Raw genomic sequence first — 57,671 nt, 5'->3', positions numbered from 1 at the left:
GTGGGTCGCCGGCCGCGCGCAGGTCCGGCATGGCGTCGGCGATCGCGTTGAAGATCAGGTCGATCTCCAGGACCGCGAGCGACTTGCCGAGGCAGTAGTGCGGGCCGCCGCCGCCGAAGCCGAGGTGGGGGTTGGGGTCGCGGGTGATGTCGAAGACGTCCGGGTTCTCGAAGACCTCGGGGTCGTGGTTGGCGGCGGCGTAGAAGACGCCCACCCGGTCGCCCTTCTTGATCTGCTTGCCGCCGAGCTCGGTGTCCTGGGTGGCCGTGCGCTGGAAGGCGTTGACGGGGGTCGCCCAGCGGACGATCTCCTCGGCGGCCGTCGAGGGGCGCTCGGCCTTGTACTTCTCCCACTGGTCGGGGTGGGTGAGGAAGGCGTGCATGCCGTGGGTGATGGCGTTGCGGGTCGTCTCGTTGCCGGCGACCGCCAGCATCAGCACGAAGAAGCCGAACTCGTCGGAGTTCAGGTTGCCCTCGTCCTCCGCGGCCACCAGCGTGGTGACGATGTCCTTGGCGGGGCACTGCTTGCGGTCGGCCGCCATGTTCATCGCGTAGGCGATGACCTCCATCGCCGACTCCTGGCCGACCTCCTCGGTGATCGCGTACTCGGGATCGTCGTACGAGATCATCTTGTTGGACCAGTCGAAGATCTTCGCCCGGTCGTCCTGCGGGATCCCGATGAGCTCGGCGATGGCCTGGAGGGGCAGTTCGCAGGCGACCTGGGTGACGAAGTCGAAGGAGTCGCCGGGCAGGGCGCGCGCGCTCTCGACGATCGCGTGGGCCCGGTTGCGCAGGCGCTCCTCCAGGGCGCGGATGGCCCGGGGGGTGAACACCCGCTGGACGATCCCGCGGACCCGGGTGTGCTCCGGCGGGTCCATGTTGAGGAGGATCAGCCGCTGCGCGTCGATCGCGTCGCGCTCGATGCGCTCGTTGAAGCGGATGATCGCCGTGTTGAGGTACGACGAGAAGATCTCCGGGTGGGTGGAGACGTACTTGACGTCCGCGTGCCGGGTGACCGCCCAGTACCCCTCGTCCTGGAAGCCGGCGATGTTGCCCGACTGGGGGATCCAGCGCACCGGTTCGGCCCGGCGCAGTGCGGCGAACTCCGGCAGCGGTACGCGGCTTTGCAGCAGGTCGGGGTCGGTGAAGTCGAACCCGTCGGGAAGCGCTGGACACGACATCGGCAACTCACTCCAGCCGTTCGGCAGCTATCTGACGGCCCATCAGGAACAGAGCTGCCGTGAAGGTAGTAACGGGTTCTACAAGAGGCAAGGGGCGCGGAGACCTCAATTGCCTGCAAGACCCTTGCGGTGGTGGCCGGATCGTCAGCAGACTGCACCCAACGCGCTAACTAGAACACGTACTAGTTCCAGGGATCCGTTCGGAGGAGAGGACCCGCACCCATGGCCGCCGAACCCGTGATCGTCGAAGCCGTCCGCACCCCCATCGGCAGGCGCGGCGGCGCGCTCGCCAACCTGCACCCCGCCTACCTGCTGGGCGAGACCTACCGAGAACTCCTCGGCCGTGCCGGCATCCCCGCCGACGCGGTGGAACAGATCGTCGGCGGCACGGTCACCCACGCCGGCGAGCAGTCCATGAACCCCGCGCGCACGGCCTGGCTGACCGTCGGGCTGCCCTACGAGACCGCGGCGACGACGGTCGACTGCCAGTGCGGTTCCTCGCAGCAGGCCTCCCACATGGTCGCCAACATGATCGCGGCCGGGGTCATCGACGTCGGCATCAGCTGCGGTGTCGAGGCGATGTCCCGGGTGCCGCTGGGGTCGGGCTCCAAGCACGGGCCGGGCAAGCCGTTCCCCGACGAATGGAACGTGGACCTCCCCAACCAGTTCGAGGCGGCCGAACGGATCGCGCGGCGCCGGGGGCTGACCCGCGAGAACGTCGACTCGCTGGGGCTGCTCTCCCAGGAGCGGGCGGCGGCCGCCTGGTCCGAGGAGCGTTTCAAGCGCGAGACGTTCGCGGTCCAGGTGCCGACCGTCGAGGACGAACAACGGGCCGGACAGGGCATGTGGCGGCTCGTCGACCGGGACGAGGGGCTGCGGGACACGTCCATGGAGGCGCTGGCCGGGCTGAAGCCGGTCATGCCGACGGCCGTCCACACGGCGGGCAACTCGTCCCAGATCAGCGACGGGGCCGCGGCGATCATGTGGGCCTCCAAGCGGATGGCGCGGGCGCTGAAGCTGAGGCCGCGGGCGCGGATCGTGGCCCAGGCGCTGGTCGGGGCCGACCCGCACTTCCACCTCGACGGTCCCGTCGACGCGACCCGCGCGGTCCTCGGCAAGGCGGGCATGTCCCTGAAGGACATCGACCTCGTCGAGATCAACGAGGCCTTCGCGTCGGTGGTGCTCAGCTGGGCCCAGGTCTTCGAACAGGACCTGGACAAGGTCAACGTCAACGGCGGCGCGATCGCGCTCGGGCACCCGGTGGGGGCGACCGGGGCCCGCCTCATCACCACCGCGCTCCATGAACTGGAGCGCGCGGACAAGGAGTTCGCGCTGATCACGATGTGCGCGGGCGGGGCGCTGGCGACGGGGACGATCATTCAGCGGTTGTAGACGACGAGGTGACGAAGGTTGCGGGCGGGGATCTCAACGCGGGGAGGGACTCGGCGGCTCGGTGCATCTCGACGTGGCGCTCAGCGCGAGGGCGCCGGCGGCCGAGGAGTGCTGATCCGCCGTCTCGCCCGGAAGGGGGCCGACGCCTGTGACGGCATCCCAGCCGCCTGACTCCAGAAAGGTGGCGCCGTCGGCAGCCACTTCGCCGCGCAGGCGCCATCCGCGCTCGTCTTTGCTGCGGGGGTCGGTGAGGCCGGGAGTCCGGCCGTGGCGGAGGCCGCGGATCGCGACTGCGGTGCGGCACGCGGATCCGAGTGCTCCTGACCGGCCGTGGCGAGCAGTACGGCCGCCACGGCCACCGCGGTGCGGGCACGCCGGAACACGGTCAAGTTCCCCCCAAGGAATGACACGGCGCCAGAAGCCAGGCGAAGCACCACTCCTGCCATGGACATGCATCTTCACCCGAGGGGTCGGGCCTCACCGTTGAGAAGGATTCCGGGTTCGCTCGACCCCCGCGGTGGCCTCCGTCGCCGACGCCGTGTCGCCGAACTGGGTGAAGAGCGCGCGGGCCCGGGTGTAGTGCTCGTGGGCCTCGGTGAGGTCGCCGCGGTGTTCCAGGGCCGTGGCGAGGCCGAGGGAGGTGTGGGCGTGGAGGCGGTCGACGCCGGCGTGGTCGAGGGGTGTGCCGACGCTGCGGAAGACCTCCGCCGCCTCGGACCAGCGCTCCAGGGCCAGCAGGTCCCTGGCCGTCTCACAGCGCAGCAGGGCGGCCGCGAACTCGTTCAGACCGGGAACGTCGCCGGTCCTGGTGCCGAGCAGGGCCCGGTGCAGGGCCAGCGCCTCCTCGCCGCGGCCCGACTCGCGCAGGGCGGTGCCGAGGACGCGCTGGGAGACGGCCTTGCCGGTGGAGTCCCCGGTGGTGTCGAAGAGTTGGGTGGCCCGGGCCGCCGCCTGCGCCGCCTCCGCGGGCCGGCCCAGGCCCATGCAGGCCCCGCTGATGTACGACCACGCCCAGGCCTGCTGGTCCAGGTCACCGGTCTCCGAGGCCAACTCCAGTGCTTGGCGGGCGAGTTGCTCGGCCTCCTCGTACCGGCAGGCGCCGACCGAGTGGGCCCAGGCGAGGCAGTTGAGCTGATGGGCCTCGGCCGCGCGGTCCCCGAGGGCGGCCGCGGACCGGGCGCCGTGGGAGAAGAGGGTCCGCCACTCGGGCCACAGGCACCAGCGGTCGGAGAACCAGTAGAGGGTGCGCGAGGCGTGCAGGATCTCCTGGTGCCGGTCCGCCGCGAACATCGAGGGCAGGGCGCCCGCCCAGTTGGAGCGCTCGGCGGTGAGCCACTCCTCCGCCTCCTCGGCGGACCCGGGGGTGAACGGGACGGGTTCGCCCGCCCAGGGTTCCGGCGCGCCGGGCGCCTCGAACCGGCGGCCCGCCGCGGAGGCCGACCGCAACAGCCAGTCCGCCATCCGCAACCGCACCGCCCCGGTCACCGACTCGGGCTCCTCCGCGCCCAGTTGCTCGCGCGCGAAGAGCCGTACGAGATCGTGCAGGGCGTACCGGCCCGGCGCGGTCTCCTCCAGCAGGCCCCGGTCCACCAGCAGGTCGAGGGAGCCCGCGATGGTGAGCGGGTCCTCGCCGGTCAGTACCGCGGCGAGCTCGGGGCCGGTGTCGTGGCCGGGGACGAGAGACAGGCGGCGCAGCAACAGCCGGTGCGGCGGTGTGAGCTGGCCGTAGGAGAGGGCCAGGGCGCTGCGCACGGCGAGGTCGCCCGCGACCAGTCCGTTCAACCTGCGCCCCTCGTCGGCGAGTTGGCCCACCAGATGGGCCGGGGTCCAACTCGGGCGGCTGGAGAGGCGGTTGCCGACGATGCGCAGGGCCAGCGGGAGGTGGCCGCACAGCTCGGTCAGCCGGGTGACCGCCTCGGACTGGCCCTCGGTCCGCGAGGCGCCGAGGATCCGCTCCAGCAGCCGCGTCGACTCCCCGCCGCTGAGCCCGCCGAGCCTGATCCGCCGCACACCTTCGAGACCCGCCAGCGGACGCCTGCTGGTGATCAGCACGAAACTGCCCTCGGCATCGGGCAGCAGCGGCCTGGTCCGGGTCTCGTCGGCCGCGTCGTCGAGGACGACCAGCGTCCGCCGGCCGGCCAGCGCCGCCCGGTAGACCGCCTCGCGGGCCACGGGGTCGACGGGGATCCGGTCCGCGGGATGCCCCAGTGCCGTCAGCAGGAGGACCAGCGCCTCGGACGCCGACAGCGGGGAGTCGCTCATGCCGTGCAGCTGGACGCAGACGCTGCCGTCCGGGAAGGCGCCCGCGAGCCGCCGTACCGCCTCCGCCGCCAAGGTGGTCTTGCCCTGCCCGCCCGGCCCGAACAGCACCGCCGCACGCGTGCGGGTACCGGTGGCGAGCGCCTCCAGGTCCGCCAGTTCCTGTCCGCGGCCGGTGAAGTCCGGGACGGTCCGCAGGAGATACGGCGCGGCCGGCGGGCCCCCGCGGTCCCGGCCGGCCTCGGCCAGCCGACGCAGGCGCTCGGCCTGCTCGGCGTCGAGCCGCAGGGCGGCGGCGAGCGCGTCGACGGTACGGCGCTGCGGCCCCCGGCTGCGCCCGCGCTCCAGGTCACCGAGCGCGCGCACGCTCACCCCGGACGCCTCGGACAGCTCCTCCAGGGTCAGCCGGGCGGCCCGGCGCAGGGAGCGCAGCATCACACCGAAGGCGGTGCCGCCAGGAGGGACATCGGACTGCTGGACTGCGGAAACAGGACTGGTCATCACGACAATTAGAACAAGCGCTCCCTACTTCCGCCTGCACTTCTGCCTGGTGACCATGGGCCGCGACTGGTGTGCTGGAGACCCGTCCAAAGAGGAGAGACCACATGCCGTACATCACCGTTGGCGAAGAGAACAGCGCGCCGATCGAGCTCTACTACGAGGACCACGGCACCGGACAGCCCGTCGTCCTGATCCACGGCTACCCGCTCGACGGCCACTCCTGGGAGAAGCAGCTCCCCGCCCTGCTGGAGGCCGGCCACCGGGTCATCACCTACGACCGCCGCGGCTTCGGCCGCTCCTCGCAGCCCACCACCGGCTACGACTACGACACCTTCGCCGCCGACCTCGACAAGGTCCTCACCACCCTCGACCTGACCGACGCGGTCCTGGTCGGCTTCTCCATGGGCACCGGCGAGGTGGGCCGCTACCTGGGCACCTACGGCTCCGGCCGGGTCGCCAAGGCCGCCTTCCTGGCCTCCCTGGAGCCCTTCCTGCTCAAGACCGACGACAACCCCACCGGCGTCGACCAGTCCGTCTTCGACGGCATCCTGGAAGCCGTCACCAAGGATCGCTACGCCTACTTCGACGCCTTCTACCAGGACTTCTACAACCTGGACGAGACGCTCGGCAGTCGCATCAGCGAAGCCGCCGTCCGCGGCAGCTGGAACGTGGCCGCGGGCGCCTCGGCCCACGCCTCGGTGGCCTGCGTGCCCACCTGGATCACCGACTTCCGCGCCGACGTCGCCAAGATCGACGTACCCGCGCTGATCCTGCACGGCACCGGCGACCGCATCCTGCCCATCGACGCCACCGGCCGCCCCTTCCACGCACTGCTGCCCGCCGCCGAGTACGTCGAGATCGAGGGCGCCCCGCACGGCCTGCTGTGGACCCACGCCGAGGAGGTCACCTCCGCGCTGCTGTCCTTCCTCGCGAAGTAGCCGGACTACTCCCGCCCCGACGCGGTCACCGCCAGCACCGCCACCAGCCCCGCCGCGATCGCCAGCGGGATCGCGAGGCCGTGGTGGAGGACCAGCCAGGCGCCCAGGGCGGCCCCGGCCACCATCGCGACCACCGACGCCGTACGGCGCGGGGAGCGGGTGCCGGGGCCGCCGCCGGCCCGGGAGTCGGCGGCCAGACCGGTCAACGTCATGGTCAGCACGGTCGTCGTCAGGTCAGGGACGCCGAGCTTGCGGACCGTGGCGTTGCGCAGTCCCATGGCGAACGCCGTGACGGCGATGAGGGTGTAGACGGTGGCCGTGGCGCCGGGCGCGGCGAAGGCGACCACGGCCGACACCCCCAGCAGGACCGCCTCGGCGGCGAGCGTGAGCCGGGCCCAGATGCGGCGGGAGCCCGAGCCGAGCCGTACCGCGACCCGGCCGCCCGCCACCGCGCCCACCACGAACGACCCCAGCGAGGTCAGCGTGTGCGCCACCGAGAAGCCGGGCGCCCCGGCCGCGGCGAAGCCGAGCACGACCACGTTGCCCGTCATGTTCGCGGTGAAGACGTGTTCGAGGCCGAGATAGCTGACGGCGTCGATCAGTCCGCTGACCACCGTCAGCACCAGCAGGACGGCCACCAGGCGCAGCCCGCGCGCCTCGGGGTCGCGGGCCGGCCTCGTGTCGGTGCCGCTGTGTTCGCTCATCGGTTCTCCGGACGGCCGGACGGACGGGGTGCACCCAAGTCCACCACGGATGCGGGGGGTTCTCGGATGTCGGGGTGACCTGCGCGTCCCTAGCGTCGGGTGCATGAGTGACGAGACGCGCACCTCCCTTGCGACACGGGCGGGCCGGCGCACGCGCAGGGGGCTCGCCGCGGCGGCGGCCCTGCTGCTCGCCGGACTCGCCATGGCTCCGGCGGCGGCCGGCAGCGAGCACACGCGGCAGACGCGGCGCGGTGACCTGGTCGCCGTCGTCCCGGTCGCCGACCGGGACGCCGGGCGGACCAGGTCGTTCCTGGCCGTGCAGCACGTCGACACCGGCGTGGTGCGGTACGGCGTCCGGGCGTACCGGCTGACGTACCGGACCGTCGACCCGTACGGGGCACCCACCACCGCGACCGGGCTGCTGACGCTTCCCCGGGGCGGTTCCCACCGCCTCGACCTGGTCTCCGACACCCACGGCACGATGGTCGACCGCGCCTACGCGCCCTCGGTGAGCGAGGACCTCGGGCGGGTGCCGTCGTACGTGCACGCCTCCGCGGGCCGGGCGGTCGCCGCCCCCGACTACCTCGGTCTCGGTGAGGGGCCCGGCCCGCATCCGTACCTGGACACCGCCTCGTCCGTGACCGCCTCCGTCGACATGCTGCGGGCCGCGCGGACGGCCGCGCAGCGGCTCGGCCGCCCGCTGACCGGTGCCGTGTACGCGACGGGCTTCTCACAGGGCGGCCAGGTCGCGATGGCGCTCGGCAAGGCGCTCGAAGCAGGCGCCGACCGGCACTTCCGACTGACGGCCCTCGCGCCGGTCAGCGGCCCGTACGACCTGGAGGGCACGGAGATGCCCGCCCTGTTCGACGGCCGGGTCAACGACACCAGCGGAGTCCTCTACATCTCTTACTGGCTGGTCGCCCAGAACCGCCTGCACCCCCTCTACAAGGACCCCTCCGAGGTCTTCCGCAAGCCGTACGCGGGCCGGGTCGAGCGCCTGCTGGACGGGAGCCACGAGCAGGAGGACGTCGTCAGAGGACTCGCGCCCTCGGTGGAACAGCTGCTCACCCCCGCCTTCTTCGAGCGGCTGCGGCACCCCTCGGGTGCGGTGCTGGACGCGATGCGGGCCGCCGACCACACCTGCGACTGGAAGCCGGACGTGCCGGTGCGGCTGTACGCCGGGACCGGTGACACCGACGTGCCCGTCGGCAACACCCGGACATGCGCCCGCACCCTCGCAGGTCAGGGAGCGAGGGTGCGGGTGGTCGAACTGGGGGCCGTGGACCACTTCGGGTCGGTCCTGGCGGCGGCCCCCCAGGTGGTGCGGTTCTTCGACGGCGTACGGCGGTGACGCGCGGCCGCTCAGTACCAGCCGTTGGCCTGCCAGAAGGCCCAGGCGGCGGTCGGGCTGCCGTAGCGGGAGTTCATGTAGTCGAGGCCCCACTTGATCTGGGTCTTGGCGTTGGTCTTCCAGTCGGCGCCGGCCGAGGCCATCTTGGAGCCGGGCAGGGCCTGGACCAGGCCGTAGGCGCCGGAGGAGGCGTTGGTGGCGTCGACGTCCCAGCCGCTCTCGTGCTCGACGATCTTGCTGAACGCGTTGTACTGCGCGGCGTTCGGGATCATCTTGTGCGCGATGGCCTTGGCCTGGGCGGGCGAGTTGGTCGTGGCCGCCTGGGCCGGCGCCGCGGTCAGGACCAGGCCGGCGGTGGCGGCGGCCATCGCGGCGGTGGTGATGGCCTTCTTCGGGGAAGCGATGCGGCGGGCGAAGCGGGAGACGGACACGAGGAACCTTTTCTTCGGGGACGGTGGTGTCGCTCGCGGTCCCGGGGGACATGCGTCGGCGCCGAGGCCCGTGGGCTTGTCGGCGCCGTGCGACGTCGTCCAGAGAAACAGGCTCGGAAGGCGTCCGCAATGACCCCTTTTACTAGTTGTGGTCGAATCGCCGGGAAAGGTCACCCGTGTGATCCGGCTCTCAAAGCGCAGGTCAGAGGGGGTGGGGTGTGGGCGTTATGTCGGAAATGTTCCTACTGTTCCCCTTAGTAGGTGAGCTGGGTCATGTGGGGCGCTTCACCGCTCGGGCGCCTCGAATGTGACCGGGGCCTCGAAGGCCGCACGGCGGGTGGCCCGGCGCAGCCCCCGGAGGAGGGCCGGGCCGAGGGTGAGCGTCAGGACGACGGTGACCAGGGCCCGGCCGAGGTCCCAGCCGAGGGACGTGGCCACGCAGTACGCGAGGAAGCGGGCCAGGTTGGCCGGCACGTCCGCGTGCGGGTCGAAGGCGATGTCCGAGGCGAGGGCGCCCAGGAAGGGCCAGCCGGCCATGTTCATGGCGGTGCCGTAGGCGAAGGCGGCGAAGAAGCCGTAGGCGGCAAGGACCCCGACCTCGGCACGGCCCCGCGTCCGGGCCGGCACCGGCAGCAGGCCCGCGCCCATCGTGAACCAGCCCATCGCCAGCATCTGGAACGGCATCCACGGCCCCACCCCGCCCGTGAGCAGGGCGGACGCGAACATCGTGACGTTGCCGAGCGCGAAGCCGAAACCCGGCCCGAGGACCCGGCCGCTGAGCACCATCAGGAAGAACATCGGCTCGATACCGGCGGTGCCCGCACCGATCGGCCTGAGCGCGGCCCCGGTCGCCGCGAGCACGCCGAGCATCGCCACGGCCTTCGGCCCCAGCCCCGACTCCGCGAGCGCCGCGGCGACCACCGCGACGAGCAGGACGAGCAGCCCGGCGAAGAGCCAGGGGGCGTCCTGGGCGTGGCTGCCGACCTGGGAGGCGGGCGGGGCGAGGAAGGGCCAGCCGAACGCGGCGACACCCACGGCGCTGACCAGGGCGAGGGCGAGGACGGAGCGCGGGCCGAGACGGACGGCCCGGGTCATGACAGGGCCTGCCTCACCTGGGCGACCGTCAGCCACCTCTGCGGGGCGAGGACCTTGCTGACCTGCGGGGCGAAGGAGGGCGAGGAGGTGATGACCTCCCCCGCCGGGCCGTCGGCGATCACCTCTCCCTCGGCCAGCAGGACCACCCGGTGCGCGAGCTCGGCGGCGAGCTCCACGTCATGGGTGGCCAGCACGATCGCGTGGCCGGCGGCGGCGAGCTCCCCGAGCAGCCGGACCAGGCGGGCCTTCGCCGCGTAGTCCAGGCCGCGGGTCGGTTCGTCCAGGAGCAGGAGGGGCGGGCGGGCGGTCAGCACCACGGCGAGGGCGAGGGCGAGCCGCTGGCCTTCGGAGAGGTCGCGGGGGTGGGTGTCGTCGGTCACGCCCGGGAGCAGGTCCGAGACGAGGGCCCGGCAGGTACCGGGGGCGGCCGCGGCGTCCTGGTCGGCGGCCCGGCACTCGGCGGCGACGGTGTCGGCGTAGAGGAGGTCGCGGGGTTCCTGGGGGACCAGGCCCACCCGGCGGACGAGGTCGCGCGGGGCGGTGCGGTTCGGCTGGGCGCCGCCTACCCGGACCGTGCCGCTGTTCGGTGCCACGAGTCCTACGAGGGTGTTGAGGAGCGTGGACTTTCCGGCGCCGTTGCGGCCCATGAGGGCGATGGTCTCGCCGGGGTGGATGGTGAGGTCGATGCCGTGCAGGGCCTGGACGTGGGCCCGGCGCACGGAGAGGGCGCGGGTTTCGGCGAGGTGGGGGGTGGGAGTGGAGGCGGGGGTGGAGGCTGGGCGGCTGCGGAACACCCGCCTTCGGCGGGGCGTTCCGTGCTTCCCACCCGCACCACCCGTTTCGCTTTCGTGGTCGGGTGCGGGTGCGGGTGGCCCCAGTGGGGGCGTCTCGCCGTCGGCGGCCGCGGGTGCGTTCTGTCCGGTCGTCCCTCCGTCGGCGACCGCGGGCGCGTTCTCCTTCGGTGCCCGCACGGCCAGTCGCTCCCTGAGGTCCCCCGCCCTGCGCCGCGCGTCCCGCACCGTCAGGGGCAGGGGGTCCCAGCCCGCCAGGCGGCCCAGGTCCACCACCGGGGGGTACACCGGGGACACGGCCATGATGTCGGCCGGGGTGCCGAGGACCGGTGGCTCCCCGGGGGCCCGCAGGAGGGCGACCTGGTCGGCGTACTGGATGACGCGTTCCAGGCGGTGTTCGGCCATGAGGATCGTGGTGCCGAGGTCGTGGACCAGGCGTTGGAGCACGGCCAGGACCTCCTCCGCCGCCGCGGGGTCGAGGGCCGAGGTCGGTTCGTCCAGGACCAGGACGCCGGGGTGCGGGGTGAGGACCGAGCCGATCGCCACGCGCTGCTGCTGACCGCCGGAGAGGGTGGCCAGGGGACGGTCCCGCAGGGGAGCCAGGCCCAGCAGGTCCAGGGTCTCCTCCACCCGGCGGCGCATCACCGCCGGCGGCAGGCCCAACGACTCCATGCCGTAAGCGAGTTCGTCCTCCACGGTGTCCGTCACGAAGTGGGACAGCGGATCCTGGCCCACCGTGCCGACCACGTCGGCCAGTTCGCGCGGCTTGTGGGTGCGGGTGTCGCGGCCGGCCACCGTGACCCGGCCGCGCAGGGTGCCGCCGGTGAAGTGCGGCACGAGCCCGCCGACCGCGCCGAGGATCGTGGACTTGCCCACCCCCGACGGCCCCACGAGCAGCACGAGTTCACCCTCGGGCACGTCGAGGTCGACGCCCCGGACGGTGGGTCCGGGCGCCCCGTCGTAGGTCACGGAGACGTCCTCGAAGCGGATCACGGCGACGGCTCCTTGGGGGCGGGGGCGAGGAAGGCCGGCAGGAGACCCAGGAGGACCGCCGCGGCCGGCCGGAGCGGCAGGGAAGGGGCGACGAGCGGCACCACACCGGGGTGCAGGGCGGCCGGATCGGCCGCCCCCGCGAGGAACATCGCCGCCGCCACGGCCGCGCCGGAACCGGCGACCAACAGGGACCTGCCGGTCCAGCGGTCCGGGCGGTAACGGGTGCGCGGGGTGCGGCGACCGCCCAGACGCAGACCCGCGAGGGCCGCCGTGAGACCGGCGAGGAGCACGGGGAAGCCGTACGTGCCGCCCTCGGCCGTGAGCAGTCCGTACGTTCCCGCGCACACCCCGAGCAGCCCGCCGAGGGTGAGCGCGCTGGTCGTACGGCGGACCGCGGGCGGGACCTCGGCCGTACGGCCGTAGCCGCGGGCGTCCATCGCCGCTGCGAGGGCGACCGAGCGTTCCAGCGCGCCCTCCAGGACCGGCAGTCCGACCTGGAGGAGACCGCGGAGGCCGGTGTCCGGGCGGCCGCGGAGGCGGCGGGCGGCGCGCAGGCGCTGGACGTCGGCGATGAGATGGGGGGCGAAGGTCAGGGCCACCACGACCGCCACGCCGAGTTCGTAGAGGGCTCCGGGGAGGGACTTGAGGAGGCGGTGCGGGTCGGCGAGGGCGTTCGCAGCGCCGACGCAGACGAGGAGGGTGGCCAGTTTGAGGCCGTCGTAGAGGGCGAAGACCAGGGACTCCGCGGTGACCCGGCCGCCCAGGCGGATGCCCTGGGCCCAGTCGGGGAGGGGCAGTTCGGGCAGGGTGACGAGCACATGGGTGCCCGGTACGGGGGAACCGAGCACGATCGTGAAGAGGAGCCGGACGAGGAGCACGGCGAGGGCGAGCTTGAGGAACGCGGCATACGAGCGGGACCAGGGGGTGTTCCGGCGGCAGCTCACCACCACGTAGGCGGAGACGGCGACGAGGAGGGCGAGGAGGAGGGGGTTGGTGGTGCGGGTGGCCGCGATCCCGAGGGACAGGGACCACAGCCACCAGGCGCCGGGGTGCAGGGAGGCGGGCGGGACGCCCGGGCTACGGGGCATTCCTGCGCCGCCTCGCCTGCCACACCGCCGCCGCGCCCAGGACAGCGACCGCCCCCGCCCCGGCGAACAGGCCCACGGACGGGCCGGAGCCCGACGTGTTCTTCTCCGAACCGGTCCCCTTCTCCGAACCGGTCCCCTTCTCCGCGACCGGCTCCCCGCACCCCGTCCGCGGATACCCGGAGACCGCGCACAACAGGGCGTTCGCGTTGTACCGGAGGGGTTCGGCGACCGACGCCAGAGCCTCCGCCGTGGTCGCGTCCCGGGGCACCGACGCGCACGCGGTGCGGCCCGCCGGGGGTGTCTCGCCGGCCGGGGCGTCCGACGCCGTACCGAAGTCGAGGACCAGGGCCACCCGCTTACGGCCGTCCCGCGCGGGCGTGTCCGCGCAGATCGCCGAGAACGACGCGGTCCCGCGGGGCTTGTCGGCGTCCGCCGAGTCCTCGCTCACCGCGAAGCGGAAACCCTGGACGTCACCGTCGGAGGGGACGGTGGTCGAGGGGCCCTGGGTGGCGTAGGTCCAGGTCGCCCCGGTGCGGTCCCAGAAGGACCAGTAGCGGTAGCCCGTCGCGTGGGCCGGGCTCGCCACGGTCAGGAGGAGGCCGGCCAGGAGGGAGAGGAGGACCGCCCGACGGGTCGTCACGGCTGCTTCCTCCTGTTGCGGCTGCTGAGCAGGAAACCGATGCCCGCGCCGGCGGCGAGACCCGTGCCGACCATCCACCAGACGGAGGTGCCGGAGTCGTCCTGGGACGCGGTTTCCGTCGCCGGTCCCGTCGCGGTCAGCTGCTTCACCAGGTCCGTGCCGCCGAAGTCGCCCGGGTCGGCGCCGGCCGCCTCGGCGGCGAGGATCAGCTGGGCGTAGGCCGCCGGGCCGTTCTGCCGGGCCCACTTCGCGGAGTTCCGCTCCAGCCACGCCAGGGGCTTGCGGGCGGCCTGGGGACCGCCCTGTACGGCGAGTGCGACGACGGCGTCCGCCGTGTTGCCGTGGTCGGGCTGGTTCCCGGCACCGGGGAGGGCGGACTTCAGGTAGCCGTCCTTCGCGACCTCCTCGGCGAGGAAGGAGGCTCCGTTGGCCGCGGCCCTCGCGGGGGTGAGGTCCGGTGCGTCGGCGCAGGTGCTCTCGCTCGGGGCGCCGGCCTTCGCCGTCAGCGGTCCCGCTCCGCGCGCGGCGACGACGGCCGCCGCCGTCGCGTCCGCGTTGGCGGTGAGCTTGCCCTTCTTGTCCGGCTGATAGGCGAACGCGCCTCCGTCGGCACACGGCAGGGACAGCCTCAGCAGGGCGTCGTAGGGCGACTGCGCGCCGGCGCGGACCTTCGGGACGGGGACGTCCTGGGTGGCGAGCGCGCCGATGACCACGGACGTCGAGTTGGCGTCGCTGGCGCCGCCCGGGGTGAAGCCCCAGCCGCCGTCCTTGTTCTGGACGGACTTCAGCCAGTTCACCGCCTTCGTGACCGCGGTGCCGTGTCCGCCGACCGCGGACAGGGCCTGGGCGGCCGCGGCCGTGCTGTTGGTGTCGACCATCAGCTTGGCGTCGCAGGCCTTGGCCGGGTTCGCCCGGAACGCCGGGAACGCCCCGCTCTCGCACTGCTGCCCGGCCAGCCAGTCGACGGCCGCGGCCGCGGGCTCCGTGTGCGCCCGGTGCAGGGCGATGAGCGCGAACGACTGCCGCCAGACCCCGTCGTAGGTGGGGTCGCCGCTGCCGTACAGCCCCGCGGGCAGGGACGGCGAGGGGGACGGTGAGGCGGCGACGGCGGGTGCGGCCGTGCCGATCACGACGGTGGCGGCCAGGACGGCGGCGCTGCGGCGGACGTTCATGATCGGCGGATGCCCTTCTCCCTGCGGAGAGCCGGGCAGCGCGGGAGGACCCCCGGGCGGCTCGGCTCCGTATACCTCGACGGTGCCCGCACCGGCCGGTCGCCGATGCGCGTGAGCCGGTCACGAACCGTGCGGGGCAGTCCGGCTCACCGCCCTGGGAGGCGGTTCACGGTTGCGGGTCAGCGCCGGAATTGCACCGGCTTTCCCCCGTACGGGTGTGATGACGACCTGGCCACTGTACTCGCCCGTAGGGAAGTGCCTGGGAGTCGCCTGTGCGGAGCCGCCCGTGCCCTCAGGCCGCCACGTACGTCACCGGATCGCTCCCCGGCACCGCCTCCGCCCGCCCCAGCTTCACCAGCCGCCGCAGATGCGCCTCGGCCTCCGAGACCGCGATGTTCCGTGATCCGTAGGGGATCTGGTCCCACGGCCGGTTCCACTCCATGCGCTCGGCGAGCTGCCAGGGGGTGAGGGGCTCGGCGAGGAGGGAGCGCAGGTCGGTGAGGCGTTCCTCGTGGTGGTCGAGCAGTTCCCGGACCCGGGCGCTCGCGTCGGTGAAGACGTGCTGGTGGGCCGGGAGCACCTCGGCGGGGGCGAGGCGGCCGATGCGCTCCAGGGAGTCGAGGTAGTCGCCGAGGGGGTCGGTGACGGTGGCGTCGTCGGGGTCCTCGTACAGGCCGATGTGCGGGGTGATCTCGGGGAGCAGGTGGTCGCCGGAGAACAGGCGTCCGCGGCCAGGGAGTTGCTCCGGGTGCTCCTCCTCCAGGTGCAGGCACACGTGACCCGGCGTGTGTCCGGGCGTCCAGATCGCCCGGAGCCTGCGGCCGGGGAGGTCGAGGAGTTCGCCGGGGACGATCTCGCGGTCGGGCAACGCGGGGGAGAAGCCCGGGAGTCGGCGACGGCGGGCGGTGCGCAGAGGGGCCACGTGTTCCTCGGGGGCGCCCGCGGCCACCAGCTTGGCCGTCATGTAGGTGAACCAGCGCTCGGCCCGGGTCTCCCGGGTGCGCCGCACGATCGCGGAGTCCGCCGCGTGCATCGCGATCCAGGCGCCGGAGACCTCGCGGACCTGCCCGGAGAGGCCGTGGTGGTCGGGGTGGTGGTGGGTGATGACGACGCCGTGGATCTCGCCGACGTCGGTCCCGCACGCCGTCAGCCCCTCGGCGAGGGTGTCCCAGGAGGCCGGGTCGTCCCAGCCGGTGTCCACCAGCACCGGACCCCGGTCGGTGTCGACGACGTAGACGAGCGTGTGGCCGAGGGGGTTGTCGGGGATGGGCACCTGGACGGACCGGACGCCTCCACCATGGTCGTGCACCTGCGCCATGAGCTCCCCAATCACCGCGTTCCGGCCACTATAACTAGAACGGGTTTCGACGGTAGCCCGAGGTCACCAATGCGCGCGACGCACGGCCCGTGGACTCCTCGGAGTGGAACTGGTATCAGTTCCGTATCTGATGGTTCGTCAGCAAGCCGCCCCTGGGAGGCGTTCGCCATGACCGAGCTCGTGGAACACGGACAGCTGTTCATCGGCGGGGAGTTGACCGACCCCCTGGGCGAGGACGTCATCGAGGTGATCTCCCCGCACACCCAGGAGGTCATCGGACGGGTGCCGCATGCCTCCCGGGCGGACGTGGACGCGGCCGTCGCCGCCGCCCGCACCGCCTTCGACGAGGGCCCCTGGCCGCGGATGACGCTCGACGAGCGCATCGAGGTCGTCACCAGGATCAAGGACGCCATCGCGGTACGGCACGAGGAGATCGCCCGCGTGATCTCCTCCGAGAACGGCTCCCCCTACTCCTGGAGCGTCCTCGCGCAGGCCCTGGGCGCGATGATGGTCTGGGACTCGGCGATCACCGTCGCCCGGAACTTCACCTACGAGGAGCGGCGCGACGGAGTCCTCGGCCGCATCCTCGTCCGCCGTGAACCGGTGGGGGTCGTGGCCGCCGTGGTGCCCTGGAACGTCCCGCAGTTCGTCGCCGCCGCCAAGCTCGCGCCCGCGCTGCTCACCGGCTGCACGGTGGTGCTCAAGCCGTCGCCCGAGTCGCCGCTGGACGCGTACATCCTGGCCGAGATCACCAGGGAGGCCGGACTTCCCGAGGGCGTGCTGTCCATCCTCCCGGCCGACCGCGAGGTGAGCGAGTACCTGGTCGGGCATCCGGGGATCGACAAGGTCTCCTTCACCGGTTCGGTGGGGGCGGGCAAGCGCGTGATGGAGGTCGCCGCCCGCAACCTCACCCGCGTGACACTGGAGTTGGGCGGGAAGTCGGCCGCGGTCGTCCTGCCGGACGCGGACGTGGAGGCGGCCGTCGCCGGGATCGTCCCGTCCGCCTGGATGAACAATGGGCAGGCCTGTGTGGCCCAGACCCGCATCCTGCTCCCGCGCTCCCGCTACGACGAGTTCGCCGAAGCCCTGGCCGCGGCGGCGAGTTCCCTGGTCGTCGGCGACCCGCTCGACCCGGCCACCCAGGTCGGCCCCCTGGTCGCCGAACGCCAGCAGCGCCGCAACCTCGACTACATCAGGATCGGCCAGGAGGAGGGCGCGAAGATCCTCACCGGCGGCGGGCGTCCGGCCGGCCTGGACCGCGGCTGGTACGTGGAGCCGACGCTCTTCGGGGACGTCGACAACTCCATGCGGATCGCCCGGGAGGAGATCTTCGGCCCCGTGATCTGCCTGCTGCCCTACGGTGACGAGACCGAGGCCGTGAAGATCGCCAACGACTCGGACTACGGCCTCTCCGGCAGCGTGTGGACGGCCGACGTGGAACGCGGCATCGAGGTGGCCCGCCAGGTCCGTACCGGCACCTACTCCGTCAACACCTTCAGCCTCGACATGCTCGGCCCCTTCGGCGGCTACAAGAACTCCGGCCTGGGACGGGAGTTCGGCCCGGAGGGATACGGCGAGTACCTGGAGCACAAGATGATCCATCTTCCGGCCGGCTGGGAGGCGTGAGCGGATGGAGGTGCATCCCGCGCGAGCGGAGTCGGGCGTGCGGTCGGCAGACCGCTGGCGCGTCGAGGTGGACCGCTCCCTGTGCATCGGCTCCGCCCAGTGCGTGCACGCCGCCCCCGACGGCTTCCGCCTGGACACGGCCCGCCAGTCCCACCCCGCCGACCGGGAGACCGACGCCAACGAGAGGATCCTGGCGGCGGCCGAGAACTGCCCGGTCGAGGCCATCATGATCACGCTCCTGGGGAGCGGGGAGCCGGTGTTCCCGCCGGAGGAGTAGAGCGCCGGAAAATCATGGTTCAGGGGGTTTCATTCCCGTATGGGCGTTCTACTCTGGACGTAGGCCTACGAGACGAGTGAGGGAGTCCGACCGGAGTAGCCGACTCGGGCGAGATGCGAGAGTTTCCGCCGGGGCCGACGTCGACGGTCGGGCTGAGAGGCCAGAGAGCAGCGGGAAGACTCGACGGCGACCTCCATGGACCTGGCCCGGACCATCCCGGCGAAGGGAACCCGTCTCGTAGGTCGTTCACCTGTCGGCGTACGCTCCGGGCTCCGTCAGGGCCGGGGTTCCGTGAGGTCGATCAGGCGGCAGACCGTCTCGATGTCGATCTTCACCTGGGCGATGGAGGCGCGGCCCGAGAGCCAGGTGATCAGGGCCGAGTGCCAGGTGTGCTCGATGACCCGGACCGCGGAGAGCTGCTCGGGCGTCGGGTCCTGAAGTCCCATGGCGTCCAGGATGATCAGCGTGGTCTGGTGGGAGACCTGGTCGACCTCCGGGCTCACACTGCGGTCCGCGAAGGTCAGCGCGCGGACCATCGCGTCGGCCAGGTGCGGCTCGCGCTGCAGGGCACGGAAGGCGCGCATCAGCGTCTCCGCGACCCGCTCGGCCGCCGTCTCGCCCTGCGGGGGCTTCTTGCGGAGCGTGCCGTGCATGTGTTCCAGCTGGTCCTGCATGGTGGCGACCAGCAGATGGATCTTGGAGGGGAAGTAGCGGTAGAGCGTGCCGAGCGCCACCTGCGAGGACTCCGCGACCTCCCGCATCTGCACCGCGTCGAACCCGCCGCGGCTCGCCAGCTGCGCGCTCGCGTGCAGGATGCGGCGCCTGCGCGCCTCCTGCCGCTCCGTCAGGGGTGGCGCGTCGGGTCGCGCGGTACTGGCTTCCACTCCGGCCGGCTTGGCCACCTTGTCCACCTTGGCTTCCGTGACAGTCCGTGAGGGCTCGCGATCACACAGCATGGCAGGGCGCCGGGCCGTGGCGCGGTCGCGGCGTTCGTGGCGTGAATCACCTGATCCACCGCTCACAGGACCCCTACCTGCCGGTAGATTCAGAGCCTCCTGAACGATCAAGTCTGAAACTTGTTCTAGATTACCGTCTCGTCGTAATCTCGCGGGACAGTGCAGGCAGAAGGGGGCCCAGAGTGACCGCTGAGGCCAGTCAGGCCGGGCCCTCGAAGGACCCGGCCGCCGACGGCGAGCGACCGCTCCGTATCGCGCTCCTCACCTACAAAGGGAACCCGTTCTGCGGCGGCCAGGGCGTCTACGTACGGCACCTCTCGCGCGAACTGGCCCGCCTGGGCCACCGCGTCGAGGTGATCGGCTCCCAGCCCTACCCGGTCCTCGACCCTGGCTACGACGGTCTGAGCCTGACCGAGCTGCCGAGCCTGGACCTCTACCGCTCCCCGGACCCCTTCCGCACCCCGCGGCGCGACGAGTTCCGCGACTGGATCGACGCCCTGGAAGTCGCCACGATGTGGACCGGCGGCTTCCCCGAGCCGCTCACCTTCTCCCTGCGGGCCCGACGCCATCTCCGGGCCCGCAGCGGTGAGTTCGACGTGATCCACGACAACCAGACGCTCGGCTACGGCCTGTTGGGCGACGTCGGCGCGCCGCTGGTGACGACCATCCACCACCCCATCACCGTGGACCGGCAGTTGGAGCTGGACGCGGCCGAGGGCTGGCAGCAGCGGCTGTCCAAGCGGCGCTGGTACGCCTTCACCCGCATGCAGAAGCGCGTGGCCCGCCGGCTGCCGTCCGTGCTCACCGTCTCCGGCACCTCCCGCCAGGAGATCGTCGACCACCTGGGCGTGCGCGACGACCGGATCCACGTCGTCCACATCGGCGCCGACACGGACCAGTTCTCGCCGGATCCCGCCGTGCCGGTGGTCCCCGGCCGGATCGTCACGACCTCCAGCGCGGACGTCCCCCTCAAGGGTCTGGTCTTCCTCGTCGAGGCGCTCGCGAAGGTGCGCACGGAACACCCCGGTGCGCATGTCGTCGTCGTGGGCAAGCGGCCCACGGAGGGCCCGGTCGCCACCGCGATCGAGCGCTACGGCCTCGAAGGCGCCGTCGACTTCGTCAAGGGCATCTCGGACGCCGAACTGGTCGACCTGGTCCGCTCGGCGGAGGTCGCCTGCGTGCCGTCGCTCTACGAGGGCTTCTCCCTTCCGGCCGCCGAGGCGATGGCGACCGGCACCCCGCTGGTCGCCACGACGGGCGGCGCGATCCCCGAGGTCGCCGGCCGCGACGGCGAGACGTGCCTCGCGGTGCCGCCGGGAGACTCCGGCGCCCTCGCGGTGGCGCTGAGCCGGCTGCTGGGCGACCCGGATCTGCGGGCCCGCCTCGGGGCGGCGGGACGCGAACGCGTGCTCGCCCGCTTCACCTGGGCCCGCGCGGCCGAGGGAACGGTGACGAGGTACCGCGAGGCCATGGCTGCCGCCGGGCCGGGCACCGTGTCCCGCTCGACAACGACCGCACCCCGCTCAGGTCTTGTGCACCACACCGACCCGACGCCCCCGACCCGCGCGGGCGCACCGGACCACGCGGACCTGACGCCCCCGGTTCACGCGGGCGCTCCGCACCACGACGGTTCGACAACCCCGCCCCGCCCGGCAGCAGACGCGGCCGACTCGGCGAGCGCCCACCGCGCCCCTCCGGCCGTACCGGACCACGCTCGCTCCGCGGCCCCGGCCCGCCCGGCGGCATCGGACCACGCTCGCTCCGTGGCCCCGGCCCGTCCGGCGGCATCGGACCACGCTCGCTCCGTGGCCCCGGCCCGTCCGGCGGCATCGGACCACGCTCGCTCCGTGGCCCCGGCCCGTCCGGCGGCATCGGACCACGCTCGCTCCGCGGCCCCGCCCCGTTCGGCAGCCGCCGAGTCGGCCGGCTCGGCGGCTGCCGACGACGGTCGCTCCTCGGCACCGGACCACGGTCGCCCCGTCGCCGCGGATCGGGGGCCGGCCGCGGGACCCGTGGTGGGGGAGGGCGGTGCGGCGGGTGCCGTCGTCGGACCCGCCGCATCGAACAGCGCCGTGTCCGCCGCCTCCTCGCAGACCGCTGCCCCCGCTGCCCCCGCAGCCTCCACCACTGACACCGGTGTCTATCCCGAAAGCAGGGCCACGTGCTGACCGTCGACTTCTCCAGGTTCCCGCTCGCGCCGGGCGACCGCGTCCTGGACCTCGGCTGCGGGGCCGGCCGGCACGCCTTCGAGTGCTACCGGCGCGGCGCGCAGGTCGTGGCCCTGGACCAGAACGCCGACGAGATCCGCGAGGTCGCCAAGTGGTTCGCGGCGATGAAGGAGGCCGGGGAGGCCCCCGAGGGCGCCACCGCGACGGCCATGGAGGGCGACGCGCTGGCCCTCCCCTTCCCCGACGAGTCCTTCGACGTCGTGATCATCTCCGAGGTCATGGAACACATCCCGGACGACAAGGGCGTCCTCGCCGAGATGGTCCGGGTGCTCAAGCCGGGCGGCCGGATCGCGATCACCGTCCCGCGCTACGGCCCCGAGAAGGTCTGCTGGGCCCTGTCCGACGCCTACCACGAGGTCGAGGGCGGCCACATCCGCATCTACAAGGCGGACGAACTGCTCGCCAAGATCCGCGAGGCCGGCCTGAAGCCCTACGGCACCCACCACGCGCACGCCCTGCACTCCCCGTACTGGTGGCTGAAGTGCGCGTTCGGCGTCGACAACGACAAGGCGCTGCCCGTGCAGGCGTACCACAAGCTGCTGGTCTGGGACATCATGAAGAAACCGCTGGCCACCCGGATCGCCGAGCAGGCGCTGAACCCGCTGATCGGCAAGAGTTTCGTGGCCTACGCCACCAAGCCGCACCTGCCCCGGGTGGACGCCAAGTGACGACCCCCCGGACAGAACACCTCGTCCTGCCCGGGGTCCTCACCGCCGAGCAGGCCGCCGAGACCGTCGCCGGGATCCTGGCCGTGCAGCGGGAGGACGGGGCGATCCCGTGGTTCCGCGGGCACCACCTCGACCCGTGGGACCACACCGAGGCCGCCATGGCCCTGGACGCGGCCGGCGAGCACGAGGCGGCCGAGCGCGCCTACGAGTGGCTCGCCCGCCACCAGAACGAGGACGGATCCTGGTACGCCGCATACCAGGACGGGCACTTCGCGGAGGTCACCGACCGCGGGCGCGAGACCAACTTCGTCGCCTACATAGCCGTAGGAGTGTGGCACCACTACCTGTCCACCGGCGACGACACCTTCCTCGACCGGATGTGGCCGACGGTGTACGCCGCGATGGAGTTCGTGCTGGGGCTCCAGCAGCCGGGTGGGCAGATCGGGTGGAAGCGGGAGGACGACGGCAGGCCCGTCACCGACGGACTGCTCACCGGGTCCTCCTCCATCCACCACGCGCTGCGGTGTGCGCTCGCTATCGCCGAGCAGCGTGAAGAGGCGCAGCCCGACTGGGAGTTGGCGGTCGGGGCGCTGCGGCACGCGATCCGCCGGCACCCCGAGCGCTTCCTCGACAAGGACCGCTACTCCATGGACTGGTACTACCCGGTCCTGGGCGGCGCGTTGACCGGCGTCGAGGCCAAGTCCCGTATCGAGGAGGGCTGGGAGCGGTTCGTCGTGCCCGGCCTGGGCGTGCGCTGTGTCGTGCCCAACCCGTGGGTGACGGGAGGGGAGTCGGCCGAACTCGCGCTGGCCCTGTGGGTCACCGGCGAGTCCGACCGCGCCCTGGAGATCCTCCAGTCGATCCAGCACCTGCGGGACCCGGACAGCGGGTTGTACTGGACCGGTTACGTGTTCGAGGACGGGGCGGTGTGGCCCCAGGAGCTGACCACCTGGACAGCGGGCTCGCTGCTCCTGGCCGTCGCCGCGCTGGGTGGCCACGAGGCCACCTGTGCGGTGTTCGGCGGTGACCGCCTGCCCCTGGGGCTGGACCCGGACTGCTGCGTCTGAGAGCTCGGCCCCGTCCGTCGGCGTGTCAGTGACGGTGAGCCCTGTTGGCGATCGCGTGGCCCACGAAGAGGTAGACCACCGCTGCGAGGCCGTAGCCGGCCACTACTCGGGCCCAGGCCTCGTCGAACGTGAACAGGTCGTAGGACCAGCCGGCGAGCCAGCGAGCGGCGTCGTGGATGAACTGCACGAAGTCGTTCGCACGGTTGGCGTCCAGCAGGTACATCAGGATCCACAGGCCCAGGATGAGGGCCATGATGTCGGCGACGACCGCTATGACCGTCCCGGCTGAGTTGGCACCACGTCGCGTATGAGTGGACATGGTGTTCGAATGGCCGCGATTTCTCCGGTGAAACCTGGCGTCACGCGTTGAGCTCCGCCAGCACCCGCAGCGACTCCCGGTCCGGGGCCAGCGCCAGCAGATCCGTCACCGGCCCCTTGCGCCACGACTGAAGCCGCTCGGCGATGCGTTCACGCGGACCGACCAGGGAGATCTCGTCGGCGAACGCGTCCGGCACGGCGAGCACCGCCTCCTCGCGACGGCCTTCGAGGAACAACCGCTGGATCCTGCGCGCCTGTTCCTCGTATCCCATACGGGCCATCAGATCGGCGTGGAAGTTGCGGGCCGCGTGGCCCATCCCGCCGATGTAGAAGCCGAGCATCGTCTTGACCGGCAGCAGCCCCTCGGCCACGTCGTCGCACACCCGCACCTGGGCCATGGGTGCGACGAGAAAGCCCTCCGGCGCTTCGGCGAGCGAGGCCTCGTACACCTCGGGCCGGTTCGGCGACCAGTACAACGGCAGCCAGCCGTCGGCGATCCGGGTGGTCTGGGCGATGTTCCTCGGGCCCTCGGCCCCCAGCAGGATCGGCAGATCGGCGCGCAGCGGATGGGTGATCGGCTTCAGCGGCTTGCCCAGACCCGTGCCGTCCGCACCCCGGTACGGCAACGGGTGGAAGCGGCCGTCCACCTCGACCGGCGCCGCCCGCCGCAGCACCTGCCGTACGACGTCGACGTACTCCCGGGTCGCGGTCAGCGGCGACTTGGGGAACGGCCGGCCGTACCAGCCCTCGACGACCTGCGGACCCGACAGACCGAGACCGAGCATGACCCGCCCCCCGGAGAGATGGTCCAGGGTGAGGGCGTGCATGGCGGTCGTGGTGGGTGACCGGGCGGCCATCTGCGCAACCGCCGTACCCAGCCTGATCGTCGAGGTCCGTGCCGCGATCCAGGTGAGCGGGGTGAACACGTCCGAACCCCACGACTCGGCCGTCCACACCGAGTGGTAGCCGAGCCGCTCCGCCTCCTGGGCCAGCGGCACCTGGTCGGGGGAGGGGCCGCGACCCCAGTAACCGAGCGCAAGGCCGAGTCGCACAACGCCTCCTGACGGTACGTCAGCTCTTCGGGACCGCTCGCGAATGTACGGCAACGGCCCCCCGCCCGGAAGGGCGAGGGGCCGTCCTGCGACCTCGAAGGGCTCAGCCGCGCTGGATGCCGCTCGTGTCCTGCAGCACCCCGCGGCGGCCGTCCTGCGTCTGGGCGACCAGGCCAGGACCGCGCTGCTCGACCGCCAAGTACCAGGTGCCGGGCGCCAGTTCGGCGATCGGCGTCGGCGAACCGTCCTCCGCGAACAGCGGACGCGGCACCGGCACGGCGAACCAGAACGGCGAGAACTCCGCGGCCGGCGGCTGCGGGGCCTGCGCCTGCGGCTGCGGCTGAGCGCCGAAGGGCTGGCCCGGCTGCGGCTGACCGCCGTACGGCTGCTGCCCGTGCTGACCCGGCTGACCCGGCTGGCCGGGCTGCTGGGCGCCCGGGTAGCCGTAACCACCGGGCGGCTGGGCGCCGTAGGGCTGCGGCTGGGGCGGCTTGGGGGCCGGGACGAGACCGGCCTGCAACGCGGGGACGAGCGGGGTGGCGACGGCGGCGCCGGCCATCACCACGGTGGCGACGAGAGCGAGGATCAGGCCGACGCCGGCGCTGACGGTGTCCGAACTGGAGCCGTAGTCCGCGGCGCTCAGCGGGTCGAAGACGTTCCCGAGCGCGCTCCAGGCGGCGAAGATCGTGAACGCGATGCCGACCTGGCCGAGGTCGAGGCCCGCCGGCTTGGGCAGCTGCATGCCGCGCGACACGACGACGAGGGCGGCGCCGATGATGCCCGCGAGCACAACCCCCATCACGACCGGACCGCTCGCCCAGGCGCTGGGGAGGTCGGCGTCGTCGGGGGCTCCGTCGACCGAGTACAGATCAAGGAACGACGCGATGAACAGCAACACCGCTGCACCGATCACCACGCCGTCGCCTCGAGTGAGGGAGCGGATATTCACTTCAAGTCCTTCGTAGGTCGTCTCGTCGTCGGTAGACCCTATCGTCCGAACGGACGCAGCGTACGACGGGATCCACGCGCGGACCGTCACCCGCGCAGGAAACTCACGATGCCCTCAGAGATTCCTTGCGCGGCCTTCTGGCGCCAGGTCCCGCTGGTGAGCAGGGTCGCGTCCTTGCTGTCGCGCATGTTGCCGCATTCGATGAACACCTTGGGAACCTTTGACAGGTTGAGGCCGCCCAGGTCGGTGCGGGTGTCCAGGCCGGTGCCGTCGCCGATGTAGTTGGAGGGGGCGGTGCCCGTCACGCGGCCGAAGTCGTGCGCGACGAGCTCGCCGAGTTCGGCGGAGGGGGCGACGATCGGGCGGGTGTCGGCGATGCCCTGGTGGACGCGGCCCGGGAGGATCACGTGGTAGCCGCGCTGCCCGGCGCCTGCGCCGTCCGCGTGGATCGACACCACCGCGTCGGCCTGCGCGCTGTTGCCGATCCGGGCGCGCTCGTCCACGCAGGGGCCGTAGGGCCGGTCGCCGTCCTGCGTCAGTCGCACCGTCGCGCCCTTCCCCTCCAGCAGGGTGCGCAGCCGGTGGGCGACGTCGAGGGTGAACTCGGCTTCCGCGTAACCGGAGTTGGTGGACGTCCCCGTGGTGTCGCACTCCTTGCGGTGCGTACCGATGTCGACCTTGCGGCTGATCTCGGCCGTGTGCCGGAAGTTGCTGACGTTGTGCCCGGGGTCGATGACGACGACCTTGCCCTTGAGGGAGGCGAGGGGCTTCTTGTCCTCGACGGTGGTGGAGGAGGCGGCCGGCGGTGCACTCGCCCGCGCACTCGCCGCGGCGGGCGTCCCGTTGCCGTCGGCCGCCCCGCCCACTCCCTCGTACACCAGCCACCCGAGCAGCGCGCCCGGCACGAGCACGGCGAGGGCGACCGTCAGGGGGCGGCGACGGCGGGGCTGGGGGGAACCGAATTCAGGGCCTGCGTACGACACGTCTGCGACTCTAACCGTTCCTCACCAGTGAGTCCTGGACCCGAGCCCGGTCACTGCGGACACCTGGTCCGGACGGTTCGACGCCCGTGCACATCGCTCCGGTGTCCACGGGGCGGAGTCGTCCGTCGCCGGACCGGGCAGCCCTGGGCGTGTCGGCCGCGATCGTCACCCGGGCACCTCGCTCTCAGTTCCCGGCCCGCGTCCGCCGCAGCACCCGCAGCGTGTCGGTCGCGGAGATCTCGGTGAAGGCGCCGGAGGCGAGGGCCCGGAGGTAGATGCGGTAGGGCGCCTGGCCGGTGAACTCGTCCTCCGGCTCCGGGAACACGTCGTGGATGACGAGCAGGCCGCCCTCGGCCAGGTGGGGGACCCAGCCCTCGTAGTCGGCGTTCGCGTGCTCGTCGGTGTGGCCGCCGTCGACGAAGACCAGGCCGAGGGGGGAGCCCCAGACCTTCGCGATCTGCGGGGACCGCCCGACGAGGGCGACCACGTGCTCCTCCAGTCCGGCCCGGTACAGCGTCCTGCGGAAGGTCGGCAGCGTGTCCATCACCCCGAGCTCGGGGTCCACGGTCTCCGGGTCGTGGTACTCCCACCCCGGCTGCTGCTCCTCGCTGCCCCGGTGGTGGTCGACGGTCAGCGCGACCACGCCGGCCTCGCGGGCCGCGTCCCCGAGCAGGATCGCGGACCGGCCGCAGTACGTACCGACCTCCAGCAACGGCAACCCGAGCCGCCCGGCCTCCAGAGCGGCCTCGTAAAGGGCCAGCCCCTCACCGACGGGCATGAACCCCTTGGCCGCCTCGAAGGCGGCGAGGATCTCGGGCTTGGGGGCCGCGGCCATGGGGTGTTCCTTCCAGTCGTCCGGTACGGGAAGCCTAAGGGGCGGGCAGTACGCCCTTCGGGACGCCCTGGGTCCCACCCACTCACACCGCGCCCCTCACACACCGCACCCCCGTCCTCGACCCGGGGACGGGGGTGCGGTGTGAGTGGGGGAAATTCAGGCCGTGACCGTCTCGCCGGGCAGGGCCAGGTCCAGGGCGACCGTGCGGTCGTCGCCCGTGTGGGTCGCCGAGGAGGCCAGGGGGCCGTGGCCGGTGGCGCGGGCGGCGAGGACGTAGGCGCCCTGGGCGGGGACGGTGAGGGCGTACGTGCCGTCGTCGTCGGAGAGCGTCGAGCCCGCCTGCCGGCCCCGCCGGTCGATCAGCGTCACCTTGGCGCGGGCGACCGGGGCCCCGGAGGCGTCCAGGACGCGGCCCCGGAACCCGCGCAGGACCTCCTCGGCGCGCTCCAGGTTCGCCTCCTCCTCACTGCTCGCCCGCAGCTGCGGCGCACGGTTCGGCTTCGGCAGGAACAGCGCCATCAGCAGTCCGACGGCCACCGCGCCGGTCGCGATCAGGAAGGACACCCGGAAACCGTGCATCGTCGGAATCGCGACGCCCCCGACGTTGTCCGCCGTGTTCGCCAGCACCATGCCGATCACGGCGCTCGACACGGACGTACCGATGGAACGCATCAGGGTGTTGAGGCCGTTCGCCGCGCCCGTCTCCGAGGCCGGGACCGCCCCGACGATCAGGGCGGGCAGGGAGGAGTACGCGAGGCCGATGCCCGCGCCCAGGACGACCGCGATCACGAGGCTCTGCCAGGCCGCGCTCATGAGGCCGAGGCCGGCGCCGTAGCCGACGGCGATGATCAGCATGCCGAGGATGAGGGTGAACTTGGGGCCGTACTTGGCGGAGAGGCGGGCGTACACCGGTGCCGTGAACATCATCGTCAGGCCCAGCGGGGCGACCAGCAGACCCGCGACGACCATCGACTGGCCGAGGCCGTAGCCCGTCGCCTTCGGGAGCTGGAGGAGCTGGGGGAGGACGAGCGAGACGACGTAGAAGGAGACGCCCACCATGATCGACGCCAGGTTGGTGAAGAGGACGGCCGGGCGGGCCGTGGTGCGCAGGTCGACCAGCGGGGCCTTCACCCGCAGCTCCATGACGCCCCACAGGACCAGGACGACCGCGGAGGCGGCGAAGAGGCCGAGCGTGGTGGCCGAGGTCCAGCCCCAGTCGCTGCCCTTGGTGATGGGCAGGAGGAAGAGGACGAGACCGGTGGAGAGGCCGAGCGCGCCCAGGACGTCGAAGGTGCCCTCGGCGCGGGCCGGGGACTCCGGTACGACGAGGAGGGTGAGGGCGATCGAGAGGGCGCCGAGGCCGGCCGCGCCGTAGAAGAGGGCGTGCCAGTCGGCGTGCTGGGCGATCAGGGCGGCGAGGGGGAGGGCGAGTCCGCCGCCGACACCGATGGAGGAGCTCATCAGGGCCATGGCCGAGCCGAGCTTCTCGCGGGGCAGCATGTCGCGCATCAGGCCGATGCCGAGGGGGATCGCGCCCATCGCGAAGCCCTGGAGGGTGCGGCCGGCGATCATCGTGAGCAGGTCGCTGGTGAGCGCGCTGATCAGGGCGCCCACGACCATCACGGCGAGGCTGAGGATCAGCAGGCGGCGCTTGCCGTACAGGTCGCCGAGGCGGCCCATGATCGGGGTGGCGACGGCGCCCGAGAGCAGGGTGGACGTCAGGACCCAGGTGGCGTTGCTGGGGGCGGTGTCCAGCAGTTGCGGCAGGTCCTTGATGACCGGGACGAGCAGGGTCTGCATCACCGCGACCACGATGCCCGCGAAGGCGAGCACCGGGACGACAGCGCCGGACGCTCTCCGGGTGGGCTGGTCGGTCGGCGTGTGCGTCATGTGAGGGAGGCCTCCGGGCCTGGAAGATCGAAACTTAGGTGTGGGGTGAACTACGTATGCATGGGCAACTATTCCGATGCTTCGGCGTACTAACGATTTCTTTATATTCTCTTGGGGAAGTCGGAGCGGGTTGAGACCATGACCGTCATGCTCGAAGCCGCTGACGCCACCCGCAGACCCTCCCGTGTCCGCTCCGCGCCCCCCGCCTGGCTGGTGGTGGCGCTGGCGTGCGCGGGCCAGTTCCTGGTCGTCCTCGACGTGTCCGTCGTCAACGTGGCGCTGCCGTCCGTCCGCGCCGACCTGGCCATGAGCGAGTCCGGCCTCCAGTGGGTCGTGAACGCCTACGCCATCGCCTTCGCCGGGTTCATGCTCCTCGGCGGCCGGGCCGGTGACCTCTACGGCCGCAAGCGGATGTTCCTCGTCGGCCTCGGGCTGTTCACGCTGGCCTCGCTGGCCGGCGGCCTGGCCCAGCAGGGCGGCGAACTGCTGCTCGCCCGCGCCGCGCAGGGCCTCGGCGCGGCGGTGCTGGCCCCCGCGACCCTGACGATCGTCACGTCGGCCGTCCCCGAGGGGCCCGCCCGGGCCCGGGCCATCGCCACCTGGACGGCTGTCGGAGCGGGCGGCGGAGCGGCCGGCGGCTTCTTCGGCGGACTCCTCGTGGACACCCTGTCCTGGCGCTGGGTGCTGCTGATCAACGTGCCGGTCGGCGCGGTGGTCCTGCTGGGCTCCCTGCTGTGGCTGACCGAGAGCCGCGGCGGGGCCCGCCGGCGCCTCGACCTGCCGGGAGCGCTGCTGGTCACCGGGGGACTCGCGGTGCTGGCGTACGGCATCTCACAGACCGAGGCCGAGGGCTGGACCGCGGCCGCCACCCTGGCCCCGCTGGCGGTGGGGCTCGCGCTGATCTGCGGGTTCCTGCTCGTCGAGGCGCGTACGGCGGCCCCGCTGATGCCGCTGGGACTGCTCAGGGTGCGGGCGGTGGCCTCGGCGAACGCGGGGATGTTCCTCAGCGGTGCCGCCCTGTTCTGCACGTGGTACTTCATCACGCTCTACGCCCAGAACGTCCTCGGGTACACCCCGCTCCAAGCCGGCCTCTCCATGCTGCCGAGCTCCCTGGCGATCGTGCTCGGCTCCAAGCTCGCGCCCCGCCTCATGCACGGGCTCGGGGCGCGCCGGGTGGCGGCCCTGGGCACGCTCGTCTCGCTGGCCGGCTACGGCTGGCAGTCGACGATGACCCCGGACGGCGGCTACGTCACCTCGATCATGGGTTCCGGGATCCTGATGATGCTGGGCGCGGGCCTCGCCTCGACCCCGCTCGCCTCACTGGCCACGTCGGGGGCGGCACCGGGAGAGGCCGGGCTGGTGTCGGGGCTGGTCAACACCTCGCGCACGATGGGCGGCTCACTCGGACTCGCGGTCCTGTCGACGCTCGCGGCGGCCCGGACCGCGGGCGCGGACTCGCCGGAGGCGCTGACGGAGGGGTACGCGCTGGCGTTCCGGGCGGGCACCGGGGTGCTGGCCGGGGCGGTCGTGCTGATGCTGGTGTGGCTGCCGAGAAAAATCCCCGCCGCGTGAGGCAACGGTCCGGGCCGCCCATGGACTCCTTCAGACATCTAGGAGGTGCCCATGGGGGATCGGAAACAGGCTCGGGACGAGGAGTTCCAGAGCTTTGTCATCGGCCGCTGGCCGCGGCTGATGCGGACGGCATTTCTCCTCACGGGGGAGCAGCACGCCGCGGAGGACCTGGTCCAGTCGACCCTCGAACGGTCCTACGTGGCCTGGCGCAGGGTCGGCTCGGCGGACGATCCGGAGGCGTACGTACGGCGCGTGATGATCAACGCCCACGCGCGCAGGCACCGCAAAAAGCTCAGGGAGTTCCTGGCGCGGGGGGACGACTCGGGCCTGGTGCGCGAGATCGCCGACACCGGTGACCGCATCGCCCAGGCCGACGACCGCAGCGCCCTGCTGACAGCGCTGGCCCAACTGCCGCCGCGGCAGCGGGAGGCGGTGGTCCTGCGGTACTGGGAGGACCTCACCGAGACCCAGACGGCCGAGGCGATGGGCTGCTCGGTCGGCTCGGTGAAGAGCAACGCGGCCAAGGGGATCGCGAAACTCCGCGCCATACCCGGACTGGCCGACATGGTGACCCAGGGAGGGCGGAAGTGATGAGCGCGGACCGGGAGAAGAGCCACGACATGAACGACAGCGACATCGCCCTCCTGCTGGCCGACGCCGCCGACGAGGTCGAGATCGGCATAGCCCCCTACGACGCGGTGCTCCGCGGTGGCCGCAGGCGCCGGGCCCGTCGCTGGGCGGTGGCCGCCGCCACGGCACTGGTCCTCGCGGGCTCCTCGGCGACGCTCGCGGTGGCCGGGCTGCCGGGCGGGGGCGGCGGGGGAGCGGTGGCCACCCGGCCAACGGCCACCGGGACGCCCCGGGTGTTCGAGCCCGCCAACCGGATCACGCTGGCCGCGGGAAGGGAGAACGGCAAGGAGTGGCGGGTCACCCTCGACTCGTGGCAGGCGCCGGTCGACACCGCGGAGGCCCGCGCCACCCTGAACGCCATGCGGGCGCACGACGAGGACCCGCCCGACGTCCGCGAGGCCGCCGACCTGGTGGGCAGGATCGCGTACTTCGTGCACCTCGACTACGGCGGCGTGACGAGGAAGGTCATGGAGAACACGGTCCCCAAGTCGGACACCCTGACCGGCACGGACCTCATGTCCGGCTCCCTCCCCCTCGAAGCGGGCGACACGAAGGACGTCCGTCTCGTCATCGGCTACGTCGCCAAGACCGCCCAGCGCGTCGAGTGCGGCTGGACCGACGGGACGAAGACCGTGCTGGAGCGGGCCCGCTCCGGCACCGGCCCCGACATCGCGGCGATCCGTCCGGCGGAGGGCTCTCCCTACGACTGGTTCGTGTGCCTGGCGCCGAAGGGGACGCAGTACAGGACGGCGGAGGTGGTCGAGTAGGGCAGGGCCGGGCTCACAGCCACCCCTGCTGCCGGGCCGCCCTCACCGCCTCCATCCGGTTGCGGGTGCCGGTCTTGCCGATGGCGGAGGAGAGGTAGTTGCGGACCGTGGACTCCGACAGGTGGAGCCTTTCGGCGATGTCGGCCACCGTCGCGCCGTCCGTGGAGGCCCTGAGGACATCGCACTCACGGGCGGTGAGGGGGTTCGGGCCGGCGCTGAGGGCGGCCGCGGCGAGGGCGGGGTCGATCACGGTCTCGCCGGTCAGCACCCGCCGGATCGAGGCGGCCAGCTCCTCGACGGGACCGTCCTTGACGAGGAAACCGGCGGCACCGGCCTCCATCGCCCGGCGCAGGTAACCAGGTCGTCCGAAGGTGGTCAGGATCAACACCCGGCAGTCCGGCGCCTGGTCGCGCAGCTCGGCGGCGGCGTCCAGACCGCTCATCCCCGGCAGCTCGATGTCGAGCAGCGCCACGTCGGGCCGGTGCGTGAGGGCCGCGTCCACGATCGCGTCCCCCGCGCCGACCTGCGCCACGACCTGGATGTCCGGCTCCATCCCCAGCAACAGCGCGAGCGCCCCCCGCATCATGCCCTGATCCTCGGCGAGCAGCACACGGATGGACTTGGCGGCCCGGTGGTCCCGGGGCATCTCGTTCACGGCCCCAGAGTAGGTCGCGGGGCGGTGGGGGCGGGGGTGCGCTGTTGCTGGGCTGCCGCGCGAGGACGGCGCCGGAAGTGGGGTGCCGGGGGACGGGGGTGAGCTTCTGTTGTGCGGACATGCTCGATCCACAGGAGGTGCAAAGTCCTTACGGCCTCTCGGGCGGCAGTCATCGTGCCGTCCCGCCGGTCCGGGATCGGCTCGTTGGTCCGTGCCTGTTGTGCCGATGCGGTCGGCGACTCGGCGTGCAGGCCGGATTCGCGCCGTGGCCGTGGCCTGGTCTGCGTCAGGGGTCGGTCGCGTGCGGTGGCCGTCATTGGCCGGTCCTGTCGGTCCGGGGCCGGCTCGTTGGCCCGCGTCCGTTGTGCCGAGTCGGTCGGCAACTCGGCGTGCACCGGATCCGCACCGTGGCCCCGGCCTGGCCCCGCCACCAGCCGGCCCCGTGGGACGGCCGTCATCGGTCCGTCCCGCCGGTCCGGGGCCCGTCCGCCGGCCGCGTCGGCCCGTCGACCCGCACCAGCTCCCCCGACTCCGTCGGCAGCTCCGCCCGCACCACGAACCCGCCCCCTGCCCCCGGCCCCGCCTCCAGGCTCCCGCCGGCCGCGGCCAGTCGCTCCGTGAGGCCGATGAGGCCGGTGCCGCCGAGGCGTGGAGGGTGCGGGGCTGGAGTCGGTTCCGTGTCGCCGAGGCGCGGAGTGTGCGGCGTCGCAGGCGGTTCCGTGCCGTCGGCCAGGGGAAGGGGCGCCCACGGAGCCGTTCCCCGGCCGTCGTCCCGGACACACAGCCGGACCCTTTCCGCCGAACCCTGCACGGAGATCGCGCAGTTCCGCGCCCCGCTGTGCCGGACCACGTTGGTCACCGCCTCGCGGACCACCCAGCCCAGCAGGGCCTCGGTGCGGGCGGTGAGCGGGGGGCCGGAGCGGTGGACGGCCGGCTCGATGCCCGCGGCGCGCAGGGCCGAGACGGCGCCGTCGAGGTCCGTGCCGAGGCTGCCCTCCCGGTAGCCGGTCACCGCCTCGCGGATCTCGGTGAGCGCCTGGCGGCCGACCGACTCGATGTCACCGACCTGGAGCAGCGCGGCGTCCAGGTCGCGGGGGGCGAGACGCCGGGCCGCCTCCGACTTCACCACGATCACCGACAGCGTGTGCCCGAGCAGATCGTGCAGATCGCGGGAGAACCGCAGCCGCTCCTCCTCGACCGCGCGCCGGGCCAGTTCCTCGCGGGCCTCCCGCAACTGCCGTACCGCCTCGGAGAGGGACATGATCGCGGCCGTCACCATGATGGAGATCCAGGTGGCGTACGCCGTGTCGAGTCCGCCCCAGCCGTCACGGAAGACGGCGGCCGCGCCCGCGACCACGGTCACGACCGCCCCCACCCACCGCAGGTGCGGCAGCCGCACCACCGCGCCCGTCGCGAGCCCGAACAGCGGGAGGAACAGCAGCCAGTTGCCGCCGTACCCCAACGCAAGACCGCAGGTCACCAGGCCGAGCAGCACCAGCGCGACCCGCGTGGAGAGGGCTTCCCTGGTCTCCTTGCGGAAGGCGCGGAAGGCGACGTAGATGTAGAGCGAGTTGAAGGTGAGCAGTCCGAGGCCGCCGATCCAGGGGTCGGAGGTCTCGCCCTGGAAGAGGTTGGAGAAGGCGCCCATCCCCAGCAGCAGCCACGGCAGCAGACCGAACCCGCTGCCCAGGCCCGCGTGGGTGTGGACCTCCCCGGCCCGCTGCGCCGCCCGGTACTCGGCCTTGAGGCACTGCTCGTCCTCCTGGTGGTACCGCCGGTGCTCGCGCGCCACGCGGACCCCTTCGCGGACCTCGTCCACGCGGCACGACAGCTTGCGCGACCACGACATGACCGTTCCTCCGCCCAGAGGGTCCCGGCGTACCGCCGGCGCGACAGGACAGCGTACGAAGCGACTCATGCCCATGACGCTACGAATCCGCCCCGCCCGCCCGGCAGATACGCCTGTACGGAATCCGGCAGGACAAATGTCACGGGTGCCCGGACGGGCCTCGTAGGCCGGTCTACCTGACACACCGTCAGGAGCCTTCACAACTGCGTCGGGCTCGGCTATACAGAGGGCGCCGGACTGGAACGCGTTCTAGATCGGCCCGCGACGACCTCGGTGCGGCCGACGGTGCGGACGGCCGTACCGAGGTCTTGACCGAGCCCCTGTCAGGAGCCGTATGCCCATCGACGCAGCCAAGGCCCTCGCCGCCGAACCCCGGACCGGTGAGATCTCCTGGAACTCCAAGGACGTCCAGCTCTACCACCTGGGCATCGGGGCGGGCTCGCGTCCCGACACACCGAACCCCGCCACCGACCCCGACGAACTGCGCTACACCCTCGAGTCCCGGCTGCACGTGCTGCCGAGCTTCGCTACCGTGGCGGGCTCGGGATCGCCGGGAGTGATCAGCGGTCTGTCCATGCCCGGCGTCGAGGTCGACCTCGCCAAGGTCCTGCACGGCGGCCAGTCGCTGGTCGTCCACCGCCCGCTCCCCGTCCAGGGCACCGCCACCGCCGTCCACCGCATCGCCGCCGTGTACGACAAGGGCAAGGCGGCCGTCCTGGTCCTGCGGACCGAAGTCGCCGACCCCGAGGGCCCGTTGTGGACCAACGACGCCCAGATCTTCGTACGGGGGGAGGGCGGCTGGGGCGGCGACCGCGGCCCCTCCGCACGCCTGGAACCGCCCGCCGGCGAGCCAGACCGGACGGTGGAGCGACCCGTCCGCGAGGACCAGGCCCTGCTCTACCGCCTCTCCGGCGACTGGAACCCGCTGCACGCCGACCCCGAGTTCGCGAAGGTCGCCGGGTTCGAACGGCCCATCCTGCACGGGCTGTGCACCTACGGCATGACCCTCAAGGCGGTCGTCGACACGCTGCTCGGCGGCGACGTCAGCCGGGTGCGCTCCTACGTCACCCGCTTCGCCGGGGTCGTGTACCCGGGGGAGACCCTGCGGATCCGTATGTGGCACGCGCCGGAGTCCACCCGGGTCGCCGTCAGTGCCGTGGAGCGCGACGACGCGCCCGTCCTCGCCGACACCGTCGTCGAACACGTCTGAACACTTCTGCACCCACCACGCCGTACGAGGGGAGCCGCACCATGCGCGCAGCCGTACTGCACGAGATCGGCCAGGAAAAGCTCGAAGTCCTCGACGACGTCGAGGCGGTGGGCTTCGGACCCGGCAGGGTGCGGATCCGGGTCAGGGCCACCGGACTGTGCCACTCCGACCTGTCCGCGATGGGCGGGGTCCTCCCGCAGCCGGCGCCCTTCGTGCCCGGACACGAGGGCGCGGGCGAGATCGTCGAGGTCGGCGAGGGCGTCGGCCACCTGAAGGCGGGCGACCGGGTCGTCGTGTGCTGGCTGCCCGCCTGCGGTGCCTGTCCCGCCTGCAGGCGCGGCCAGACCGAGCTGTGCCTCGCCGGGTTCATGAACGCGGGCACCCCCAACTTCCGGCGCCCCGGCGGCGATGTGTTCGGCTTCGCGGGCACCGGCACCTTCGCCGAGGAGGTCGTCGTCGACGCGGGCTGCGCGGTGCCGATACCGGACGACGTGCCCTTCGACATCGCGGCACTGATCGGCTGCGGGGTCACCACCGGACTCGGGGCCGCGCTCAACACCGCGGACGTGGAGGCAGGTTCGTCGGTCGCCGTCATCGGCTGCGGCGGGGTCGGCATCTCCGCGATCCAGGGCGCCCGCCTCAAGGGCGCCGCCGAGATCGTCGCCGTCGACCCGGTCGCCGCGCGCCGCGAGGCCGCCCTGCGGTTCGGCGCCACCCGGGCCGTCTCCCCGGACGAACTCGCCGACGCCAAGCAGCAGGTGACGGCCGGCGAGGGCTTCGACTACGTCTTCGAGGTCGTCGGCAAGTCGGCGACCGCCAGGACGGCGTACGAGACGACCCGGCGCGGCGGCACCCTCGTGGTCGTCGGCGCGGGCGCCATGGACGACAACCTCCAGCTCAACATGTTCGAGCTGTTCTTCGACGAGAAGCGCATCCTGCCCTCCCTGTACGGCGGCGGGGACGTGCTGCGCTCCTACGAGCGGACGATCGCCCTGTGGCGGGCGGGCCGCGTCGACCTGGACGGCCTGATCACCCACCGGGTGCCGCTGAGCGAGATCAACGAGGCGCTCGACCAGATGCGCACGGGCACCTCCCTCCGCACCTGCATCGAGATCTGAGGACTCCCCTGATGTCGCTGCCACTGGAGGGACTGTCAGCCGTCGTCACCGGTGCCGGCCGGGGGCTCGGCCGGGCCGAGGCGCTGGAACTGGCCCGGCTCGGTGCCGCCGTCGTCGTCAACGACTACGGGCAGCCGGGCCGGGACGGCTCCGGCGAGGCCTCCGCGGGCCCCGCGGAGCAGGTCGCCGACGAGATCCGGGCCGCGGGCGGCCGGGCCGTCGCCCACACCGGGGACGTAGCCGACCACCAACAGGCGCGGGAATTGACGGAGTTGGCGATCGCCGAGTTCGGCAGGCTCGACATCCTCGTCAACAACGCGGGCATCCTGCGCGACCGCATGGTGTTCTCCATGACCGAGGGCGAGTGGGACGCGGTGATCCGGGTCCACCTCAAGGGCCACTTCAACACCACCCGGTTCGCAGCCGCGCACTGGCGGGAGCGGTCCAAGGCGGCGGGCGGGCCGGTGTACGGCCGTATCGTCAACACCTCCTCGGAGGCGTTCCTCGCCGGGTCCGCGGGACAGCCCAACTACGCGGCCGCCAAGGGCGGGATCGTCGGTCTCACCACCTCGACGGCCCTCGCGCTCGCCAAGTACGGCGTCACCGCGAACGCCATCTGCCCGCGGGCCCGCACCCGGATGACCGAGGACGTCTTCGCCGGCCTCCAGCAGCCCGAGTCGGGGCTCGATCCCCTCGCACCCGAGCATGTCGCCCCGCTCGTGGGCTACTTGGCCTCACCGGCCGCCGAGCGCGTCAACGGCCAGCTCCTCGTCGTGCACGGAGGGATGGTCGCCGTCGTCGAACGGCCGCGGGTGCAGGCAAAGTTCGACAGCAAGCAGGACACCTTCACCTACGACGAACTGGATGCGCTGCTCACCCCGCACTACGCGCGGCGGCCGGCGGGGGAGACCTTCGCGGCGGCCGAAGTACTGGGCCTCAAGCGGGAGTAGACGCAAGAGCGGGAGTAGATGCGCAACGGCCCTGTCTTCCGTACGGACCGTACGGAAGACAGGGCCGTGTGTCGCCGTCTGCCCTCAGGCCGCGGCCTCGGTCTGCTCGACCGACTTGCGGTGACGGCCACGCGGTGCCGTCTCGCTGTCCTGGACCGAGACCGGACCCCGGTGCTTACCGTGGCCCGTGGACTCCTGGACGTCGGCAGTCGACTGGTTCGTGCTGGCGTCGCTCATGGAAGTGATTCACCCCGTCAACATGATCTTTCTTACAGCGGGGGGAGTTTAACCGGCGCACCACAGGGCGGATCCAGGCGGCCGGGCCAACCGGCACTACTTCGTTACAAGATTGCCCAACGGGGCTTGCTGCAACGGCACAGGACGTGCCACGACAGGCTCCGGAGGGTCCGGTTCAGGCGTCCGCGCGACCGTGCCGCCGGCCCCTTCCGGGCCCTCCGGGCCCGCGCCCCCCGCCCCCGTGCCCCCCGCTTCCCCCGTCCCCGTGTCCCCCGTCCCCGTGTCCCCCGTTCCGCGGGGATCCTCCGCCTCCCCGGTGCGGGCCCCGTCCCCGGCGCCCGCCGCCCACCGCGCCACCCCGCACGGAGTCTGTGCCGTGGCGTACGGCAGGAGCAGCTCCCCGTCCTCGGTCCACAGCCCGGCGCCCGCCTGCCACCCCTCCGGCGCCGGAAGGTGCTGGACCTGCCGGGCGGCGGGCCGCCACACGCCCACCCAGCTGCCCGTCGGGCCGTCGACGCGCAGCGCCACCCCGCAGCTCTCCGGCACCAGCACCTGCCCCGGCTGGATCGCGAACGGAGTCACCGAACAGTCCGGCACCCGCAGGCATTCCGGGAAGCGCACCGGCAGCGTGCTGCCAAGGACCCCCCAGCCCAGCCGTGCCCGCCCCGGCGACGGCGCGTCCGAGGAGATCAGCAGCAGCCCGCTGTCCGGGTCGGCCAGCAGCAGCCGGTCGTCGCTGTCGTCGGCGATCTGCAACAGCGGCGACACCTCCCCGCCCCGCCCCAGATCGACCACGACCGCCTTGGTCCGCCCGCCCGTCTCCCGGTCCAGCGCCAGCATCCGCCCGGCCCGGTCCAGCCATACCCCGCCCGAGCAGCGCCCCGGGACCTGCGCGAGGTGCTCCGGCCCGAAGGCGCCGCCCGCCACCAGCCACACGGCACTGGAGCGCGGACCCACGGCGAGGGCGTACGCCTTCCCGCCGCCCGGCGCAGGCGGCAGCAGCCGCAGGACCGTCCCCGGCTCCGGGCACTCGACCGCGCCCAGCGGCAGCTCGCCGGTGCGGGGCCCGGTCGGGTAGAGCAGCGAGAAGGTGTGCCGTCCGTCCGCGAACCGCCTGATCAGCACCCGCCCGTCGGCCATCGGCTGCACCTCGGTGCCGGGCTCCTCGGGCTGGTTGCCCGGCAGTGGCACCGCGTACGGCTCGGGGCCGTCCAGGGTCCAGCGCTCCGGGTACCAGCAGTCGCCGTCCCGGGCGAGGCGGGCCGCGTAGGAGCCGTCGACGGTGATCGTGAAGTCGGTCCGCGCATGCGTGACGCCGGGTTCGTCCCCGTCCCCGTACTCCGTCCGCGAGGTCTCCCCGTCGTCCCCATTCCCCCCGGTCCCCCCGGTCTCCCCGGTCCCCCCGGTCTCCCCGTTCCTTCCGTTCTCCTCGTTCGCCGCCGCGGGTTCGATGGCACAGGCCGTCATCGTCCGGTCACCTCCGGCGACGAAACTAGTTTTCGCACGCACACGCGTGGGACGGCCGGGCTCCGGCTTCACACAAAGGGGTGGCCCAGGAACGATTCGCCTGAGGAAAACGAGGCGACTGTGCTGAGCGGGACGGCCCTCGACGGCACAGGTTCAGCGGGACGGACCAGGCAGGTAGCCTTTCCCCGTGCCCCGTCTGTCTGAAGTCATCGCCGCGCTGGAGAACCTGTGGCCCGCCGAGCGGGCCGAGTCCTGGGACGCGGTCGGCACCGTCGTGGGCCAACCCGACCAGGAGGTCGAGCGGGTCCTGTTCGCCGTGGACCCGGTCCAGGAGGTCGTCGACGAGGCGGTGCAGCTGGGCGCGGACCTGCTGGTCACCCACCACCCCCTCTACCTGCGCGGTACGACGACCGTGGCGGCCTCGCACTTCAAGGGCCGGGTCGTCCACACCCTCATCAAGAACGACATCGCGCTGCACGTGGCCCACACCAACGCCGACACCGCCGACCCGGGCGTCTCGGACGCGCTCGCGGGCGCGCTCGACCTGCGGGTCGTACGGCCGCTGGTGCCCGACCCGACGGACCCGGAAGGGCGCCGCGGGCTCGGGCGGGTGTGCGAGCTCGACCCCCCGACGACCGTCCGCGAGCTGGCCGCGCGCGCCGCCGAACGCCTGCCGGCCACCGCCCAGGGCATCCGCGTCGCCGGGGACCCCGAGGCCACCGTCCGCACGGTCGCCGTCAGCGGCGGCTCCGGCGACAGCCTCTTCGACCAGGTCCGCGCGGCCGGTGTCGACGCCTTCCTCACCGCGGACCTGCGCCACCACCCGGTGTCGGAGTTCATCGCGGATCGCGCCCACAGTCCCCTCGCGCTGCTCGACGCGGCGCACTGGGCCACCGAGTGGCCCTGGTGCGAGCTGGCCGCCGCCCAGCTCGACGAGATCTCCGACCGCCACGGCTGGAACCTGCGCGTGCACGTCTCCAAGACGGTCACCGACCCCTGGACCAGCCACTCCCCTTCACCTGGAGCCCCCAACTGAACGCCGCGCCCGCCGACCAGATCCGACTCCTCGACGTCCAGGACCTCGACGTCCGCCTCCAGCAGCTCGCCCACAAGCGCAGGTCGCTGCCCGAGCACGCCGAGATCGAGTCGCTCACCAAGGACGCCACCCAGCTGCGCGACCTGCTCGTGGCCGCCCAGACCGAGGAGAGCGACACCGCCCGCGAGCAGACCAAGGCCGAGCAGGACGTGGACCAGGTGCGCCAGCGCGCCGCCCGCGACCAGCAGCGCCTGGACTCCGGCGCCGTGACCTCGCCCAAGGACCTGGAGAACCTCCAGCGCGAGATCACCTCCCTCGCCAAGCGCCAGGGCGACCTGGAGGACGTGGTCCTCGAGGTCATGGAGCGCCTGGAGTCCGCACAGGAGCGGGTGGCCGAGCTGACCGGCCGGGTCGCCTCCGTCCAGTCGAAGATCGAGGACGCCACCGCCCGCCGGGACGCGGCCTTCGAGACCCTCGACGGCGAGATCGCCTCGGTGACCAAGGAGCGCGAGGTCATCGCCGCCTCCGTGCCCGCAGACCTCCTCAAGCTGTACGACAAGCTCCGTGAGCAGCAGGGCGGCATCGGCGCGGCCAAGCTGTACCAGCGCACCTGCCAGGGCTGCCGCCAGGAGCTCTCCATCACCGACATCAACGAGATCCGCGCGGCCGCGCCCGACACCGTGGTGCGCTGCGAGAACTGCCGCCGCATCCTGGTGCGCACCTCCGAGTCCGGCCTGTAAGGGGCGTAGGGCGTGCGGGAGTTCATCGTCGAGGCCGACGGCGGCTCGCGGGGCAACCCCGGGCCGGCCGGCTACGGCTGCGTGGTGCGGGACGCGGCGACGGGGGAGACGCTGGTCGAGACGTACGAATACCTCGGCGTCGTCACCAACAACGTCGCCGAGTACCGGGGCCTGCTGGCCGGCCTGCGCGCCGCGCACGACCTGGACCCCTCGGCCCGCGTCCACGTCCGCATGGACTCCAAGCTCGTCGTGGAACAGATGTCGGGCCGCTGGAAGATCAAGCACCCCGACATGAAGCCGCTCGCCCTGGAGGCGGGGCGGATCTTCCCGCCGGGGCGGGTGACGTACGAGTGGATCCCGCGCGAGCAGAACAAGCACGCGGACCGGCTGGCGAACGAGGCGATGGATTCGGGGGCGTCGGCGAGTTCGGTACGGAAGCTGTCGGCCGCAGAGCCGGTACCGAGGCTGTCGGCTGCCGAGTCGGTACCGAGGCTGTCGGCTGCCGAGGCGGAAGCCGACGTACGTGCCGCGACGGCTGTCGCCAGTCCTGGCTGGGCCCCGGCCGACATGGGCGCGCCCGCCACCTTCGTGCTGCTGCGGCACGGGGAGACGCCCCTGACCCCGCAGAAGCGGTTCTCGGGCAGCGGCGGTACGGATCCCTCCCTCTCCGAGGTCGGCAGGGAACAGGCCGAGCGGGCGGCCGAAGCCCTGGCCAGGCGGGGCACGATCCAGCACATCCTCGCCTCGCCCCTGGCCCGCACCCGGGAGACCGCCGCCGCGGTCGCCGACCGGCTCGGTCTGGAGGTCACCGTCGAGGACGGCCTGATCGAGACCGACTTCGGCGCCTGGGAGGGCCTGACCTTCGGCGAGGTGCGCGAGCGCTACCCCGACGACCTCACCACCTGGCTGTCCGACCCGGAGGCCCAGCCCACCGGCGGCGGCGAGAGCTTCGCGGCCACCGCGACGAGGATCGCGGCCACTCGCGACAAGCTGGTCGCGGCGTACGCGGGCCGCACGGTCCTGCTCGTCACCCACGTCACGCCCATCAAGACGTTCGTACGGCTCGCCCTCGGCGCCCCGCCCGAGTCCCTGTTCCGCATGGAACTGTCGGCGGCGTCCATGTCGGTGGTCGCGTACTACGCCGACGGCAACGCGAGCGTGCGGCTCCTCAACGACACCTCACACCTGCGGCCGTAGCCGTCCCAGGTGGGAGGCCTCCCCGGCCAGCCTCTCGACCCGCGCCCAGTCCCGCGCGGCGAGCGCGTCGGTCGGCAGCATCCAAGTACCGCCCACGCAACCGACGTTGGGCAGGGCCAGGTACTCGGAGGCGTTCCCGACCCCGATCCCGCCCGTCGGACAGAACCGCGCCTGCGGCAGCGGCCCGGCGAGGGACTTCAGATAGGCCGTACCGCCCGCCGCCTCCGCCGGGAAGAACTTCATCTCCGTCACCCCCCGCTCCAGCAGCGCCACGACCTCCGAGGTCGTCGACACCCCCGGCAGGAACGGCACCCCGGACTCCCGCATCGCCTCCAGGAGTACGTCCGTCCAGCCCGGGCTGACGAGGAAGCGGGCGCCGGCGGCGACCGCGTCATGGACCTGCTCCGGCGTGATGACGGTCCCGGCCCCGACCACCGCGTCCGGCACCTCCGCGGCGATCGCCCGGATCGCGTCGAGTGCGGCGGGTGTCCGCAGGGTCACCTCGATCGCGGGCAGCCCGCCGGCGACCAGGGCGCGCGCGAGCGGTACGGCGTCGGGCGCGTCCTGGAGCACGACGACGGGCACGACGGGCGCGAGGTCGAGCAGCGAGGCGGGGCGGGAGGCAGGGGAGGAGGCGGGGCGGGAGGCAGGGGAGGAGGAGGCCATGACGTCATCATGGCCAAGTGCTGCACCTTGCGCAAAGGTCATTGCGTCCTGTGCAATACGCCTCAGTGGATCTCGTCCACCAGCACGTCCAGGGCCCATGCCTGCCCGGCCTTCGCGGGCGCCGATGCCTCTACCACGTACCCGAGCTCCCGCAGCGCCTCCACCAGCTCGGCCGGGCTCTTCGGCGCCACCCCCGCCTCCAGCAGAGTCCGCACCATCCGCCCCTTCGTCGCCTTGTTGAAGTGGCTGACGACCTTCCGGGTCGGCGCGTGCAGCACCCGCACGGTCGCCGTCCGCTCGGCGACCTCGCCCTTCGACTTCCACGCGGCGGCATAGGCGGAGGACCGCAGATCGAGGACGAGCCCGTCCCCGGCGGCCTCGGGGAGGACGGAGGCCATCGGTGCACGCCAGTGCGTGCCCAGCGCCCCGAGTCCGGGCAGTTTGACCCCCATCGAGCAGCGGTACGACGGAATCCGGTCGGTCGGCCGGACAGCGCCCCACAACCCCGAGAACACGAGCAGCGAACGCCCCGCACGCCTCTTCGCGGCCGCGTCGAGGGAGGCCAGGTCGAGGGCGTCGTAGAGGACACCCGTGTAGATCTCCCCGGCGGGCCGCGCCCCCGCGGTCCTCAGCTCGACGTTCTTCGCGACCTCGCCCCGCAGTCCCTCGCTGAGCCCGAGCACCTCGCGTGCCTTCTCCTCGTCGGCGGCGCACAGGTCGACGAGCGCGTCGAGGACCGCCTCCCGGCTCTCGTGGAGCCCCGGCAACGACAGCGACTCCAGCTTCAGCGGGGCGCCACGACCAGAGGACGCCTTGCCTTCGGAGGGAGGCAGCAGGACCAGCACGGAACATCTCCTTCTGTTGAGCTCCGGACAGCGTACGGGGCCGGATCTGCCTACCCTCGCTGTATGCCCCGCCGCCGCATACGTGTGACCGACGTCCCGCTACGGACCGCCTTCGCCGCCCTGCGCACCGAACTCGACGTGCCGTCGGACTTCCCGCCGGAGGCGCTGTCCGAGGCCGAGCGGCCCCCTCGTCCAGGGGCTCACGTCGACGCGACCGACATCCCCCTCTTCACCATCGACCCGCCCGCCTCCACCGACCTCGACCAGGCGATGCACCTCTCCCGCCGCGGCACCGGCTACCGCCTGCGGTACGCCATCGCCGACGTCGCCGCCTTCGTCGTACCCGCATCGGCCCTGGACGCGGAGACCCACCGCCGCGTGCTCACCCTGTACTTCCCGGACACCCGGGTCCCCCTGCACCCGCCGCTGCTCAGCGAGGGCGCCGCCAGCCTCCTCCCGGACCAGGTCCGCCCGGCCGCCCTGTGGACGATCGACCTCGACGCGGAAGGCCGTACGACCGCGGCCGAGGTCCACCGCGCCCTGGTGCGCAGCCGGGCCAAGCTGGACTACGAGGGCGTGCAGCGGGCGATCGACGCGGGTACGGCGGAGGAGCCGTTGGAGCTGCTTCGCGTGGTCGGCGAGCTGCGGGAACGGTTGGAGGTCGAGCGCGGCGGGATCTCCCTGCGGGTCCCCGAGCAGGAGATCGTCGAGCGGAACGGCACGTACGAGCTCATGTACCGCGCCGGGCTGCCCGCCGACGGCTGGAACGCCCAGGTCTCCCTGCTCACGGGCATGGCGGCGGCGGAGCTGATGCTCGCGTACGGGACGGGGGTCCTGCGCACCCTCCCGGCCGCCCCGGACGGAGCGGTGGGGCGATTGCGCCGCACCGCGCACGCCCTGCACATCGACTGGCCGCACCACGTCTCGTACGCGGCGCTGATCCGCTCCCTGGACCCGGGAACCCCGTCCCACGCGGCGTTCCTCCAGGAATGCACGACGCTGCTGCGGGGTGCGGGTTACACGGTCTTCCGGGACGGTGAGGTGCCGCCCCTCACCACCCACGCGGCGGTCGCCGCCCCGTACGCCCACTGCACGGCCCCGCTGCGGCGCCTGGTCGACCGGTACGCGTCGGAGATCTGCCTGGCGGCGGTCGCGGGGAAGCCGGTGCCGGAGTGGGTGCTCGCCGCCTTCGACGCCCTGCCCGGCGAGATGTCCGAGGGCGGCCGGCGCGCGGCCGCGGTGGAACGGGCGTGCGTCGACCTCGTCGAGGCGGCGCTGCTGAAGGACCGGGTGGGGGAGGTGTTCGACGGATGCGTGGTGGACCTGGACGAACGCCGACCGGCCGTGGGGACCGTGCAGTTGGAGACACCGGCGGTGATCGGCCGGATCGACGGGGAGGGACTGTCGCTGGGGGAACGGCTGCGGGTGAAGGTCTTGGAGTCGGAGCCGGGGGGTTCAGGCGGAGGGAAGGTGCGGTTCGCGCCGGCGTGAGCCGGTGACGACCGTGTGAGCCCTGAGGGGGATGGCCGCCTTGACGGCTAACGGTGTTAGCCGTACGGTCTAGCTAACGACGTTAGCCGTACTCGTCCAGCTAACATCGATAGCCAAGCTTGCCGGAGGGAAACATGAGCACGGTCGCCACCACCGCCCCCGCCGCCCGAACCCGCCGTACCCGCACCGTCCTCCGCCGAACGGCCTGGTTGGCGGGCGCGCTGTTCTGGTCCGCCTTCGCGGTCCTGGAGGCCGTCAACCACGGCTGGCTCGCAGGCACCCTCGCCCTCGCCTTCTTCGTCCTGCCGGACCTGACCTTCCTGGTCGCCCTCGACGAGGCACCCGGCATGGCGAAGGGGCAACTGCCGCTCCGCGCGGTGCCGTACTACAACGCGCTGCACCGGGCGGCGGTCCCCCTGGCGCTGATGGCGCTGTACACGTTCGGCCCGGTGGCGTGGCCCCCGGCGTTCGCGGCGCTGTGCGGCTGGCTCGCCCACATCTCGTACGATCGCGCCTTCGGGTACGGACTGCGGACGAAGGAAGGGTTCCAGCGTGGCTGACGCTGAACAGGCGGGGAGGGCCGGTGCCGCCGTGGCACAGGGACAGCGAGACCGTCTCACACCCCGCGCCCGTGAGATCGCGACGGCCGCCCGCGACCTGCTGGAGGAGTCCGGCCCCACCGCCCTCACCCTGCGTGCCCTCGCCGACCGCCTCGGCATCAAGGCGCCCTCCCTTTACAAGCACTTCCCGGACAAGCAGGCCGTAGAGGTCGAGCTGATCGCACAGATGCTGGAGGAGTCGGCGGCGGCGCTGGAGGCGGCGGAGCAACGGGCCCCCGGCTCCCTGCCGGCCCTGGCCGAGGCCTACCGGACCTACGCCCTGGCCCACCCCCACCTCTATTGCCTCAGCACGGAACGCCCCCTCCCGCGCCCCGCCCTCCCCGCCGGCCTGGAGGACCGCGCCGCGATGCCGCTGCTGCGGGCCTGCGACGGCGACCTGGACCTGGCCCGCTCGATCTGGGCCTTCGCCCACGGGATGGTGATCCTGGAGATCCACGGCAGGTTTCCGGACGACGCGGACCTGGACGCGGCATGGAAGAGAGGCCTGAATTCGTTGCACAGGTAGCGACGATCGGGGGGTGGGGATGAGCACACGGGAACAGGCCCTGTGGACAAGGACGAGACTGGGCCGCTGCGGCCCCCCGTTGGACCTCCTAACCGCCCGCTTCGACAAGCACGTCTACGCCCCGCACGCCCATGACGAGTACACGATCGGCGTGTGCGTGGGCGGCTCGGAGCTCATCGACTACCGGGGCGGCCGCATCCGCACGGGCCCCGGCTCGATCGTCGTACTCGCCCCGGGCGAGATGCACACGGGCGGCCCCGGCACCACCACCGACGGCTACGCGTACCGCGCCCTGTACGCGGCACCCACCCTCCTGACGGAGGGAGCCGGCCTGCCCCACTTCCGCGAGCCCCTCCTGGACGACCCCGAGCTGGCCGCGGCCCTCCTCTCCGCCCACTCCGAACTCAGCGCCTGCCCGGACCCGTTGGAGACCGAGTCCCGCCTCCCCTGGCTCCTGACGGCCCTGGCCTGCCGCCACTCCACGGCCCGCGTGCCGACCTGCGTGATCCCCGGCGCGGAGACGGTGGCGAGAGCGGTCCGCGACCGCCTGGCCGACGAGTTGGTGGCACCCCCGTCCCTGGCCGACCTGGCCGCGGACCTGGGCCTGTCCCGCTACCAGCTCCTCAGGGCCTTCCGGGCGACGATGGGCGTACCGCCGTACGCCTGGCTGGCCCAGTACCGGGTCGGCAGAGCCCGCGGCCTGCTGGAATCGGGACTCCGTCCCTCGGAAGTGGCCGCCATCGTCGGCTTCGCGGACCAGGCGCACCTGACGCGCTGGTTCCGCCGCGTACTGGGGGTGACCCCGGCGGCGTACCGCAACAGCGTTCAAGACGCGCACCGTTGAGGACACCGACGATGTCCGCATGACTGCACGCGGCTGGTTCCTGTTCGCCCTGATGGGCGTGGTGTGGGGCATCCCCTACCTGATGATCAAAGTGGCGGTGGACGCCCCGCTGTCGGCGACGATGGTGGTCTTCGTACGCTGCGCCCTGGGCGCGCTGCTCCTGCTGCCGTTCGCGATCAGGCAGGGCGGCCTGACGCGCACGGTCCGAGCCCACTGGCTGCCCATGCTGGCCTTCGCGGTGATCGAGATCATGGGCCCCTGGTACACGCTGACGGACGCGGAACGCCACCTCTCCAGCTCGACGGCGGGCCTGCTGATAGCGGGCGTACCGATAGTCGGCGTCCTCCTGGCCCGCTTCTTCGGAGACACGGAACGGCTGGGGGCCCGGCGGCTGACGGGCCTGGCGCTGGGATTGGCCGGGGTCGGGGTCCTGACCGTTCCGCACCTCGCCGGGGGCGACGCGAAGTCGATGGCGGAGGTGCTGGTGACGGTCGTGGGCTACGCCACGGCCCCGCTGATAGCGGCACGCTGGCTGAAGGACATCCCGTCCCTCCAGCTGACGGCCCCCTGCCTGGCCCTGGCGGCCCTGGTCTACGCCCCGGGCGCGGCGCTGACTTGGCCTTCCGCGATGCCTTCCTCCTCGGTCCTGGCGGCACTGGCGGGCCTGGGGGTGATCTGCACGGCGGTGGCGTTCGTGGCCTTCCTGGAACTGATCAAGGAGGTCGGCCCGACGCGGGCGACGGTGATCACGTACGTCAACCCGGCGGTGGCGGTCGTGGCCGGCGTCCTGTTCCTTTCCGAGCCCCTGACTCTCGGCGTGGGCGTGGCCTTCGCGCTGATCCTGACGGGCTCGGTCCTGGCCACGGCGGGCCCGGTCCGCGTGACCGCCGAACCAGCCTGCGCCGAGTCCCCGGTAACATGGTCCCCACGGCAGACGAGCCGGGCGGACGGCCGCGTGGAGTCCCCTCTTGGAGGGCTCCCCGAGGAACGTCCGGGCTCCACAGGGCAGGGTGATGGCTAACGGCCACCCGGGGTGACCCGCGGGAAAGTGCCACAGAAAACAGACCGCCGGGGACTTCGGTCCCCGGTAAGGGTGAAACGGCGGTGTAAGAGACCACCAGTGCCCAGGGCGACCTGAGCAGCTAGGTAAACCCCACCCGGAGCAAGGTCAAAAGGGGCGGCTTGGAGACAGGCTGCTCTGCGGGGACGTTCGAGGGCTGCCCGCCCGAGTCCCCGGGTAGACCGCACGAGACCGGCGGCAACGCCGGTCCTAGATGGATGGCCGTCGCCGAGGGGTTCGCGAGACCCCCTCGGAACAGAACCCGGCGTACAGCCCGACTCGTCTGCCATTAGGGCTCTGACCTGGGCTTGTTGTCTAGTCAGGGCCCTTTGTCGCGTCTGAGTGCTTCTAGCTTTTGCCCGGGGTGCCCGGCGCAAGCGCCAGCAGTGTCCGTTCGCTGAGTGATTGCATCAAGCGCGCAGTGGAAGAGGCGGGAGGCATCAGTTTCGACGAAGAGGCCTGCGGTGGCGTCAGCGATTCTTGCAGGGCGACCTGTGTTGCAGGCGCGCCGCGATTGACGGCGGATCTAGCAAAAAATGCATAATTTACCATGGCGTCGCACGGGTTGAGACGCGGAGCCCTCGGGCCTGCATACAACTCCGGAGCCCGTTTCGGGTCCGCGAATAACAGCTGCTCATGGCCTCACGGAGGCTCGAATGCCTATCCGGTCCACAGATGGTCCACGGCCCGTCGACGTCTTGTATGAAGGCTGCTGTACCTTCTGCGGCGCAGAGGTTACGGTCTGAGTGACCGTGGAGACTGTGGTGGCGTTGGACTTCTTCTTCGTTTCGCCAGCCAGGGCGTCAGCTCACGTTCCGCTGAACAGCGGAGGTTAGTAGCGGGTATTGCACGTGGCAGGATGATCAACCCGCCACGTGCTCATCGCCACCTTCACTTGTCGCCGCAGTCGGCAGAAAGCGGAGCGGAGAGGAGGCCATCGGCGTGTGGCCAGATGTTCAAAGACAGTGAGCCAAGGTAGGAGCCACGTGCGTGGATCCGGTGCTCGTCCCAGGTGGCGGCCCAGTCGCTGATGTCGGTGTTCGGTGGTGCGCTGAGCAGGGTGCCGTGGGTAAGACGCAACAGGCTGTGCTTGCTGAGCCATTGCCGCTTGTCTTCCCAGGCCATGTTTCCCAAGGTCGGGTTCAGGCGGGCAGTGACCAGGGTCAAGTTGCCGAGGGTGTGGACCAGTTCGTCGCGGTCGGATCCTTCAGACGGATCGTTTTCGAGGGGCGGCCAGTTGTCGCGCCAGCTTTGCGGCATGACGTGTTCGATGGTCAACTTCGCGCCCGCCTGCTCGCCGAGGGGCACGACGAGCTGTTCGGTGTGGTCGGTGCGGAGTTCGTCCTCCAGCGCTTCCAGGAGGATGCGCACGCCGCGGCGGTACAGGCGGGTGTAGATGGGGTCCTGTTCCAATGAAGCGCGGAACTCATGGTCGCTCGGCCAATGACGGTGGGCTCCCTGCATTGCCGAGAGGGCCTTGATGACGGCCTCGTCCGCGCGGTCGGGCTGCCGGGCTGCAGCGGCGACCAGGTCACGGAAGACATTGTTGTGGTCGCGGTTGCTGAGATTGAGCAGCGCCCGGCGAACGAGGTAGCTGTCGATAGCACGGATCGTTCGTCGACGACGCTCAGGGGGCAGCACGGACTCGTCCAGGCCGTACAGGAGAAGAAGCAGGGGCATCGGAGTGGAGGTCTGAAGGACCTTCATCCGATAGAAGAACCGGCCCTCGACGCCGTGCTGCGGGTAATCGTCGATCAGGTCGTAGATCTCGGCGTACCGCGCTAGTTCGGCGAAGACCTCCTCCGTAGGGACGGCAGCCGAGAGCAGCCAGCGCTCGAACTCCTTGAACAGGGCGGAGGCGGTGAACTCCCGCTGTGTTCGCATCGTCAGCCAGTACGTCAGGAACACGTCGAGGCGGCTTCGCGTAATGCGGCCAGTCGTCTGTTCCGTGCGCCATTCGTCCTGGTCGAAGGGAGCCCAATACGTTTTGTAGAGCCGGTCGATGTCCGCGCCGGCGCGTTCCGCGTCACGGAACAGAAGGTTCTTGATCAGATCCGCGTGCTCCAGCGGTGTACCACGGCTGTTCAGCGTCTCGAAGACGACCTGAGCGTCGTCGTGCTTTTCCAGATCGATGATGACCAGGCGCAACTGTTCACGCAGGGTCTGCACCAGCGTCCCTAGCCGCTCCTCCGGTTCGGCGGCTTCTGCCAGCCAGGCGTCGATCTCCTGCTTGAAGTAGGTGATGGCTTCGGCGAACCGTCCTGCCCCGCCCTGACCGCGCATGACGGTGCGGAATTCGTCACGGTCCGCGTTGGTCGGCCACACCTTGTAGAGGTGATCGGGGTGTTGGACGCGGTCGAACAGGTCCTCGTCGTTCTCCAGGAACTTGCTCAGCAGCCGCACGGACCGCTCATGGTTGAGTGCCGCCGCCGACAGGCGGGCCGCGAACAGGAACAACTGCAGAGTTGTGAGGCGCTGCTGGCCGTCAATGACCTGCCGAGTCTCCAGACTTGACGAAAGGTACGGCGTCTCGTCGAACACAACCGCGCCGAGAAAGTGCGGAGCCACCGTATCGCCGGTCAGGGCCGCCTGCTCGGCCCGCTCGACGGTGCGGCGAATGTCCTCCCACAGAGCTGACCAGTTGTCGTCCCGGTTCCACACATACGGCCTCTGGAACAGCGGCACCGTGTAACGGATGTCCCTGCCGAAGATCCGACGCAGGTCGACCGTGTCTGCTCTCATGGATCGAGGTCCCCTCTTCGCTCTGCGGTTAACACCGTAGCGATCACCCCCGCAGTCGGTTGGCCTGATCCATGAAATTCGGTGGCAAGAGCAGAGGCCATAAGCGGACAACGGCGTTCCGCCGAGTCCGCTGTCGGGGGCTCGGTGACGTAAGCAGCGCAGGGAAACCCCAGGCCTTGCATACACTGATCCTGGTCCAGCTCGCCTCTCGTCCGCAGCGGCGCGTACAGGCCACAAGGGGGAGGCACAGCATTGTGGAACCACTGAGGGACGAGGACCCCAAGGAGATCGGGGGCTTCGCCCTCGTCTGCCGAATCGGGGCCGGCGGCATGGGGCAGGTGTTTCTCGGCGAGTCCGCGGCCGGCCACCAGGCCGCCGTGAAGGTCATCAAGCCTTCCGTCCTCGACGAGGACACCCGCGCGCGCTTCCTATCCGAGGTGGACAGCCTCCGCACGGTCTACGGGCCGTTCGTCGCTGCCTTCGTGGGAGCCGATGCGGACGCTGATCAGCCTTGGCTCGCCGTGGAGTACGTCCCCGGACCGGATTTGCGCACCTTCGTCACCGAGCACGGCCCCCTCCCGCTCGCCGAGACCGCCAGCCTCGGCGCGCTGCTGGCGGAGGGCCTCGGCACCGTGCACGACGCGGGGCTGCTCCACCGTGACCTCAAGCCGCAGAACATCCTGCTGTCCCGCTATGGCCCCAAGGTGATCGACTTCGGTCTCGCGGTGCTCGCCGAGCGCCGCACCACCCTGACGGCGACCGGCTACGTCGTCGGCAGCGTGCTATGCATGCCGCCGGAGCAGGCCCGGGGCGAGCACCAGCTGGACCAGTCCGCCGACGTCTACGCGCTGGGCGCGGTGCTGCTGTTCGCCGCGACCGGACACTACCCGTACGAGGGACCCACCTGGCAGGCCGTCGCTCTGAAGATCGAGGACCTGGCGACCCCTCCCGACCTGACGGACTTGCCACCGGAGCTCGGGCCCCTGGTCACAGACATGCTCGCGCCGGACCCCGGCGCCCGGCCCGCCCTGCCCGAGGTCATCGAGCGGCTTGTGCGGATCATCCACGACCAGGGCCTGACCGCTCTCCAGGCCAAATACCGCCTCACCGACCTGACGCCCGAGATCGTCGTGCCACAGCTCCCCGCGTCGGTCCCCGGGCCCACACCGGGGGCCGACGCCCCTGCCTACACGCCCACCGCCGTCGACCCGGCGGCGGTGGAGGACGACGAGCAGGCGGTCATGGCGGTACCGGCCGGGGCGGAGCAGCCCGCCGACATCGACGACGAACCCGGCTGGGAATCCGGGAGCGCCAGCCCCTCCGTCCCGGGGAAGACGGTCCTCGGGCAGGACGGGAGCTCGTCCCGAAGCCGTGGGAGCACAGGCGTCCGACTCCCTGCCCCCCTTCAGATCGCTGAGCGGATCCGCGCAGGATACGCGCGGGAGGCGCGCTTCTGAGACGCGCCGGCTCGCGTCGCCGATGCCATTACGAGCCCTTCCTCCACCGTGACAGACTTGCGGCCGCGGGACTGCAAGACGGCAGGACCACGTGATTGCAGGTGGAACGGGAAGACGAAGGGGCCGCGGGTGACCGACCAGGGGGCGACGCAGGACGGGACTCGGTTCCCGCCGGGAGCGCAGATCCTTGTACGGGACGAGGAGTGGCTGGTCCGCAACACCATCACGACCGAGCATGACGGTGAGCGGATCGAAGCGGTCGGCGTGTCCGAGTTCGTCCGGGACGAGGAAGCAGTCTTCTTCAGCGGGATCGACACGGTCGAACTGCTCGACCCGGAGAAAACCCGCTTGGTCCCCGACACCTCGTCGTACTTCCGGCGCAGCCGCCTCTTCCTCGAAGCCGTTCTGCGCAAGACGCCGCTGCCGCAGTCGGAGCGGGGGCTCGCCCTCGCGGACCGCTTCCTGCTGGACCCGCTGGTCTACCAGCAGCGCCCGGCCGAGCTCGCCCTGTCCATGCGCAACCTCCGCCCCAGGGTTCTGATCGCCGACGTCGTGGGCCTCGGTAAGACGCTGGAGATCGGCCTGACCCTCGCGGAACTCATCCGCCGCGGCCGGGGCGAGCGCATCCTGGTCGTGACACCGCAGAGCATCCTGGAACAGTTCCAGCACGAACTGTGGACCCGTTTCTCGATCCCGCTCGTGCGGCTCGACTCGCTCGGCATCCAGCGCGTCCAGCGCGAGCTCCCGGCGGGGCGGAACCCGTTCACTCATTACAAGCGCGTGATCATCTCTGTGGACACGCTCAAGAACATCGGCCAGTACCGGCACCATCTGGAGCGCATCCGCTGGGACGCCGTCGTGATCGACGAGTCCCACAACCTAATCAACCCGGGCAGCCAGCGCCGCGCCCTCGCCGAGACCCTCGCCCCGCGCACCGACGCCCTGCTACTCGCCAGCGCGACCCCGCACAATGGCGACAAGCGCTCCTTCGCCGACCTGATCTCCCTGCTCGACCCGGCTGCCATCGCCGACCGCGACGACTACGACCCCGAGGCGGACCTCGGCCACCTCTACATCCGGCGCACCAAGATCAGTCCCGAGGTGCGCGACGAGATGGGCACCGAGTGGCCCGACCGAGGCCCCACGGTCTCCCTCCACTGCGCCGCCACCGAGGCGGAGGAGCGGATCTTCACCGAGCTGACCGAGTACTGGCTGCCCACCGCGCGGACGAGCACGGAGTTCGGCTCGGCCAGCGAGGACCGTACCTCCGTCGCAACCGAGCAGCTCTTCGCCTACCAGCTACTGAAGACGTTCCTGTCCTCCCACGTCGCTCTCGGCGAGACGGTCGACAAGCGCGTCACCTCACTCGCCGACCGCGTCCGTAAGGCCGGTGAGAAGGGGCTGGGGCCCGACCCGGCCATCGCTGCCGAGCAGGCGGCACTGGCCCGGCTGCGGGAGATCATCAACGGCATGGGCGACGGTACCGCCCCCGGCGACTCCGCCAAACTCGACGCGCTCGTCGGGCAGTTGAAGGAGATCGGTGTCGGTCCCCGGTCCACCACCCGGGCGGTGGTCTTCTCCGAGCGCGTCCGCACCCTCACCTGGCTCGCTCAGGTCGTCCCCGCCCGACTGGGCTTCCCGGTCGCGGCCGACGGCACGGCCAAGGCCGTGGCCGTGATGCACGGCGGCCTCAGCGACGACGAACAGGGCGACGTCCTGGAGGCGTTCGGCCTCGCCGACACCCCGGTCCGGCTGCTGTTCACCGGCGACGTCGCCTCCGAGGGCGTCAACCTGCACCGCCAGTGCCACCACCTGATCCACTACGACATCCCGTGGTCGCTGATCCGCATCGAGCAGCGCAACGGCCGTATCGACCGGTACGGGCAGAAGTACGAGCCCCAGTTCCGCGCGCTGATCCTCACCTCGGCCGTCCCCGGCGCCAAGGACGACCGCACGGTCGCGGAGAAGCTGCTCCGCCGCGAGGAGGAGGCCCACAAACTGGACGGCACCGCCGAGGCCGTGTCCGGTTTCTACCGGGCCGAGGAGGAGGAACGCCGGCTTATCAGGGAACTGGTCAAAGGCGGCACCGTCGAGGACTTCCTGGAGCCCGACCCGGCCGCCGACACCGCCCTCGCTGACCTGTTCGGTCAGGTCGACACCGTCACCGAGCAGGAACTGCCCGCACGCGCCGAGCAGATCTCCCTCTTTGAGGGGGACACGGCCGCCTTCGTCTCCACCGCTCTCGACGAGGTCTACGAAGAGCGTGCCGAGGACCTCGTCGGTCTGTCGTCCGGCACCGACGCCAAGGGCGGCGCGTACTTCTCGCTGTCCCCGGCCATGGCCCCCGACCTGCTTCACCGCCTCAAGGCCCTGCCGCCGTCCTACCTGAAGGAGCAGCGGGTCGCCGAGCGGATGCTGGTCACCTTCGACCGCGCCCTCGCGCAGCGCAAGCTCACCGAGGCCCGGGAAAGCAGCACCACGATGTGGCCGGAGGTCTCCTTCCTCACCGACATCCACCCGGTGGTGGAGTGGCTGACGGACAAGGTCCTCGTCGAGTTCGGTCGGCAGGAGGCCCCGGTCATCACCACCCCGCACGTCGACGGCCCGGTGTTCCTAGTCCAGGGCATCCACTCCAACGCCCTGGGCCGTCCCACCGTCGTGCGCTGGATGGCCGTAACCAGCCTGGGCACCGAAGGCACGCCCGAGGTGCGTCCCATGGCGGACGCGCTGCGCGACGCGAAAGTCGGCCCGAGGCTCGCCCGCACCGGCGGGCCGGCCGACCCGGCCCGTCTCCAGGCCCTCGTCCCGGCCGCCGTCGCCGCTGCCCGCGCCCACCTGGACGCCGGGCGGGCCGAGTGGGAGGAGACGATCAGCCAACCTCTCGCCACTTATCGCGATCACGTCGCCCAGTGGCGCACCGACTCGCTGCTCCCCGGCCTCTCGGGCCGCCGCGAACGCCTCGTCGAGGAGACCGCCGACGAACTGGCGCGGCTGCTGGACCAGTTGCACACCACCGGCCGCCCCCTGCTGCGCGTCCTGGCTGTCCTTGACCGCCCCGGCGCCCCAACCGCCCCCGAAGCCCAGGCGGAGAACCGAGCATGACGTACGACTCCCTCGTCAACCACGGCGACTACCTCTCGGCCCACTACCTCGCCGAGGTCCTCCCCAAAGATCTCAAGGCCAAGGACGGCCTCCTCACCCGCTGGGCCGCCTTCGAGGAGGAGGAACGCCGCCGCCACGCCGACGCCGTCGCCGAGGCAAAGCGCCAGGGCCTCGACCCCGCCACGATCCCCCCGCGCGCCCGCACGCCCCGCGAGACACTGCGCGCCCTGCACGGCCCCTACTTCGCCAGCCGCGCCGCCCTCGCCCAGGACGCGGAAGCCCTCGCCGAACCCGACGCGCCCGTCCCCGCGGGCTGGCGGAAACGCGTCACCGAACTGCACCTGGACACCCTGCGGGCCCTCGGCTACACCACCGCCCACGAGCAGACCGTCCCCGTCCGCCGCGCCGACCACGAATACAGCCTCCAGGTCGTCCACGCCGAATCCGGCCTGTATGCCGTCTCCTGCGGCTGGACCACCGAACCCGACGCCGCCCTCGACCCGGACGGCGCCGGCCGACTCCTGCACCCCGTGAAGCTGGAGGGATCGCTGGAGATCGAGGACGCCAAGGCCCTCACCGACTTCCTCTTCGCCTGCGACAGCCCGCCGCGCTACGTCCTCCTCCTCGTCGGCGGCGTCATCGTTCTCGCTGACCGTCTCGCCTGGCCCGAGGGCCGCTACCTGGCCGCCGACCTCGACGCGGCTCTCAATCGCCGGGACGACCGCCACGGGGGCGAACTCGACACCCTGGCTGCCCTGTTTGGCGCCGACTCACTGCGCGTGCCCGCCGAGGGCGGCACCGCACCGCTCGCCGCCTTCGTCGACAACTCCGGCAAGCACGCCGTCGGCGTCTCCACCGAACTGCGCGAGGGCCTGCGTCTGAGCGTCGAGTGGATCGCCAACGAGGTCCTGGAGCGCCTGCGCGAACCGGAGAACGGCGTCACCCCGGCCGATCTAGACGACCCGGCCCGCCTGGCCAAGGAACTCAGCCGGGAGTCCCTGCGCTACCTCTACCGCATCCTGTTCCTCCTCTACGCCGAGGCCAGCCCCGCGCTCGGCATCCTGCCCTCCGACTACCCGGAGTACGAGCAGGGCTACGGCCTCCAGCGCCTCGGCGACCTCGTCCTGCGCGACCTCGTCGGCGAGCGCTCCCGGCGCGGCTTCCACCTCTACGAGTCGCTGAACCTGCTCTTCGACAAGGTCGAGAACGGCCACCGCCGCTACGGCACCGAGCCGGAGGACCTGAAGGCCGAGGCCGCCGCCCGCGAGGCCGCCGAGGCGGAGCATGAGGCGGACCGGCTGCTCGCTGCCGGCACCCTCACCCGCGCCGAGCACACCGAACGCGTACGCGAGGCCGACCGCGTCCGCCGCGCCGCCGCCCGCAGCACAGGCGCGGGCCTGCGCTTCGAGGCCCTCCGCTCCGAACTGTTCACCAAGGACGCCGTCCGCCTCATCGGCGACGACCGCATCGAGAACCCGGTGTACAGGGGCGGCGAGGGCGAGAAGCGCCGCCCGTTCCTGGACACCCGGCTGCGCAACGAGACTCTGCACAAGGTGCTGCGCCGCCTGATGCTCACCCAGGGCCGGGGCAAGGAGCGCGGCGGCTTCATCTCGTACGCCCAGCTCGGCATCAACCAACTCGGCGCGGTGTACGAGGGCCTGATGTCCTACACCGGTTCCATCGCCGAGAAGAAGCTGTACGAGGTCGCCAAGGGCGGCGACCCCTCCGGTGGCAGCTGGACGATCCCCGAGGACCGCGTCCAGGACTACGACGACAGGTTCTTCGTCCACCGGACGGACCCCGAGACCGGCCGCCTGGACCGGGTCGTCCACGACGAGGGCACGTTCGTCTACCGCCTGGCCGGCCGCGACCGCCAGACCTCCGCCTCCTACTACACCCCGAAGTCCCTCACCGAGGTCACGGTCGAGCTCGCCCTCAAGCACCGGCTCGACCAGAACGGCGTCGTAACCGAGGCCCGCGAACTCCTCGACTGGAAGATCTGCGAACCCGCCCTCGGCTCGGGCGCGTTCCTCAACGAGGCCATCGACCAGGTGGCCGCCGAGTATCTGAGACGGCGTGAACACGAGCTGGGCCGCCGCGTCGACCCCGAGCTGCGGCAGATCGAGCTCCAGAAGGCCAAGGCGTACATCGCCCTGCACAACGCCTACGGCGTCGACCTTAATGCCACGGCGGTGGAACTCGCGGAGGT

At 71.9% G+C, this 57,671-nt stretch carries 49 protein-coding genes, 1 other RNA gene and 1 riboswitch (2 of these 51 only partly in view); of the genes, 25 read left to right on the top strand and 25 right to left on the bottom strand.

Going from position 1 to position 57,671, the window contains the following annotated elements; genetic code table 11:
* Positions 1–1,180 carry the 5' portion of a cytochrome P450 gene (locus tag M2163_RS17910; RefSeq protein ID WP_280851786.1) on the bottom strand. 59 nt of this gene lie to the left of the window's left edge, so 1,180 of the gene's 1,239 nt are visible here — the first part of the coding sequence; its start codon is at positions 1,178–1,180; its stop codon lies beyond the left edge, outside the window.
* Positions 1,181–1,402: 222 nt separating this feature from the next.
* Between M2163_RS17910 and M2163_RS17905 the strand changes: the two genes are divergently transcribed.
* A complete protein-coding gene (locus tag M2163_RS17905) occupies positions 1,403–2,572 on the top strand; it encodes a steroid 3-ketoacyl-CoA thiolase (RefSeq protein WP_280851787.1) in 1,170 nt (389 codons plus the stop codon).
* Between the two features lie 477 nt (positions 2,573–3,049).
* Here M2163_RS17905 and M2163_RS17900 read toward each other — a convergent pair whose 3' ends face one another.
* Positions 3,050–5,332, bottom strand: a complete 2,283-nt coding sequence (locus M2163_RS17900; protein ID WP_280894453.1) for a helix-turn-helix domain-containing protein — start codon at positions 5,330–5,332, stop codon at positions 3,050–3,052.
* A gap of 104 nt (positions 5,333–5,436) precedes the next feature.
* Here M2163_RS17900 and M2163_RS17895 point away from each other — a divergent pair, with 104 nt between their 5' ends.
* Positions 5,437–6,270: an alpha/beta hydrolase gene (locus M2163_RS17895; protein WP_053846192.1), complete on the top strand. Its 834-nt coding sequence runs from the start codon at positions 5,437–5,439 to the stop codon at positions 6,268–6,270.
* A 5-nt stretch (positions 6,271–6,275) separates the two neighbouring features.
* Here the strand turns inward: M2163_RS17895 and M2163_RS17890 are convergent, their stop codons facing one another.
* Positions 6,276–6,974 (bottom strand): YoaK family protein, encoded by a 699-nt coding sequence (locus M2163_RS17890; protein WP_280894452.1) that lies wholly within the window; start codon positions 6,972–6,974, stop codon positions 6,276–6,278.
* A gap of 103 nt (positions 6,975–7,077) precedes the next feature.
* On the opposite strand from M2163_RS17890, the gene M2163_RS17885 reads away from it, so the two are divergent.
* Positions 7,078–8,325, top strand: a complete 1,248-nt coding sequence (locus tag M2163_RS17885) for an alpha/beta hydrolase (RefSeq protein ID WP_280894451.1) — start codon at positions 7,078–7,080, stop codon at positions 8,323–8,325.
* 11 nt (positions 8,326–8,336) lie between these two features.
* On the opposite strand, the gene M2163_RS17880 is transcribed toward M2163_RS17885, so the two are convergent.
* The 7 genes from M2163_RS17880 to M2163_RS17850 form a co-directional block, all read right to left on the bottom strand.
* Entirely contained in the window at positions 8,337–8,756 is a 420-nt protein-coding gene (locus M2163_RS17880) for a transglycosylase SLT domain-containing protein (RefSeq protein WP_280851791.1), read from the bottom strand.
* Between the two features lie 285 nt (positions 8,757–9,041).
* Positions 9,042–9,851, bottom strand: a complete 810-nt coding sequence (locus M2163_RS17875) for an ECF transporter S component (RefSeq protein WP_280851792.1) — start codon at positions 9,849–9,851, stop codon at positions 9,042–9,044.
* Positions 9,848–11,635, bottom strand: coding sequence for an ABC transporter ATP-binding protein (locus M2163_RS17870; protein ID WP_280894450.1), 1,788 nt, complete (start codon positions 11,633–11,635; stop codon positions 9,848–9,850). The genes M2163_RS17875 and M2163_RS17870 overlap by 4 nt, the downstream gene beginning before the upstream one ends.
* The gene (locus M2163_RS17865) at positions 11,632–12,723 is read right to left on the bottom strand and encodes a CbiQ family ECF transporter T component (protein ID WP_280894449.1); all 1,092 of its coding nucleotides are present in this window, start codon (positions 12,721–12,723) and stop codon (positions 11,632–11,634) included. The genes M2163_RS17870 and M2163_RS17865 overlap by 4 nt, the downstream gene beginning before the upstream one ends.
* Complete coding sequence (locus tag M2163_RS17860; RefSeq protein WP_280894448.1) at positions 12,713–13,363, bottom strand: SCO2322 family protein; 651 nt, start codon at positions 13,361–13,363, stop codon at positions 12,713–12,715. Before M2163_RS17860 ends, M2163_RS17865 begins: the two co-directional genes overlap by 11 nt.
* Positions 13,360–14,535, bottom strand: coding sequence for a prenyltransferase/squalene oxidase repeat-containing protein (locus tag M2163_RS17855; protein WP_280851796.1), 1,176 nt, complete (start codon positions 14,533–14,535; stop codon positions 13,360–13,362). The genes M2163_RS17860 and M2163_RS17855 overlap by 4 nt, the downstream gene beginning before the upstream one ends.
* A gap of 117 nt (positions 14,536–14,652) precedes the next feature.
* Positions 14,653–14,782: riboswitch (cobalamin riboswitch) on the bottom strand.
* 45 nt (positions 14,783–14,827) lie between these two features.
* Positions 14,828–15,853: an MBL fold metallo-hydrolase gene (locus M2163_RS17850; RefSeq protein ID WP_280894447.1), complete on the bottom strand. Its 1,026-nt coding sequence runs from the start codon at positions 15,851–15,853 to the stop codon at positions 14,828–14,830.
* Between the two features lie 168 nt (positions 15,854–16,021).
* Between M2163_RS17850 and M2163_RS17845 the strand changes: the two genes are divergently transcribed.
* Positions 16,022–17,479 carry an aldehyde dehydrogenase gene (locus M2163_RS17845; protein ID WP_280851798.1) on the top strand — a complete coding sequence of 486 codons (1,458 nt, stop codon included), beginning with the start codon at positions 16,022–16,024 and terminating at the stop codon, positions 17,477–17,479.
* Between the two features lie 4 nt (positions 17,480–17,483).
* Entirely contained in the window at positions 17,484–17,756 is a 273-nt protein-coding gene (locus tag M2163_RS17840; protein WP_280894446.1) for a ferredoxin, read from the top strand.
* A gap of 275 nt (positions 17,757–18,031) precedes the next feature.
* Here M2163_RS17840 and M2163_RS17835 read toward each other — a convergent pair whose 3' ends face one another.
* A complete protein-coding gene (locus M2163_RS17835) occupies positions 18,032–18,667 on the bottom strand; it encodes a TetR family transcriptional regulator (RefSeq protein ID WP_280851800.1) in 636 nt (211 codons plus the stop codon).
* A 227-nt stretch (positions 18,668–18,894) separates the two neighbouring features.
* On the opposite strand from M2163_RS17835, the gene M2163_RS17830 reads away from it, so the two are divergent.
* Genes M2163_RS17830 through M2163_RS17820 form a run of 3 tightly spaced genes read left to right on the top strand, consistent with a single transcriptional unit; the run spans position 18,895 to position 22,675 of the window.
* Entirely contained in the window at positions 18,895–20,880 is a 1,986-nt protein-coding gene (locus tag M2163_RS17830; RefSeq protein ID WP_280894445.1) for a glycosyltransferase, read from the top strand.
* Positions 20,874–21,608, top strand: coding sequence for a class I SAM-dependent methyltransferase (locus M2163_RS17825; protein ID WP_280851802.1), 735 nt, complete (start codon positions 20,874–20,876; stop codon positions 21,606–21,608). Before M2163_RS17830 ends, M2163_RS17825 begins: the two co-directional genes overlap by 7 nt.
* Complete coding sequence (locus M2163_RS17820; RefSeq protein ID WP_280894444.1) at positions 21,605–22,675, top strand: prenyltransferase/squalene oxidase repeat-containing protein; 1,071 nt, start codon at positions 21,605–21,607, stop codon at positions 22,673–22,675. Before M2163_RS17825 ends, M2163_RS17820 begins: the two co-directional genes overlap by 4 nt.
* A 25-nt stretch (positions 22,676–22,700) precedes the next feature.
* Here M2163_RS17820 and M2163_RS17815 read toward each other — a convergent pair whose 3' ends face one another.
* From M2163_RS17815 to M2163_RS17790, 6 genes are all read right to left on the bottom strand, one after another.
* Positions 22,701–22,994, bottom strand: a complete 294-nt coding sequence (locus M2163_RS17815) for a hypothetical protein (RefSeq protein WP_028807437.1) — start codon at positions 22,992–22,994, stop codon at positions 22,701–22,703.
* Positions 22,995–23,034: 40 nt separating this feature from the next.
* Positions 23,035–24,045: an LLM class F420-dependent oxidoreductase gene (locus tag M2163_RS17810; protein ID WP_280851804.1), complete on the bottom strand. Its 1,011-nt coding sequence runs from the start codon at positions 24,043–24,045 to the stop codon at positions 23,035–23,037.
* A gap of 103 nt (positions 24,046–24,148) precedes the next feature.
* Positions 24,149–24,994, bottom strand: a complete 846-nt coding sequence (locus tag M2163_RS17805; RefSeq protein ID WP_280851805.1) for a DUF5336 domain-containing protein — start codon at positions 24,992–24,994, stop codon at positions 24,149–24,151.
* An 86-nt stretch (positions 24,995–25,080) separates the two neighbouring features.
* Positions 25,081–25,977: an N-acetylmuramoyl-L-alanine amidase gene (locus M2163_RS17800; RefSeq protein WP_280894443.1), complete on the bottom strand. Its 897-nt coding sequence runs from the start codon at positions 25,975–25,977 to the stop codon at positions 25,081–25,083.
* Between the two features lie 184 nt (positions 25,978–26,161).
* On the bottom strand, positions 26,162–26,812 hold the full coding sequence (locus M2163_RS17795; protein ID WP_280894442.1) for a class I SAM-dependent methyltransferase: 651 nt from the start codon (positions 26,810–26,812) through the stop codon (positions 26,162–26,164).
* 156 nt (positions 26,813–26,968) lie between these two features.
* Positions 26,969–28,702, bottom strand: a complete 1,734-nt coding sequence (locus M2163_RS17790; protein ID WP_280894441.1) for an MFS transporter — start codon at positions 28,700–28,702, stop codon at positions 26,969–26,971.
* A 138-nt stretch (positions 28,703–28,840) separates the two neighbouring features.
* Here M2163_RS17790 and M2163_RS17785 point away from each other — a divergent pair, with 138 nt between their 5' ends.
* Genes M2163_RS17785 through M2163_RS17775 form a run of 3 tightly spaced genes read left to right on the top strand, consistent with a single transcriptional unit; the run spans position 28,841 to position 31,671 of the window.
* Entirely contained in the window at positions 28,841–30,274 is a 1,434-nt protein-coding gene (locus M2163_RS17785; RefSeq protein ID WP_280851808.1) for an MFS transporter, read from the top strand.
* Positions 30,275–30,325: 51 nt separating this feature from the next.
* On the top strand, positions 30,326–30,865 hold the full coding sequence (locus tag M2163_RS17780; RefSeq protein ID WP_280851809.1) for a SigE family RNA polymerase sigma factor: 540 nt from the start codon (positions 30,326–30,328) through the stop codon (positions 30,863–30,865).
* Entirely contained in the window at positions 30,865–31,671 is an 807-nt protein-coding gene (locus M2163_RS17775) for a hypothetical protein (RefSeq protein WP_280851810.1), read from the top strand. Before M2163_RS17780 ends, M2163_RS17775 begins: the two co-directional genes overlap by 1 nt.
* 13 nt (positions 31,672–31,684) lie before the next feature.
* Here M2163_RS17775 and M2163_RS17770 read toward each other — a convergent pair whose 3' ends face one another.
* Positions 31,685–32,317, bottom strand: a complete 633-nt coding sequence (locus M2163_RS17770; protein WP_280897273.1) for a response regulator transcription factor — start codon at positions 32,315–32,317, stop codon at positions 31,685–31,687.
* A gap of 463 nt (positions 32,318–32,780) precedes the next feature.
* The gene (locus M2163_RS17765; RefSeq protein ID WP_280851811.1) at positions 32,781–34,175 is read right to left on the bottom strand and encodes a sensor histidine kinase; all 1,395 of its coding nucleotides are present in this window, start codon (positions 34,173–34,175) and stop codon (positions 32,781–32,783) included.
* Between the two features lie 334 nt (positions 34,176–34,509).
* Here M2163_RS17765 and M2163_RS17760 point away from each other — a divergent pair, with 334 nt between their 5' ends.
* From M2163_RS17760 to M2163_RS17750, 3 genes are read left to right on the top strand one after another with little or no spacing between them, the layout of a single operon-like run.
* On the top strand, positions 34,510–35,385 hold the full coding sequence (locus M2163_RS17760; RefSeq protein ID WP_280851812.1) for a MaoC/PaaZ C-terminal domain-containing protein: 876 nt from the start codon (positions 34,510–34,512) through the stop codon (positions 35,383–35,385).
* Positions 35,386–35,426: 41 nt separating this feature from the next.
* The gene (locus M2163_RS17755; RefSeq protein WP_280851813.1) at positions 35,427–36,503 is read left to right on the top strand and encodes a Zn-dependent alcohol dehydrogenase; all 1,077 of its coding nucleotides are present in this window, start codon (positions 35,427–35,429) and stop codon (positions 36,501–36,503) included.
* A gap of 11 nt (positions 36,504–36,514) precedes the next feature.
* The gene (locus M2163_RS17750; protein ID WP_280851814.1) at positions 36,515–37,453 is read left to right on the top strand and encodes a 3-oxoacyl-ACP reductase; all 939 of its coding nucleotides are present in this window, start codon (positions 36,515–36,517) and stop codon (positions 37,451–37,453) included.
* A gap of 84 nt (positions 37,454–37,537) precedes the next feature.
* On the opposite strand, the gene M2163_RS17745 is transcribed toward M2163_RS17750, so the two are convergent.
* Both M2163_RS17745 and M2163_RS17740 read right to left on the bottom strand, forming a co-directional pair.
* The gene (locus tag M2163_RS17745) at positions 37,538–37,690 is read right to left on the bottom strand and encodes a hypothetical protein (protein ID WP_086724430.1); all 153 of its coding nucleotides are present in this window, start codon (positions 37,688–37,690) and stop codon (positions 37,538–37,540) included.
* Positions 37,691–37,786: 96 nt separating this feature from the next.
* Positions 37,787–39,157: a hypothetical protein gene (locus M2163_RS17740; protein WP_280894440.1), complete on the bottom strand. Its 1,371-nt coding sequence runs from the start codon at positions 39,155–39,157 to the stop codon at positions 37,787–37,789.
* Positions 39,158–39,344: 187 nt separating this feature from the next.
* Here M2163_RS17740 and M2163_RS17735 point away from each other — a divergent pair, with 187 nt between their 5' ends.
* From M2163_RS17735 to M2163_RS17725, 3 genes are read left to right on the top strand one after another with little or no spacing between them, the layout of a single operon-like run.
* On the top strand, positions 39,345–40,193 hold the full coding sequence (locus M2163_RS17735; protein WP_280894439.1) for a Nif3-like dinuclear metal center hexameric protein: 849 nt from the start codon (positions 39,345–39,347) through the stop codon (positions 40,191–40,193).
* Positions 40,190–40,933 (top strand): C4-type zinc ribbon domain-containing protein, encoded by a 744-nt coding sequence (locus tag M2163_RS17730; RefSeq protein ID WP_086724494.1) that lies wholly within the window; start codon positions 40,190–40,192, stop codon positions 40,931–40,933. Before M2163_RS17735 ends, M2163_RS17730 begins: the two co-directional genes overlap by 4 nt.
* Positions 40,934–40,945: 12 nt before the next feature.
* Positions 40,946–42,130, top strand: a complete 1,185-nt coding sequence (locus M2163_RS17725) for a bifunctional RNase H/acid phosphatase (protein ID WP_280894438.1) — start codon at positions 40,946–40,948, stop codon at positions 42,128–42,130.
* Here M2163_RS17725 and eda read toward each other — a convergent pair.
* Both eda and yaaA read right to left on the bottom strand, forming a co-directional pair.
* Positions 42,113–42,796 carry a bifunctional 4-hydroxy-2-oxoglutarate aldolase/2-dehydro-3-deoxy-phosphogluconate aldolase gene (gene eda / locus M2163_RS17720; protein ID WP_280894437.1) on the bottom strand — a complete coding sequence of 228 codons (684 nt, stop codon included), beginning with the start codon at positions 42,794–42,796 and terminating at the stop codon, positions 42,113–42,115. The two genes, M2163_RS17725 and eda, sit on opposite strands and share 18 nt — an antisense overlap.
* 62 nt (positions 42,797–42,858) lie before the next feature.
* Complete coding sequence (gene yaaA, locus M2163_RS17715; protein ID WP_280894436.1) at positions 42,859–43,641, bottom strand: peroxide stress protein YaaA; 783 nt, start codon at positions 43,639–43,641, stop codon at positions 42,859–42,861.
* 63 nt (positions 43,642–43,704) lie between these two features.
* On the opposite strand from yaaA, the gene M2163_RS17710 reads away from it, so the two are divergent.
* The 4 genes from M2163_RS17710 (at position 43,705) to M2163_RS17695 (ending at position 47,101) form a co-directional block, all read left to right on the top strand.
* The gene (locus M2163_RS17710) at positions 43,705–45,132 is read left to right on the top strand and encodes an RNB domain-containing ribonuclease (RefSeq protein ID WP_280894435.1); all 1,428 of its coding nucleotides are present in this window, start codon (positions 43,705–43,707) and stop codon (positions 45,130–45,132) included.
* Between the two features lie 134 nt (positions 45,133–45,266).
* Positions 45,267–45,692, top strand: coding sequence for a DUF4260 family protein (locus tag M2163_RS17705; protein WP_280894434.1), 426 nt, complete (start codon positions 45,267–45,269; stop codon positions 45,690–45,692).
* 31 nt (positions 45,693–45,723) lie between these two features.
* Complete coding sequence (locus tag M2163_RS17700; protein WP_280897272.1) at positions 45,724–46,257, top strand: TetR/AcrR family transcriptional regulator; 534 nt, start codon at positions 45,724–45,726, stop codon at positions 46,255–46,257.
* Positions 46,258–46,276: 19 nt separating this feature from the next.
* Positions 46,277–47,101 (top strand): AraC family transcriptional regulator, encoded by an 825-nt coding sequence (locus M2163_RS17695; protein ID WP_280894433.1) that lies wholly within the window; start codon positions 46,277–46,279, stop codon positions 47,099–47,101.
* A 75-nt stretch (positions 47,102–47,176) separates the two neighbouring features.
* Here M2163_RS17695 and M2163_RS17690 read toward each other — a convergent pair whose 3' ends face one another.
* Complete coding sequence (locus M2163_RS17690; protein ID WP_280894432.1) at positions 47,177–47,353, bottom strand: hypothetical protein; 177 nt, start codon at positions 47,351–47,353, stop codon at positions 47,177–47,179.
* A gap of 683 nt (positions 47,354–48,036) precedes the next feature.
* Here M2163_RS17690 and rnpB point away from each other — a divergent pair.
* Positions 48,037–48,447, top strand: an RNA gene (gene rnpB / locus M2163_RS17685) — RNase P RNA component class A.
* Between the two features lie 605 nt (positions 48,448–49,052).
* Here rnpB and M2163_RS17680 read toward each other — a convergent pair.
* Positions 49,053–50,903, bottom strand: coding sequence for a DUF262 domain-containing protein (locus tag M2163_RS17680; protein WP_280894431.1), 1,851 nt, complete (start codon positions 50,901–50,903; stop codon positions 49,053–49,055).
* A gap of 254 nt (positions 50,904–51,157) precedes the next feature.
* Between M2163_RS17680 and M2163_RS17675 the strand changes: the two genes are divergently transcribed.
* The 3 genes from M2163_RS17675 to M2163_RS17665 form a co-directional block, all read left to right on the top strand.
* Positions 51,158–52,360 (top strand): serine/threonine-protein kinase, encoded by a 1,203-nt coding sequence (locus tag M2163_RS17675; RefSeq protein ID WP_280894430.1) that lies wholly within the window; start codon positions 51,158–51,160, stop codon positions 52,358–52,360.
* Between the two features lie 129 nt (positions 52,361–52,489).
* Entirely contained in the window at positions 52,490–55,462 is a 2,973-nt protein-coding gene (locus M2163_RS17670) for an SNF2-related protein (protein ID WP_280894429.1), read from the top strand.
* Positions 55,459–57,671, top strand: the 5' end (the start) of a protein-coding gene (locus M2163_RS17665; RefSeq protein WP_280894428.1) for a DNA methyltransferase. 3,295 nt of this gene lie beyond the right edge of the window; the window shows 2,213 of its 5,508 coding nt (coding positions 1–2,213); it begins with the start codon at positions 55,459–55,461; the stop codon falls past the right edge of the window. Before M2163_RS17670 ends, M2163_RS17665 begins: the two co-directional genes overlap by 4 nt.

Source organism: Streptomyces sp. SAI-135 (assembly GCF_029893805.1).
Taxonomy (GTDB): domain Bacteria; phylum Actinomycetota; class Actinomycetes; order Streptomycetales; family Streptomycetaceae; genus Streptomyces.
Note: the sequence above shows the minus strand (reverse complement) of the source record. Positions and strands in the feature narration are given on the sequence as shown.

Coding starts and splice junctions, on each gene's coding strand:
- M2163_RS17865 (WP_280894449.1), bottom strand. CDS start 12,723: ATGCCCCGTAGCCCGGGCGTCCCGCCCGCCTCCCTGCACCCCGGCGCC.
- M2163_RS17750 (WP_280851814.1), top strand. CDS start 36,515: ATGTCGCTGCCACTGGAGGGACTGTCAGCCGTCGTCACCGGTGCCGGC.
- M2163_RS17845 (WP_280851798.1), top strand. CDS start 16,022: ATGACCGAGCTCGTGGAACACGGACAGCTGTTCATCGGCGGGGAGTTG.
- M2163_RS17710 (WP_280894435.1), top strand. CDS start 43,705: ATGCCCCGCCGCCGCATACGTGTGACCGACGTCCCGCTACGGACCGCC.
- M2163_RS17905 (WP_280851787.1), top strand. CDS start 1,403: ATGGCCGCCGAACCCGTGATCGTCGAAGCCGTCCGCACCCCCATCGGC.
- M2163_RS17790 (WP_280894441.1), bottom strand. CDS start 28,702: ATGACGCACACGCCGACCGACCAGCCCACCCGGAGAGCGTCCGGCGCT.
- M2163_RS17770 (WP_280897273.1), bottom strand. CDS start 32,317: ATGCCCCGGGACCACCGGGCCGCCAAGTCCATCCGTGTGCTGCTCGCC.
- M2163_RS17795 (WP_280894442.1), bottom strand. CDS start 26,812: ATGGCCGCGGCCCCCAAGCCCGAGATCCTCGCCGCCTTCGAGGCGGCC.
- M2163_RS17895 (WP_053846192.1), top strand. CDS start 5,437: ATGCCGTACATCACCGTTGGCGAAGAGAACAGCGCGCCGATCGAGCTC.
- M2163_RS17680 (WP_280894431.1), bottom strand. CDS start 50,903: ATGAGAGCAGACACGGTCGACCTGCGTCGGATCTTCGGCAGGGACATC.
- M2163_RS17690 (WP_280894432.1), bottom strand. CDS start 47,353: ATGATCTCGATCACCGCGAAGGCCAGCATGGGCAGCCAGTGGGCTCGG.
- M2163_RS17705 (WP_280894434.1), top strand. CDS start 45,267: ATGAGCACGGTCGCCACCACCGCCCCCGCCGCCCGAACCCGCCGTACC.
- M2163_RS17780 (WP_280851809.1), top strand. CDS start 30,326: ATGGGGGATCGGAAACAGGCTCGGGACGAGGAGTTCCAGAGCTTTGTC.
- M2163_RS17890 (WP_280894452.1), bottom strand. CDS start 6,974: ATGAGCGAACACAGCGGCACCGACACGAGGCCGGCCCGCGACCCCGAG.
- M2163_RS17785 (WP_280851808.1), top strand. CDS start 28,841: ATGACCGTCATGCTCGAAGCCGCTGACGCCACCCGCAGACCCTCCCGT.
- M2163_RS17840 (WP_280894446.1), top strand. CDS start 17,484: ATGGAGGTGCATCCCGCGCGAGCGGAGTCGGGCGTGCGGTCGGCAGAC.
- M2163_RS17740 (WP_280894440.1), bottom strand. CDS start 39,157: ATGACGGCCTGTGCCATCGAACCCGCGGCGGCGAACGAGGAGAACGGA.
- eda (WP_280894437.1), bottom strand. CDS start 42,796: ATGGCCTCCTCCTCCCCTGCCTCCCGCCCCGCCTCCTCCCCTGCCTCC.
- M2163_RS17760 (WP_280851812.1), top strand. CDS start 34,510: ATGCCCATCGACGCAGCCAAGGCCCTCGCCGCCGAACCCCGGACCGGT.
- M2163_RS17875 (WP_280851792.1), bottom strand. CDS start 9,851: ATGACCCGGGCCGTCCGTCTCGGCCCGCGCTCCGTCCTCGCCCTCGCC.
- M2163_RS17850 (WP_280894447.1), bottom strand. CDS start 15,853: ATGGCGCAGGTGCACGACCATGGTGGAGGCGTCCGGTCCGTCCAGGTG.
- M2163_RS17885 (WP_280894451.1), top strand. CDS start 7,078: ATGAGTGACGAGACGCGCACCTCCCTTGCGACACGGGCGGGCCGGCGC.
- M2163_RS17695 (WP_280894433.1), top strand. CDS start 46,277: ATGAGCACACGGGAACAGGCCCTGTGGACAAGGACGAGACTGGGCCGC.
- M2163_RS17815 (WP_028807437.1), bottom strand. CDS start 22,994: ATGTCCACTCATACGCGACGTGGTGCCAACTCAGCCGGGACGGTCATA.
- M2163_RS17775 (WP_280851810.1), top strand. CDS start 30,865: ATGAGCGCGGACCGGGAGAAGAGCCACGACATGAACGACAGCGACATC.
- M2163_RS17900 (WP_280894453.1), bottom strand. CDS start 5,332: ATGACCAGTCCTGTTTCCGCAGTCCAGCAGTCCGATGTCCCTCCTGGC.
- M2163_RS17745 (WP_086724430.1), bottom strand. CDS start 37,690: ATGAGCGACGCCAGCACGAACCAGTCGACTGCCGACGTCCAGGAGTCC.
- M2163_RS17755 (WP_280851813.1), top strand. CDS start 35,427: ATGCGCGCAGCCGTACTGCACGAGATCGGCCAGGAAAAGCTCGAAGTC.
- M2163_RS17765 (WP_280851811.1), bottom strand. CDS start 34,175: ATGTCGTGGTCGCGCAAGCTGTCGTGCCGCGTGGACGAGGTCCGCGAA.
- M2163_RS17855 (WP_280851796.1), bottom strand. CDS start 14,535: ATGAACGTCCGCCGCAGCGCCGCCGTCCTGGCCGCCACCGTCGTGATC.